General features: G+C 67.1%; 63 protein-coding genes, 2 pseudogenes and 1 riboswitch (2 of these 66 cut by a window edge). Of the genes and pseudogenes, 40 read left to right on the plus strand and 25 right to left on the minus strand.

Translation table 11 applies throughout. From position 1 onward, the window contains the following. The 3 genes in view from GQE99_RS19670 to GQE99_RS19680 are tightly spaced (at most 2 nt apart) and all read right to left on the minus strand, a layout consistent with a single transcriptional unit that may run on beyond the window. Window positions 1–21 carry the start of a precorrin-8X methylmutase gene (locus tag GQE99_RS19670; RefSeq protein WP_161353660.1) on the minus strand. The gene continues 630 nt to the left of window position 1, outside the view, so only the first 21 of its 651 coding nucleotides appear in the window; the start codon lies at window positions 19–21; its stop codon lies off the left edge, out of view. Next, window positions 18–1,232 carry a sirohydrochlorin chelatase gene (locus GQE99_RS19675; protein WP_161353661.1) on the minus strand — a complete coding sequence of 405 codons (1,215 nt, stop codon included), beginning with the start codon at window positions 1,230–1,232 and terminating at the stop codon, window positions 18–20. The genes GQE99_RS19670 and GQE99_RS19675 overlap by 4 nt, the downstream gene beginning before the upstream one ends. A 2-nt stretch (window positions 1,233–1,234) precedes the next feature. Further along, the gene (locus tag GQE99_RS19680) at window positions 1,235–1,456 is read right to left on the minus strand and encodes a DUF6732 family protein (protein WP_328794229.1); all 222 of its coding nucleotides are present in this window, start codon (window positions 1,454–1,456) and stop codon (window positions 1,235–1,237) included. Window positions 1,457–1,720: 264 nt separating this feature from the next. On the opposite strand from GQE99_RS19680, the gene GQE99_RS19685 reads away from it, so the two are divergent. Both GQE99_RS19685 and GQE99_RS19690 read left to right on the plus strand, forming a co-directional pair. Beyond that, window positions 1,721–2,722 carry a glutathione S-transferase family protein gene (locus tag GQE99_RS19685; protein ID WP_161353663.1) on the plus strand — a complete coding sequence of 334 codons (1,002 nt, stop codon included), beginning with the start codon at window positions 1,721–1,723 and terminating at the stop codon, window positions 2,720–2,722. Between the two features lie 47 nt (window positions 2,723–2,769). Then, the gene (locus GQE99_RS19690) at window positions 2,770–3,006 is read left to right on the plus strand and encodes a GlsB/YeaQ/YmgE family stress response membrane protein (RefSeq protein ID WP_161353664.1); all 237 of its coding nucleotides are present in this window, start codon (window positions 2,770–2,772) and stop codon (window positions 3,004–3,006) included. Window positions 3,007–3,009: 3 nt separating this feature from the next. Here GQE99_RS19690 and rnhA read toward each other — a convergent pair whose 3' ends face one another. From rnhA to GQE99_RS19715, 5 genes are all read right to left on the minus strand, one after another. Next, window positions 3,010–3,459, minus strand: a complete 450-nt coding sequence (gene rnhA / locus GQE99_RS19695) for a ribonuclease HI (protein ID WP_161353665.1) — start codon at window positions 3,457–3,459, stop codon at window positions 3,010–3,012. Next, complete coding sequence (locus GQE99_RS19700; protein WP_161353666.1) at window positions 3,452–4,039, minus strand: class I SAM-dependent DNA methyltransferase; 588 nt, start codon at window positions 4,037–4,039, stop codon at window positions 3,452–3,454. The genes rnhA and GQE99_RS19700 overlap by 8 nt, the downstream gene beginning before the upstream one ends. After that, window positions 4,036–4,485 carry a DUF3429 domain-containing protein gene (locus GQE99_RS19705; RefSeq protein ID WP_161353667.1) on the minus strand — a complete coding sequence of 150 codons (450 nt, stop codon included), beginning with the start codon at window positions 4,483–4,485 and terminating at the stop codon, window positions 4,036–4,038. Before GQE99_RS19705 ends, GQE99_RS19700 begins: the two co-directional genes overlap by 4 nt. After that, window positions 4,482–5,432, minus strand: coding sequence for a 4-hydroxy-3-methylbut-2-enyl diphosphate reductase (gene ispH / locus GQE99_RS19710; RefSeq protein ID WP_161353668.1), 951 nt, complete (start codon window positions 5,430–5,432; stop codon window positions 4,482–4,484). The genes GQE99_RS19705 and ispH overlap by 4 nt, the downstream gene beginning before the upstream one ends. Window positions 5,433–5,574: 142 nt before the next feature. Further along, window positions 5,575–6,150: a LabA-like NYN domain-containing protein gene (locus GQE99_RS19715; RefSeq protein WP_161353669.1), complete on the minus strand. Its 576-nt coding sequence runs from the start codon at window positions 6,148–6,150 to the stop codon at window positions 5,575–5,577. Between the two features lie 101 nt (window positions 6,151–6,251). Here GQE99_RS19715 and folK point away from each other — a divergent pair, with 101 nt between their 5' ends. The 7 genes from folK (at window position 6,252) to GQE99_RS19750 (ending at window position 11,975) form a co-directional block, all read left to right on the plus strand. Then, complete coding sequence (gene folK / locus GQE99_RS19720; protein WP_161353670.1) at window positions 6,252–6,851, plus strand: 2-amino-4-hydroxy-6-hydroxymethyldihydropteridine diphosphokinase; 600 nt, start codon at window positions 6,252–6,254, stop codon at window positions 6,849–6,851. A gap of 129 nt (window positions 6,852–6,980) precedes the next feature. Then, window positions 6,981–7,337, plus strand: coding sequence for a DNA-directed RNA polymerase subunit omega (rpoZ, locus tag GQE99_RS19725; RefSeq protein WP_161353671.1), 357 nt, complete (start codon window positions 6,981–6,983; stop codon window positions 7,335–7,337). Window positions 7,338–7,352: 15 nt separating this feature from the next. Continuing rightward, window positions 7,353–9,491, plus strand: a complete 2,139-nt coding sequence (locus GQE99_RS19730) for a RelA/SpoT family protein (protein ID WP_161353672.1) — start codon at window positions 7,353–7,355, stop codon at window positions 9,489–9,491. Between the two features lie 21 nt (window positions 9,492–9,512). Then, window positions 9,513–10,157: a DUF2062 domain-containing protein gene (locus GQE99_RS19735; protein WP_161353673.1), complete on the plus strand. Its 645-nt coding sequence runs from the start codon at window positions 9,513–9,515 to the stop codon at window positions 10,155–10,157. Beyond that, entirely contained in the window at window positions 10,154–10,897 is a 744-nt protein-coding gene (locus GQE99_RS19740) for a pyridoxine 5'-phosphate synthase (RefSeq protein ID WP_161353674.1), read from the plus strand. The genes GQE99_RS19735 and GQE99_RS19740 overlap by 4 nt, the downstream gene beginning before the upstream one ends. Beyond that, window positions 10,894–11,520, plus strand: coding sequence for a LysE family translocator (locus tag GQE99_RS19745; protein ID WP_161353675.1), 627 nt, complete (start codon window positions 10,894–10,896; stop codon window positions 11,518–11,520). The genes GQE99_RS19740 and GQE99_RS19745 overlap by 4 nt, the downstream gene beginning before the upstream one ends. Then, the gene (locus GQE99_RS19750; RefSeq protein ID WP_161353676.1) at window positions 11,517–11,975 is read left to right on the plus strand and encodes a hypothetical protein; all 459 of its coding nucleotides are present in this window, start codon (window positions 11,517–11,519) and stop codon (window positions 11,973–11,975) included. Before GQE99_RS19745 ends, GQE99_RS19750 begins: the two co-directional genes overlap by 4 nt. 3 nt (window positions 11,976–11,978) lie before the next feature. Here GQE99_RS19750 and GQE99_RS19755 read toward each other — a convergent pair whose 3' ends face one another. Further along, window positions 11,979–12,875 carry a LysR substrate-binding domain-containing protein gene (locus tag GQE99_RS19755; protein ID WP_161353677.1) on the minus strand — a complete coding sequence of 299 codons (897 nt, stop codon included), beginning with the start codon at window positions 12,873–12,875 and terminating at the stop codon, window positions 11,979–11,981. Window positions 12,876–13,134: 259 nt separating this feature from the next. Here GQE99_RS19755 and acpS point away from each other — a divergent pair, with 259 nt between their 5' ends. From acpS to GQE99_RS19780, 5 genes are all read left to right on the plus strand, one after another. Further along, window positions 13,135–13,536, plus strand: coding sequence for a holo-ACP synthase (gene acpS / locus GQE99_RS19760; RefSeq protein ID WP_161353678.1), 402 nt, complete (start codon window positions 13,135–13,137; stop codon window positions 13,534–13,536). A 54-nt stretch (window positions 13,537–13,590) separates the two neighbouring features. Then, window positions 13,591–14,373, plus strand: coding sequence for a signal peptidase I (gene lepB / locus GQE99_RS19765; protein WP_161353679.1), 783 nt, complete (start codon window positions 13,591–13,593; stop codon window positions 14,371–14,373). Further along, window positions 14,370–15,050: a ribonuclease III gene (gene rnc / locus GQE99_RS19770; protein ID WP_161353680.1), complete on the plus strand. Its 681-nt coding sequence runs from the start codon at window positions 14,370–14,372 to the stop codon at window positions 15,048–15,050. The genes lepB and rnc overlap by 4 nt, the downstream gene beginning before the upstream one ends. A 209-nt stretch (window positions 15,051–15,259) precedes the next feature. Beyond that, a complete protein-coding gene (locus GQE99_RS19775; protein ID WP_161353681.1) occupies window positions 15,260–16,135 on the plus strand; it encodes a DMT family transporter in 876 nt (291 codons plus the stop codon). Then, entirely contained in the window at window positions 16,132–16,563 is a 432-nt protein-coding gene (locus tag GQE99_RS19780) for a group III truncated hemoglobin (protein WP_161353682.1), read from the plus strand. Before GQE99_RS19775 ends, GQE99_RS19780 begins: the two co-directional genes overlap by 4 nt. On the opposite strand, the gene GQE99_RS19785 is transcribed toward GQE99_RS19780, so the two are convergent. Continuing rightward, window positions 16,560–16,853 (minus strand): DUF6958 family protein, encoded by a 294-nt coding sequence (locus GQE99_RS19785; protein WP_161353683.1) that lies wholly within the window; start codon window positions 16,851–16,853, stop codon window positions 16,560–16,562. The genes GQE99_RS19780 and GQE99_RS19785 overlap by 4 nt on opposite strands. A gap of 119 nt (window positions 16,854–16,972) precedes the next feature. Between GQE99_RS19785 and era the strand changes: the two genes are divergently transcribed. Together era and GQE99_RS19795 are read left to right on the plus strand one after the other, a co-directional pair. Beyond that, window positions 16,973–17,881: a GTPase Era gene (gene era, locus GQE99_RS19790; protein ID WP_161353684.1), complete on the plus strand. Its 909-nt coding sequence runs from the start codon at window positions 16,973–16,975 to the stop codon at window positions 17,879–17,881. Next, window positions 17,878–18,207, plus strand: a complete 330-nt coding sequence (locus tag GQE99_RS19795; protein ID WP_161353685.1) for a DUF1491 family protein — start codon at window positions 17,878–17,880, stop codon at window positions 18,205–18,207. The genes era and GQE99_RS19795 overlap by 4 nt, the downstream gene beginning before the upstream one ends. Window positions 18,208–18,328: 121 nt before the next feature. Here the strand turns inward: GQE99_RS19795 and GQE99_RS19800 are convergent, their stop codons facing one another. Continuing rightward, window positions 18,329–19,777, minus strand: coding sequence for an aldehyde dehydrogenase family protein (locus GQE99_RS19800; protein WP_161353686.1), 1,449 nt, complete (start codon window positions 19,775–19,777; stop codon window positions 18,329–18,331). Window positions 19,778–19,998: 221 nt separating this feature from the next. Between GQE99_RS19800 and GQE99_RS19805 the strand changes: the two genes are divergently transcribed. Then, entirely contained in the window at window positions 19,999–20,652 is a 654-nt protein-coding gene (locus tag GQE99_RS19805) for a peroxiredoxin (protein ID WP_161353687.1), read from the plus strand. A 73-nt stretch (window positions 20,653–20,725) separates the two neighbouring features. Here the strand turns inward: GQE99_RS19805 and GQE99_RS19810 are convergent, their stop codons facing one another. Then, entirely contained in the window at window positions 20,726–21,088 is a 363-nt protein-coding gene (locus GQE99_RS19810; protein ID WP_161353688.1) for a SpoIIAA family protein, read from the minus strand. A gap of 102 nt (window positions 21,089–21,190) precedes the next feature. Between GQE99_RS19810 and GQE99_RS19815 the strand changes: the two genes are divergently transcribed. Together GQE99_RS19815 and dapB are read left to right on the plus strand one after the other, a co-directional pair. Next, window positions 21,191–22,294: a THUMP domain-containing class I SAM-dependent RNA methyltransferase gene (locus GQE99_RS19815; protein WP_161353689.1), complete on the plus strand. Its 1,104-nt coding sequence runs from the start codon at window positions 21,191–21,193 to the stop codon at window positions 22,292–22,294. A 63-nt stretch (window positions 22,295–22,357) separates the two neighbouring features. Next, entirely contained in the window at window positions 22,358–23,131 is a 774-nt protein-coding gene (gene dapB, locus GQE99_RS19820; RefSeq protein WP_161353690.1) for a 4-hydroxy-tetrahydrodipicolinate reductase, read from the plus strand. Here the strand turns inward: dapB and GQE99_RS19825 are convergent. Further along, on the minus strand, window positions 23,128–23,493 hold the full coding sequence (locus GQE99_RS19825) for a hypothetical protein (RefSeq protein WP_161353691.1): 366 nt from the start codon (window positions 23,491–23,493) through the stop codon (window positions 23,128–23,130). The two genes, dapB and GQE99_RS19825, sit on opposite strands and share 4 nt — an antisense overlap. A 175-nt stretch (window positions 23,494–23,668) precedes the next feature. Here GQE99_RS19825 and GQE99_RS19830 point away from each other — a divergent pair, with 175 nt between their 5' ends. Then, the gene (locus tag GQE99_RS19830) at window positions 23,669–24,514 is read left to right on the plus strand and encodes a flagellar motor protein MotB (RefSeq protein ID WP_161353692.1); all 846 of its coding nucleotides are present in this window, start codon (window positions 23,669–23,671) and stop codon (window positions 24,512–24,514) included. 92 nt (window positions 24,515–24,606) lie between these two features. Then, window positions 24,607–25,914 (plus strand): annotated as a pseudogene (locus tag GQE99_RS19835) (flagellar hook protein FlgE); the annotation flags it as partial. Here the strand turns inward: GQE99_RS19835 and GQE99_RS21630 are convergent. The 3 genes and pseudogenes from GQE99_RS21630 to GQE99_RS19845 form a co-directional block, all read right to left on the minus strand. Continuing rightward, window positions 25,878–26,015: pseudogene (locus GQE99_RS21630) on the minus strand (flagellin N-terminal helical domain-containing protein); the annotation flags it as partial. The pseudogenes GQE99_RS19835 and GQE99_RS21630 overlap by 37 nt on opposite strands. A gap of 232 nt (window positions 26,016–26,247) precedes the next feature. Then, window positions 26,248–26,601, minus strand: a complete 354-nt coding sequence (locus tag GQE99_RS19840; protein ID WP_161353694.1) for a flagellar biosynthesis protein FlgN — start codon at window positions 26,599–26,601, stop codon at window positions 26,248–26,250. Next, complete coding sequence (locus tag GQE99_RS19845; RefSeq protein ID WP_161353762.1) at window positions 26,588–26,878, minus strand: rod-binding protein; 291 nt, start codon at window positions 26,876–26,878, stop codon at window positions 26,588–26,590. Before GQE99_RS19845 ends, GQE99_RS19840 begins: the two co-directional genes overlap by 14 nt. Before the next feature lie 1,343 nt (window positions 26,879–28,221). Here GQE99_RS19845 and GQE99_RS21910 point away from each other — a divergent pair. The 10 genes from GQE99_RS21910 to GQE99_RS19895 all read left to right on the plus strand — a co-directional run bounded on the left by GQE99_RS21910 (window position 28,222) and on the right by GQE99_RS19895 (window position 36,756). Continuing rightward, on the plus strand, window positions 28,222–28,743 hold the full coding sequence (locus GQE99_RS21910) for a flagellar hook-length control protein FliK (protein WP_161353695.1): 522 nt from the start codon (window positions 28,222–28,224) through the stop codon (window positions 28,741–28,743). Window positions 28,744–28,761: 18 nt separating this feature from the next. Further along, window positions 28,762–29,445 carry a flagellar hook capping FlgD N-terminal domain-containing protein gene (locus GQE99_RS19855; RefSeq protein ID WP_161353696.1) on the plus strand — a complete coding sequence of 228 codons (684 nt, stop codon included), beginning with the start codon at window positions 28,762–28,764 and terminating at the stop codon, window positions 29,443–29,445. 56 nt (window positions 29,446–29,501) lie between these two features. After that, window positions 29,502–30,380 (plus strand): phosphoserine phosphatase SerB, encoded by an 879-nt coding sequence (gene serB / locus GQE99_RS19860; RefSeq protein ID WP_161353697.1) that lies wholly within the window; start codon window positions 29,502–29,504, stop codon window positions 30,378–30,380. A gap of 224 nt (window positions 30,381–30,604) precedes the next feature. Beyond that, window positions 30,605–31,129: an invasion associated locus B family protein gene (locus GQE99_RS19865; RefSeq protein ID WP_161353698.1), complete on the plus strand. Its 525-nt coding sequence runs from the start codon at window positions 30,605–30,607 to the stop codon at window positions 31,127–31,129. 108 nt (window positions 31,130–31,237) lie between these two features. Beyond that, window positions 31,238–32,422, plus strand: coding sequence for a 23S rRNA (adenine(2503)-C(2))-methyltransferase RlmN (rlmN, locus tag GQE99_RS19870; protein ID WP_161353699.1), 1,185 nt, complete (start codon window positions 31,238–31,240; stop codon window positions 32,420–32,422). Window positions 32,423–32,471: 49 nt separating this feature from the next. Then, the gene (locus GQE99_RS19875) at window positions 32,472–33,407 is read left to right on the plus strand and encodes a histone deacetylase family protein (protein ID WP_161353700.1); all 936 of its coding nucleotides are present in this window, start codon (window positions 32,472–32,474) and stop codon (window positions 33,405–33,407) included. After that, a complete protein-coding gene (locus GQE99_RS19880) occupies window positions 33,404–33,646 on the plus strand; it encodes an exodeoxyribonuclease VII small subunit (RefSeq protein WP_161353701.1) in 243 nt (80 codons plus the stop codon). The genes GQE99_RS19875 and GQE99_RS19880 overlap by 4 nt, the downstream gene beginning before the upstream one ends. Next, complete coding sequence (locus tag GQE99_RS19885; protein WP_161353702.1) at window positions 33,646–34,506, plus strand: polyprenyl synthetase family protein; 861 nt, start codon at window positions 33,646–33,648, stop codon at window positions 34,504–34,506. Before GQE99_RS19880 ends, GQE99_RS19885 begins: the two co-directional genes overlap by 1 nt. A 14-nt stretch (window positions 34,507–34,520) precedes the next feature. Then, entirely contained in the window at window positions 34,521–36,449 is a 1,929-nt protein-coding gene (gene dxs, locus GQE99_RS19890) for a 1-deoxy-D-xylulose-5-phosphate synthase (protein WP_161353703.1), read from the plus strand. Window positions 36,450–36,570: 121 nt separating this feature from the next. Next, window positions 36,571–36,756: a hypothetical protein gene (locus GQE99_RS19895; protein ID WP_161353704.1), complete on the plus strand. Its 186-nt coding sequence runs from the start codon at window positions 36,571–36,573 to the stop codon at window positions 36,754–36,756. A gap of 21 nt (window positions 36,757–36,777) precedes the next feature. On the opposite strand, the gene GQE99_RS19900 is transcribed toward GQE99_RS19895, so the two are convergent. Next, entirely contained in the window at window positions 36,778–37,662 is an 885-nt protein-coding gene (locus GQE99_RS19900) for an SDR family oxidoreductase (RefSeq protein ID WP_161353705.1), read from the minus strand. A gap of 74 nt (window positions 37,663–37,736) precedes the next feature. Here GQE99_RS19900 and ade point away from each other — a divergent pair, with 74 nt between their 5' ends. The 6 genes from ade (at window position 37,737) to GQE99_RS19930 (ending at window position 43,641) form a co-directional block, all read left to right on the plus strand. Continuing rightward, window positions 37,737–39,542 carry an adenine deaminase gene (gene ade / locus GQE99_RS19905; RefSeq protein ID WP_161353706.1) on the plus strand — a complete coding sequence of 602 codons (1,806 nt, stop codon included), beginning with the start codon at window positions 37,737–37,739 and terminating at the stop codon, window positions 39,540–39,542. Next, window positions 39,542–41,029, plus strand: a complete 1,488-nt coding sequence (locus GQE99_RS19910) for an AMP nucleosidase (RefSeq protein ID WP_161353707.1) — start codon at window positions 39,542–39,544, stop codon at window positions 41,027–41,029. The genes ade and GQE99_RS19910 overlap by 1 nt, the downstream gene beginning before the upstream one ends. A 139-nt stretch (window positions 41,030–41,168) precedes the next feature. Beyond that, window positions 41,169–41,456, plus strand: a complete 288-nt coding sequence (locus GQE99_RS19915) for an HU family DNA-binding protein (RefSeq protein WP_161353708.1) — start codon at window positions 41,169–41,171, stop codon at window positions 41,454–41,456. A gap of 95 nt (window positions 41,457–41,551) precedes the next feature. Next, on the plus strand, window positions 41,552–42,448 hold the full coding sequence (locus GQE99_RS19920) for a DMT family transporter (RefSeq protein ID WP_161353709.1): 897 nt from the start codon (window positions 41,552–41,554) through the stop codon (window positions 42,446–42,448). A 73-nt stretch (window positions 42,449–42,521) separates the two neighbouring features. Beyond that, window positions 42,522–43,217: a cytochrome c biogenesis CcdA family protein gene (locus GQE99_RS19925; RefSeq protein WP_161353710.1), complete on the plus strand. Its 696-nt coding sequence runs from the start codon at window positions 42,522–42,524 to the stop codon at window positions 43,215–43,217. Between the two features lie 10 nt (window positions 43,218–43,227). Continuing rightward, window positions 43,228–43,641, plus strand: coding sequence for a thioredoxin family protein (locus tag GQE99_RS19930; protein ID WP_161353711.1), 414 nt, complete (start codon window positions 43,228–43,230; stop codon window positions 43,639–43,641). On the opposite strand, the gene GQE99_RS19935 is transcribed toward GQE99_RS19930, so the two are convergent. Together GQE99_RS19935 and aroC are read right to left on the minus strand one after the other, a co-directional pair. Beyond that, window positions 43,638–44,561, minus strand: a complete 924-nt coding sequence (locus tag GQE99_RS19935; RefSeq protein WP_161353712.1) for an AEC family transporter — start codon at window positions 44,559–44,561, stop codon at window positions 43,638–43,640. The two genes, GQE99_RS19930 and GQE99_RS19935, sit on opposite strands and share 4 nt — an antisense overlap. Further along, on the minus strand, window positions 44,558–45,664 hold the full coding sequence (gene aroC / locus GQE99_RS19940; RefSeq protein WP_161353713.1) for a chorismate synthase: 1,107 nt from the start codon (window positions 45,662–45,664) through the stop codon (window positions 44,558–44,560). The genes GQE99_RS19935 and aroC overlap by 4 nt, the downstream gene beginning before the upstream one ends. Before the next feature lie 203 nt (window positions 45,665–45,867). Further along, window positions 45,868–45,977, plus strand: a riboswitch (TPP riboswitch). Between the two features lie 40 nt (window positions 45,978–46,017). On the opposite strand from aroC, the gene thiB reads away from it, so the two are divergent. From thiB to GQE99_RS19955, 3 genes are read left to right on the plus strand one after another with little or no spacing between them, the layout of a single operon-like run. Beyond that, a complete protein-coding gene (gene thiB / locus GQE99_RS19945) occupies window positions 46,018–47,004 on the plus strand; it encodes a thiamine ABC transporter substrate binding subunit (RefSeq protein ID WP_161353714.1) in 987 nt (328 codons plus the stop codon). Beyond that, window positions 46,980–48,542, plus strand: a complete 1,563-nt coding sequence (locus tag GQE99_RS19950) for a thiamine/thiamine pyrophosphate ABC transporter permease ThiP (protein ID WP_161353715.1) — start codon at window positions 46,980–46,982, stop codon at window positions 48,540–48,542. Before thiB ends, GQE99_RS19950 begins: the two co-directional genes overlap by 25 nt. Then, entirely contained in the window at window positions 48,529–49,227 is a 699-nt protein-coding gene (locus tag GQE99_RS19955; RefSeq protein ID WP_161353716.1) for a thiamine ABC transporter ATP-binding protein, read from the plus strand. The genes GQE99_RS19950 and GQE99_RS19955 overlap by 14 nt, the downstream gene beginning before the upstream one ends. 55 nt (window positions 49,228–49,282) lie before the next feature. Here GQE99_RS19955 and GQE99_RS19960 read toward each other — a convergent pair whose 3' ends face one another. The 6 genes from GQE99_RS19960 to GQE99_RS19985 all read right to left on the minus strand — a co-directional run. Next, window positions 49,283–50,089, minus strand: a complete 807-nt coding sequence (locus GQE99_RS19960; RefSeq protein WP_161353717.1) for a cytochrome c1 — start codon at window positions 50,087–50,089, stop codon at window positions 49,283–49,285. Window positions 50,090–50,108: 19 nt separating this feature from the next. Beyond that, window positions 50,109–51,431 carry a cytochrome b gene (gene petB / locus GQE99_RS19965; protein WP_161353718.1) on the minus strand — a complete coding sequence of 441 codons (1,323 nt, stop codon included), beginning with the start codon at window positions 51,429–51,431 and terminating at the stop codon, window positions 50,109–50,111. Window positions 51,432–51,442: 11 nt separating this feature from the next. Continuing rightward, a complete protein-coding gene (petA, locus tag GQE99_RS19970; RefSeq protein WP_161353719.1) occupies window positions 51,443–52,006 on the minus strand; it encodes a ubiquinol-cytochrome c reductase iron-sulfur subunit in 564 nt (187 codons plus the stop codon). A gap of 233 nt (window positions 52,007–52,239) precedes the next feature. Then, entirely contained in the window at window positions 52,240–52,845 is a 606-nt protein-coding gene (locus tag GQE99_RS19975) for a glutathione S-transferase family protein (RefSeq protein WP_161353763.1), read from the minus strand. Window positions 52,846–52,852: 7 nt separating this feature from the next. Continuing rightward, a complete protein-coding gene (locus GQE99_RS19980) occupies window positions 52,853–53,131 on the minus strand; it encodes a hypothetical protein (RefSeq protein ID WP_161353720.1) in 279 nt (92 codons plus the stop codon). A gap of 57 nt (window positions 53,132–53,188) precedes the next feature. After that, window positions 53,189–53,204: the final stretch of an FMN-binding negative transcriptional regulator gene (locus tag GQE99_RS19985; RefSeq protein ID WP_161353721.1), read on the minus strand. The gene runs 605 nt beyond the window's last position; the window shows 16 of its 621 coding nt (coding positions 606–621); its start codon lies off the right edge, out of view; the stop codon is at window positions 53,189–53,191.

The raw sequence follows: 53,204 nt of genomic DNA on the forward strand, positions 1-53,204 counted from the left end.
GCGCAGCGGGGGGCGCGTCATTTCGTGCGCGCCGACTCGGGGCCGTGCGGGTGCTTGGCGTGGGGATACTGGGCGTGATGGTGATGGTGGTGGCCATGATCGTGGTCGTGATCGTGATCGTGATCGTGATCATGGTCATGGTGGTGGTGATGGTCGTCCAGGTGCAGACGGCATTCGCCGGTGCAGAACGTGTCGCAATAGGTGCAGTCTTCAACGCGCGACCCGGGGGCCTGTGCGCCCTGCCCCTCGACATGGTGGTGATGGCTTTCCTGCACCGCACCCACCTCGGCCTCGAAGCCGATGACCTCGACCCGGTACTTGCACATCACGCAGGTCGGCGGCGGGGTGTCGGAGAAGGCCGGGTGGCCTGCCCGGTCCTCGGGCTTGATATGCGCATGCGCGCCGTCTGAGAGCGACAGGACCTGTTCACGATACGGGCAGGTGCCGCAGTTCGGGGGCGGCACGGTGCCGGTCTGCTCGGTCACGCGCTCCGCGAAGGTCTCGAGCACCTTGGGGTGATCGTTGAGGTAGCCCGCCTTCACGAACTGGATCTCCGGGTGATCCGCCGCGACGCGGTCGGTGAAGCCGTAGATCCGGTCGATCAGGATGCCGGTGAACAGGAAGTACGGGAACACCACGATCCGCTTGTAGCCCAGCTTCGTCGCGTGACGCAGGCAGGGCTCAACCAGCGGGAAGGTGACGCCGGAATAGCCCACCTCGAGCCAGCCGAAACCCAGCCCTTCTTGCAGCAGCCGGGCAATCTTGGCGACGTTCGCATTGGCATCCGGGTCCGAGGCACCGCGCCCGATCACGACGAGGCAGGTGTCCTCGAGCGCCACCGGGCCGTGCGCGGCGTCCGCCGCCGCGACCGCGTCGCGCACGCGCTCACCGGCGGCCGCGACCATCTTGGGGTCGACGCCCAGTTCGCGTCCGTAGGACACCTCGATCCCGTGCTCGGCGCCGTAGGCATTGAGCACCGTGGGGATGTCGTTCTTCGAATGCATCGCGGCGAAGAGCATGCCGGGGACCGCGAGGATGCGGTCGCACCCAGCCTCGCGCAGGTTGTCGAGGCCCGCGCGGATCACCGGGTTGGCGAATTCGAGGTAGCCGTAATCGACCATCCAGTCTTCGGGGAAATAGGCAGGGAGCTTCTCGGCCAGGACCTTGAACTCGTCCACCGCGGCCTGGCTGCGCGAGCCGTGGCCGCAGATCATCACACCGGTCTTCGACATGATCAGGACTCCTGGGGCTCGGCGTCGGCTTCGTCCGCCGCTTCGGCGTCCTTGCCCTTCGATCCGCGCAGCGCGCCCCATACGGCGAGTCCGATGGCCACGCCGATGGCGACGCCGGCAGCGACATGGTCATGCCCGGCCGCGTCGACCAGGTGGCCCGGGTGGGCCATCGCGACGGCAGGCATGAACGCGAGAATGGCGGTGAGGCAGGCTTTCATCGGCATGGTCCTTCAATTCGTCGGGCGCGAAGAGGCCATGCGTCTTGCCTTGACGACACCGCGCCCGGACCCCCTGATTGGGTCGGTCCCGAAACGGTCAACCTCTCCGGCCCCTCTGATGGGGCATCGTCACGCTTCGCTCTACAGGAAAGACGACATTCGCTCAATGGCCCGCGACATTGTGCAGGGATGCACGAAAGCTGCGCTCTCTGAACCATTTCGCACAGAAGCGCGTTCTCCTATCTAGGATGGCAGGAAAAGGAGGCACCGATGGGTTATCTCGAAAACGGCGAATGGCAGACCGGTTGGTACGACACCAAGAAGCACGGCGGCAAGTTCGTGCGCAGCGAGACGAAGTTTCGCAACTGGGTCACGCCCGACGGATCGGCGGGCCCCTCGGGCGACGCCGGGTTCAAGGCGGAAAGCGGCCGCTATCACCTCTACGTCTCCTATGCGTGCCCCTGGGCGCACCGCACCCTGATCTTCCGGACCCTGAAGGGGCTTGTCGAGCACATCGACGTGTCCGTCGTGCATCCCGACATGCTCGATGACGGCTGGACCTTCGACCAGGATTTCGTCGGCGCCACCGGCGACCGGCTTTTCGGCAAGTCCTACCTGCGCGACATCTACACCGAGGCCGACCCGCACATCTCGGGCCGCGTGACGGTGCCGATCCTGTGGGACAAGAAGACCAACTCGATCGTGTCGAACGAATCCGCCGAGATCATCCGCATGTTCAACTCGGCCTTCGACGGCATCACCGGCGACCGGCAGGATTTCTACCCGGACGCCCTGCATGACGAGATCGAGGCGGTGAACGAGCGGGTGTATCACACGCTCAACAACGGCGTTTACAAGTCGGGCTTCGCGACCACCCAAGAAGCCTATGACGAGGCCGTGGGCGAGCTCTTCGACACGATGGACTGGCTCGAGGACCGGCTTTCACGCCAGCGCTACCTTGCCGGCGACCGGGTCACCGAGGCCGACTGGCGGCTTCTGCCCACGCTGCTACGGTTCGACCCGGTCTATCACGGGCACTTCAAGTGCAACCGCAACAGGCTGGTCGATTTCGACAACCTCTGGGCCTATGCCCGCGAGCTGTACCAATGGCCCGGCGTGGCGAACACGGTGCACCCGGATCACTACATCCGGCACTACCATTACAGCCATGAAACCGTGAACCCGTACCGGATTATCCCGATCGGCCCGACCATCGACTGGGACGCGCCGCATGGCCGGGACGAGGTGTTCCCGGTGGCCAAGTCGGCCTGACGCGAAAGGCGGTTGCCCCCGCCCGTGCATGACCCGATAGTCGGGTCATGCAGGTTCTTTTGCTCATCATCATCGGGGCGGCGGCCGGGTTCGTGGCGACACGGATCATGGGGCGCGAGACCGACATTCTCACCACCATCGCCATCGGCGTCATCGGCGCGCTGTTCGGCGGCCTGCTGCTGCGGGTGATCGTGGCGGTGGGGTCGTTCGCCTTCGGGTTCATCGGCGCCGTCGTGGGCGCCGTGTTCCTGATCTGGTTCTGGGACACCTACATCCGCAAATAGCGGCTACTTGAACGGGGCCATGCCGGCGCGCGCCAGTTCGTCGGCGCGCTCGTTCTCGTCGTGGCCAGCGTGGCCCTTGATCCACTTCCACTCGACGTTATGACGCTTCTGCGCCTCGTCCAGGCGCTGCCACAGCTCGACGTTCTTCACCGGCTTCTTCGCCGCGGTCTTCCAGCCGTTGCGCTTCCAGCCGTGGATCCAGCCGGTCACGCCGTTCTTCACGTAGGCCGAGTCGGTCACGATGGTGATGTGCGAGGGCCGCTCCAGTGTCTCGAGCGCCATGATCGCGGCCATCAGTTCCATCCGGTTGTTGGTGGTCGCCGCTTCACCGCCCTTGAGCTCCCGGGTCTTGAGCACCCGGTCGCCCTCCTTGGCTTCGAGCAGGACGCCCCACCCCCCGGGTCCGGGGTTCCCGGAGCAGGCGCCGTCGGTATGCGCAACCAGGTCAACCACGGCACAGCATCCAGATCCAGGGGGCGCGGGTGCCGTCCAGCCCCCGGCCCACGCCGTGCTTGCGGGTGATCGGGGTGAACCCCGCCTCTGCCAGTCTCTCTTCCAACTCGTCCTCGCCGTAATAGGTGTAGAACCGGCCCAGCGCGTCCCGCGCCTCCCCGGTGCCCAGCTTCACGCCGATATGGAAATACCCGCCGGGCTTCAAGGCCCCGTGGATCGCCGCCAGGTGGCGCGGCAGGTCCACGCGCGGCGCGTGGAGGAGCGAGAAATTGGCCCAGATGCCATCATACGTGGCCTCCGCATCCAGATCGTCGAAGGTCGCCACCCGCGCCGGAACGCCGCGCGCCTGCGCGAGCTCCACCATCGCCGCCGAGGCATCGGTCGCGTCCACGACGCGCCCGGCCGCCACCATCTTCTCGGCCATCGCGCCGGTGCCGCAGCCGAGGTCGAGAACGCGCGCGCCCTCCGGCACCGCCGCGAGGAAAGCGTCGAGCCCGGGGTGCGAGTCGCGCGACACCATGTCCGCGTAATCCTGCGCCTTCGCGTCGTAGACCGCGATCGTTTCCCGGTCCGCGCTCATGGCGCGAAATGGCCGATCACGAGGCAGGCCACCACCACCGATGTCAGAAGCATCCGCAACCGCATCCACCACGACGGAGCAAGCCCCAGCTGCATCGCAGCCCGGTCCACCGGCAGGAGAAACAGGAACCCGGCCGCGAGCGTCAGCAGCGCGAAGTCACCGAAGGCGAAGAAGAAGGCCCAGAGCGCGGGGATCACCGACAGGACGTAGAACGTGGCCGCCTGCCGCCCGTTGGCACGCGTGGCGAAGCCCCAGATCACGCCGGACATGAAAGCGAGGATGATCGTTCCGTAGTCGGCCAGTACCGCGTAGCCCGTGAAGAGGGCCGAAACCTGAGGCACGTCGACGAAACTGGTGACGAGGCCCCAGAGGAACGGGATCAACCCGGCGAGTCCCAGCGCGAGCGGCGCGCGGGGGATGGAGGTCGCCGGGGCCGGGTTGCTCATGCGGGTTCCCGAAGCACGCGGGGCACCTTGAACTCGACGTTCTCGGTCGCGGTCTCGACCGTCTCCACGGTCACGTCGAAGCGTTCGCGGAAGGCCTCGATCACCTCGTCGACCAGAACCTCGGGCGCGCTGGCGCCTGCGGTCAGGCCCACCGACCCCACACCTTCCAGCGCGCGCCAGTCGATTTCGTTCGCCCGGGCGACGAGCTGCGAATAGGCGCAGCCGCGGGCGCGGGCGACTTCGACCAGCCGACGCGAGTTCGAGGAATTGGGCGCACCGATCACCAGCAGGGCGTCCGCCTTGGGCGCGATCGCCTTCACGGCTTCCTGCCGGTTGGTGGTCGCGTAACAGATGTCTTCCTTGTGCGGCCCGATGATCTTCGGGAACCGGGCCTTGAGCGCCGCGACGATGCCCGCCGTGTCGTCCACCGACAGCGTCGTCTGCGTGATGAAGGCGAGCCGATCGGGATCGCGGGGGGCGATCTTTTCCACGTCCGCCTCGGTCTCGACCAGGAGCACCTCGCCATCGGGCAGTTGTCCCATCGTGCCGATCGTCTCGGGGTGGCCCACGTGGCCGATCATCACCATCTGAAGCCCGTTCTGGTGGTGGCGCTCGGCCTCGATATGCACCTTCGACACCAGCGGACAGGTCGCGTCGACATAGACCATCTCGCGCCGTTCGGCTTCGGCCGGGACGGCCTTGGCCACGCCGTGGGCCGAGAAGATGACCGGCCGGTCCGAGGGCGCTTCGTCCAGTTCCTCGACAAAGACCGCGCCCTTGTCGCGCAAGCCGTCGACCACGTACTTGTTGTGCACAATCTCGTGGCGGACATAGACGGGCGCGCCCCATTTCTCGATCGCCATTTCGACGATCTTGATGGCGCGGTCCACGCCCGCACAGAACCCGCGCGGGGCGGCGAGGATGAGTGTGAGAGGCGGCTTGGTCATGTCGGCTCCTTTTCCCACACCCACCTAATCACGCTGGGATTTGAGGTCCAGCCTTCGCGCAATCACATCATGGTCGGCCGGGGCCATGAAAAAACCCGGCTCCCTCGCGGGGGCCGGGTCCGGTGTTTCGGTGCGGGCCGTCTCAGGCGTCCGCGTCTTCCTGCTGGACGTTGCGGTCCGGGCGGTCTTCGCGCGGCGGACGGCCGATCACGTCCTTGAGGTCTTCCAGCTCGATGAAGTTGTCGGCCTGGCGGCGCAGCTCATCGGCGATCATCGGCGGCTGGCTGCGGATGGTGGAGACCACCGAGACCCGCACGCCCTTGCGCTGAAGCCCCTCGACGAGCGGGCGGAAGTCGCCGTCGCCGGAGAACAGGACGATGTGATCGACATGCGGGGCGATTTCCATGGCATCGACCGTGAGCTCGATGTCCATGTTCCCCTTCACCTTCCGGCGACCCATCGAATCCGTGAATTCCTTGGCCGGTTTCGTGACCATAGTGAAGCCGTTGTAGTGAAGCCAATCGACCAGCGGGCGGATCGGCGAGTAGTCGTCGTTTTCGAGAAGCGCGGTGTAGTAGAACGCGCGGAGCAGCTTGCCGCGGCGCATGAATTCCTGCCGCAGAAGCTTGTAGTCGATGTCGAAACCCAGCGACTTGGCCGCCGCGTAGAGATTCGAACCATCGATGAACAGCGCAAGCCGTTCGTCTTTGTAGAACATAATCCATCCTTCCGAATTGTGTTCGCCGTCCGTGCCGTGAGTGGTATGTGCGAAAAAATTCAGCCGACGACGAATTCGCGACAAAATAGGGATAACGCCCGATGACGCAACCTCATGAGAAACCCCGACGTGAGGTGACAGCCCTCATCGCACTGGGCAGTAACGCAACGTCACCGGCCGGTGGCCCGGCCCAGACACTGCGCGCCGCGATCTCTTCGCTCGAGCGCGGGCCGTTCGAAATCCTCGCCCGCAGTCGATTCTACGTGTCTCCTTTCATCCCCCGCGGGGCGGAGCCAGATGTCGTGAATGCCGTGGTCGATGTCGCGACGGACCGCGACCCTGACAGCATTCTGTCGTGCCTTCATGAGATCGAGGCATCCTTCGACAGAAAGCGCCGTGAGCGGTGGACTAGCCGAACCCTCGATCTCGATCTTCTGAGTGTGGACCAAATCATACTCCCTGACCAGACCACGCTGCGCGGATGGGTCAACTTACCGCCTGACCAGCAGAAATCTGCCGCGCCGGGCGAGCTGATCCTGCCGCATCCACGCCTTCAGGACCGGGCTTTCGTGCTGGTCCCGGCCGCCGAGATCGCGCCGGACTGGCGCCATCCGCTCCTGGGCCGGACGATCCGCGAGATGCGCGACGCGCTGCCGCCGGCCGACCGCGACGTGATGCGGCCCCTGGACGATGCGTCTTGAGACCCGGCTTGGGAACCCCGGCCGGATCAGGCCCGCCGATGCGCGCGGCAATTCGCCGAATCCGCTTGTGTTCAAGCTTTTTTGCGCCTACATAGCCGTTTCACATCCGCGAAGTAATGGAGTCCCTCAATGGCCCGCGTGACGGTTGAAGATTGCGTTGACAAAGTGCCGAACCGGTTCGACCTGGTGATGCTCGCCGCCCACCGGGCGCGCGAAATCTCGTCCGGTGCGCCGCTGACGGTCGACCGCGACAACGACAAGAACCCGGTCGTGGCCCTGCGCGAGATCGCCGACGAAACCCAGACGGCGGATGAGCTCGAAGAGCGGATGATCGGTTCGCACCAGACCCAGATCGAGGTCGACGAGCCGGAAGACGACCAGATGGCGCTGCTCATGGGTCAGGAAACGCCGGACAAGCCGGACGATGACGACATGACCGATGAAAAACTGCTGCGCGCGCTGATGGAGGCACAGGGCGAACGCTGACCCTGTCGCGAACTCATGGATGGTGCTGAACTGAACGAGCTTTCGCCGGAAGAGCTTGTCGCGCAGGTCCGCGCCTACAACCCCAAGTCCAATTCGGATCTCATCCGCGCGGCCTTCGACTACGGCCGCGAGATGCACGAGGGGCAATTCCGCCATTCCGGCGAACCCTATTTCACGCACCCGATCGCCGTGGCCCACATCCTTGCGGGCCAGCAGCTCGACGATGCCACGATCATCACCGCGCTGCTGCACGACACGATCGAGGACACCGGGTCGACCTATTCCGCCATCGCCGACCAGTTCGGGACCGAGGTCGCCGAACTCGTCGATGGTGTGACCAAGCTCACCAACCTGCAGCTTTCGTCGGTCGAGACCAAGCAGGCCGAGAACTTCCGCAAGCTCTTCATGGCCATGTCCAAGGATCTGCGCGTGATCCTGGTGAAGCTTGCCGACCGGCTGCACAACATGCGCACCATCCGCGCGATGCGGCCCGAGAAGCAGGTCCAGAAATCGCGCGAGACGATGGACATCTTCGCGCCGCTCGCCGGCCGGATGGGCATGCAGTGGATGCGCGAGGAGCTCGAGGATCTCGCCTTCCACGTGCTCAACCCCGATGCCCGCGCCTCGATCATCCGGCGGTTCGTCCACCTGCAGAAGGAATCGGGCGACGTCATCAACAAGATCACCAAGGACATCCGCATCGAGCTCGACCGCGTCGGGATCGAGGCAGAGGTCTTCGGCCGCGCCAAGAAGCCGTATTCGATCTGGCGCAAGATGCAGGAGAAGGACCAGTCCTTCTCGCGCCTGTCGGACACCTACGGCTTCCGTGTGATCACCGCGACCGAGGCCGATTGCTACGCCGTGCTGGGCGCCGTCCATCAACGCTGGCGCGCGGTGCCGGGGCGCTTCAAGGACTACATCAGCCAGCCGAAATCGAACGGTTACCGCTCGATCCACACCACGGTGTCGGGGCGGGACGGCAAGCGGGTCGAAATCCAGATTCGCACCCGCCAGATGCACGATGTCGCCGAGGCGGGGGTCGCGGCGCACTGGTCCTACAAGGACGGGGAGCGGGTCGAGAACCCCTTCGCGGTCGACCCCGCCAAGTGGATCGCCTCGTTGACCGAGCGTTTCGAGAACGCCGAGGATCACGACGAGTTTCTCGAGAACGTGAAGCTCGAGATGTACCAGGACCAGGTGTTCTGCTTCACGCCCAAGGGCGAGGTGGTGAAACTGCCGCGCGGGGCGACGCCGCTCGACTTCGCCTACGCGATCCACACGCGGATCGGCGACAGCTGCGTGGGCGCGCGGGTGGACAACATCCGGGTGCCGCTCTGGACCCGGATCAAGAACGGCCAGTCCGTCGAGATCATCACCGCCGAGGGACAGAGCCCGCAGGCAAGCTGGCTCGACATCGTCGTGACCGGCCGCGCCAAGTCGGCCATCCGCCGCCGGCTGCGCGAAGAGGACCGTGAACGCTTCATCCGCCTGGGCCGGGAACTGGCCCGCGTGGCCTTCGACCACGTCGGGCGCAAGGCCACCGACAAGGCGCTCGCCACGGCGGCCAAGCAGATGGGCCTGGGCAGCGCCGAGGACCTGCTCGCGCGTCTCGGGTCGGCCGACATCGCCGCGCGCGACGTCGTCGCGACGCTCTACCCCAACGCTGCCGACACCGGCAGCGAAGTCGATGCCGACCGCGCCGTGATCGGCCTGGAACCCGGCCAGAGCTTCACCCGCGCCAAGTGCTGCCAGCCGGTGCCGGGCGAGCGGATCGTGGGCATCACCTACCGCGGCAAGGGGGTCGTGGTGCATTCCATCGACTGCCTCGCGCTCGAGGCGGTGGACGGCGACAGCTCGCGCTGGGTCGACGTGCATTGGCATTCCGGCCAGCACCCGTCGATCCACACGGTCACCCTGAACGTGGTCATCGCGAACGGTCCCGGCGTCCTGGGTCACATTTGCACGTTGATCGGCGAGCAGAAGGCCAATATCTCGAACATGGAATTCATTGACCGCAAACCGGACTATTTCCGGCTCCTCATCGATGTGGATTTGCGGGATGTCGAGCATCTGCACGCCGTCATGCTGGTGCTCGAAGCGGAAACGGACGTGGCCGAGATCCGAAGACACCGGGACCTCGACCGCGCGCCATAAGACAAGGAGGGCGGTGCAGCGATGTTCAAACGCAACCCGCGCTCCTATCTCAGGATCCTGGTGGAATTCTTCTATCCGCGCGGCGGATGGTACCGCGCGTCGCGCTACGTGATCCACCGCGTGCGGCGCCTGCCCGACCCGGCCGACCGGATCGCCCGGGGCATCGCCGCCGGCGTGTTCGTGAGCTTCACGCCACTCTTCGGCCTGCATTTCGTGACCGCCGCGCTCATCGCCTGGATCATCCGCGGCAACATGCTGGCCGCGGTGCTGGCCACCTTCGTGGGCAACCCGCTTACCTTCCCCTTCATCGCGGGCTTCAGCCTTCAGTTGGGCAACAAGATCCTGGGGAACGTGCATGGCCACCTGCGGCTCAGCGAGATCGTCGAGGCGTTTTCGCGGGCGAGCGAGGACATCTGGCACAATTTCCTGTCCATCTTTACGCACCGGCAGGCCGACTGGGCCGGTCTCGACCTGTTCCTGGACAGGATCTTCCTGCCCTACCTCGTGGGCGGCCTGCTTCCCGGTCTGGCGCTCGCGTTCATCGCCTTCGGGTTGTCGCGGCCCCTCATCACCGCCTATCAGAAACGGCGGGTGAAAATGCTGCGCAAGAGTTACGAGAAGCGCATGGCCGAACGCGCCAAGCGGCAGAAGGAGAACGAAACATGACACGCGACCTGCGTCTCGGCGTGAACATCGACCACGTGGCGACGGTGCGCAACGCGCGCGGCTCTGCCTATCCCGACCCGGTGCGCGCGGCGAAGCTGGCCGAAGAGGCCGGGGCCGACGGCATCACCGCCCACCTGCGCGAGGATCGCCGGCACATCGGGGACCAGGACATCGAACGCCTCGTCGCGGAGCTTTCCGTGCCGCTCAACTTCGAAATGGCCGCGACCGACGAGATGCAGGCCATCGCGCTGCGCCACAAGCCGCACGCCGTCTGCATCGTGCCGGAGAAGCGGCAGGAGGTGACGACCGAAGGCGGGCTGGAGGTGGCCAAGCAGGAAAACCGGCTGGCCCATTTCATCGCCCCGCTGGCCGACGCGGGATGCCGGGTGTCCATCTTCATCGCCGCCGACCGCGCCCAGATCGAGGCCGCCAACCGGATCGGCGCGGCCGTGGTCGAACTTCACACCGGCGCCTATTGCGACCTTCACGCCGAAGGCGAGTTCGAGGCCCGCGACGCGGAGCTCGAACGCCTGCGCGACATGGCGGCCTTCGCCCATTCCCTGGGGCTCGAGGTGCACGCGGGCCACGGCCTGACCTATGACACGGTCGGCCCGGTCGCGGCCTTCCCAGAGGTGCGCGAGCTCAACATCGGGCACTTCCTGATCGGCGAGGCGATCTTCCGCGGCCTGCCCGACTCGATCCGCGAAATGCGCCGGTTGATGGACGCGGCCCGGGCATGACGCTGGGCGAGCTGATCCCGATCCTCGCCGTCTGGGTGGTCGCGGTCGGCTCCCCGGGCCCTGCCAACCTCACGCTTCTGACCACTGCGCTCGGCTCCGGCCGGCGCGCGGCGCTTGGCGTGGCGAGCGGGATCATCACCGGTTCGATCACATGGGCCACCGCCGCCGGGCTCGGCCTCGGCGCACTCATGATGACCCACAGCTGGAGCATCGAGGTGCTGCGTTATCTCGGCGCGGCCTACCTCTTGTTCCTCGCCATCCGCTCGGCCCGGTCGGCTTTCCGCAAGTCCACGCGGGAGCTCGAGCCCGCGCGCGCCGGGATCGGCTTTCGCAAGGGCTGGCTCAAGGGCGCGGCGGTGCACCTGACCAACCCCAAGGCGATCTTCTTCTGGGGCTCGCTCTTCGCGGTGATCGTCAGCCCGGACGCCGCGCGCGCCGACATCGTGACCGTCGGCCTCGCCTGCATCGCCACGTCGACCACGGTCGTCTTCACCTACGCCTTCCTGTTCTCGACCGCACGCGCGGCGCGCGCCTACCTGAAGCTGCAGCAACTCTTCGACGGGCTCTTCGCCGCGCTCTTCGGGGCGGCGGCCCTGTCCATCCTGACCACGAGGTTCGCATGACACGCCTGCTGCCCGTTCTGCTCGCTCTCCTGGCCTCCCCCGCGCTGGCCCAGCCCAACGTCGCCCCCTGCGATTGGCGCGCCGCGGCGACCAACATCGCCGAACCGTGGGCGGAGAACACGCGCACATTCGCCAATGGCGAGGTGCGGCTGGCCAAGATGGACGTGGGCGAACCGGCGGCCGGCGGCTTTCACCTCTTCGTCCTGTCGCCCCCGCGCGAGGAAATGGGACACCGCCAGTGCCGCATCGTCTCCTACGACGACACCATCGGGTTCGCCGCCATCGACTTCTACGGGCTGGGCGCGACCTACGACCCGGCCAGGGGGCTGATGTTCACCCTGCCCGTGCAGATCGCAAACGACAGCGCCACCGGCTTCGTCGACGCGCTCCTGTCGGTGACCGTGAACCAGGCGACGGGCGAGATCGGGACGCGCGTCGACCTGGGGTTCGACTGAGCCTCACCCCACCGCGATCCCGTCCGCTCGCAGTTCGTCCTTCATCCACCGCATGAAATACCGCTGCGCATCGCCCGGACTGCGGTCGCGCGCGGAGACGAGCCAATAGCTCTGTCCCGTCGGCGCCCGCCGCGCGAAAGGCGCCACCACCCGGCCCGCCGCCATCGCCTGCAGATCCAGCGTCTCCCAGGCCAGGAACACGCCCGCGCCGCCCATCGCGGCATCGAAACACAGGCTCCCGTCCGAGAACTCGGGACCCGGCCCCAGGATCGAGGCGTCGAGCCCCTCGGGCGCGAGCCAGGTATTCCAGTCGATCGCGGAATTCAGGTCGCGGATGATCGGCACATGCGCAAGATCGGCGGGCGTCCGCAGCCGTTCCGCCATCTCCGGCGCGCAGACCGGCATCACCCGGTGGGCGAACAGCCGCTCGGCCCGCACGTCCGGGTAGGGCCCCTTGCCCACCCTGAGACACAGGTCGACGTCGCTCGTATTCGGGTCCACCAGCCCGACCGCGCTGTCGATCCTTACCCGGATCTCCGGATGTTTCCCGGAGAACCGCGGCAGGCGCTGCACCAGCCAGCGCGCGGCGAAGATCGGGGCGACCGAGACGACCAGCGAAGCGCGCCGGTCGCGCACCGCTTCGCCCACGGCCGCCGAAAGCTGCCCGAAGCCCGAGGTCAGAAGTCCCGCCATCGCCGCCCCTGCGGACGTCGGCGCCATGCCGCCCGGCCGTCGTTCGAACAGGACCACGCCCAGCGCGCCCTCCGCCTTCGCGATCCGCTGGCTCACCGCCCCGGGCGACACCTGCAGCTCATCCGCCGCGCGCGCCAGCGTACCCAGCCGCGCGACCGCTTCGATCGCTTTCAGGCCGGAAAGGTGGACGCGGTTCAGGTTATGCATGCAGCTTTTCTAAACTCTGCCCTAGCAAAACGCCATGTTTTCGTGACCAAGCGACAGGCATGATCCTTCAAAACGAAAGGACAGCCCATGCACCGCCTGCTCCCCAGGATCTTCCGCCCCGGCCCGGTCCGCCCCAGCGCCCCGGCCGACCCGCACGACCATCCAGCCCTGCGCGACCTCGAACCCGCCGCACTCGCCGACCTGCCGCACCCCATCAAAGCCCCTTGACGCCGCCGCGCCGAACGGTCAGCGAAAGCACATGATTTTGGGGATCGGCACCGACCTTGCGAACATCGACCGGATCGCCGGCGTACTGGAACGCCACGGCGATCGGTTCCGCAACCGTGTCTTCACCGAGGTCGAGCAGGCCAAGGCAAATCGTCGCAAGGACGAGGCCGGCACCTACGCCAAGCGATGGGCGGCGAAAGAGGCCTGCTCCAAGGCGCTGGGCACCGGCCTGCGCATGGGCATCTCGTGGAAGGACATGGCGGTCTCCAACCTGCGTACGGGGCAGCCCGTCATGCACCTGACCGGCTGGGCCGCCGATCGTCTGGCCGAAATGACCCCCGAGGGACACGAGTCCATCGTGCACGTGACCCTCACCGACGATCACCCCTGGGCGCAGGCTTTCGTCCTGATCGAAGCCCGCCCGGTTGCTTGACTCGCCTGCCGGACCCGCTCATGTAGCGCGGGACAGTTGTGGAGGCAGGATCGCATGGCAAAAGAGAAAAAAGACGGCGGTTTCGTCGAGACGATCAAGACGGTCTTCTGGGCGCTGCTGATCGCGGGCATCTTCCGGACCCTCTTCTTCCAGCCCTTCTGGATCCCCACCGGCTCGATGAAGGACACGCTGCTGATCGGTGATTTCCTGTTCGTCAACAAGATGGCCTACGGCTACTCGCAGTATTCCTGCCCCTTCGCCATGTGCCCGATCCCGGGCCGCATTCTGGGCTCGGAACCCGAGACCGGCGATGTCGTCGTGTTCCGCCACCCCACGCTGGGCAGCGACTACGTGAAGCGCCTGATCGGCAAGCCGGGCGACCAGATCCAGGTGCAGGACGGCGTGCTCTTCATCAACGGCGAAGAGGCCACGCAGGTCCCGGCCGGCACCTACGAGGAAATCTACCGCGCACAGGGCCGCTTCGGCACCTTCCCGCTCTGCTCGAACGCCCCGGTGGGCCAGGGCGGAACCTGCGTGAAGGAGCGTTTCATCGAGACCCTGCCCAACGGCGTGGAGCACTCGATCCTCAACGTGGCCGACGGGCGGCTGGACAACACCAACGTCTTCACCGTGCCCGAAGGGCATTACTTCTTCATGGGCGACAACCGTGACAACTCCACCGACAGCCGGGTGAGCCAACGCGCCAACGGCGTGGGCTTCGTTCCCGAGGAACTGCTGCTCGGCCGCGTCGACCGGGTGATCTTCTCGGCCGCGGGCAAGCGACTGCTGTTCTTCTGGACCTGGCGCGGCGACCGGTTCTTCGAAAAGATCGAATGAAGCTCTCTGCGGACCTGAAAGCGTTTTCCGACCGGATCGGGCATCGGTTCCAGACGCCCGACCTGTTGATCCGTGCCCTCACCCACGGCTCGATCTCGACCGACACCCGGCCGGACAACCAGCGGCTCGAATTCCTGGGCGACCGGGTACTGGGTCTCGTGATGGCCGAGGCGATCCTGGCCGCCGACAAGGCGGCGTCCGAAGGCCAGCTCGCCCCCCGTTTCAACGCGCTCGTGCGCAAGGAAACCTGCGCCGACGTGGCGCGCGAGGTCGACCTGGGCGCGGTGCTCAAACTCGGCCGGTCCGAGATGATGTCGGGCGGCCGGCGCAAGCAGGCGCTGCTGGGCGACGCGATGGAAGCGGTGATCGCCGCCGTCTACCTCGACGCCGGGTTCGAGGCGGCCCGCGCCATGATCACGCGCCTTTGGGGCGACCGGATCGCGACCGTCGAAGAGGACGCCCGCGACGCCAAGACCGCGCTCCAGGAATGGGCCCAGGCCCGCAAGATGCCGCCGCCGAGCTACACCGAGGTGGCGCGTGACGGCCCGGACCACGCCCCGGAATTCACCATCGAGGCCCGGCTCGCCAACGGCGAGGCGGCGACGGCCAAGGCCAGGTCCAAGCGCGCCGCCGAACAGGACGCGGCCCGCGCGCTCCTCGACCGGGTCGAGGGCTGATCCCCCTTCTTCGTTTCCGAAATACCTCGGGGATAGCCGGGCGCGTGCGCCCGGCGTAAGGGGCAGCGCCCCTTGCCCGGCCCGAAGCCCCGGGGGCTTCGGGCCTCCCCGAGCGCGCCTCGGCGCACCGCTGCACAGCGCCTGCGCTTTCCCCCCTCGCTGCTCTGCGGTAGGAAACCTCGTCCCGTCCCCGTGCGCGAAAGGCCCCCATGTCCCCCAACCTGCGTGGCTCCCTCTTCATGGTGCTGTCCATGTGCGCCTTCGCGGCCGAGGACGCCTTCCTGAAATACGCGTTCCAGGACATCCCCCGCGGCATGGCCTTCACCCTCTTCGGGCTGGTCGCCATGTCGATCTGCGCGCTCATGTCCCTGCGGGCCGGGGAGGCGGTCTTTCCCGCCTCCTTCCTGTCGCGCGGCCTGCTCGTGCGATCGGGGATCGAACTGATCGGGCGCCTCTTCTACACCCTGTCGCTGGCCTTCGTATCGCTGTCGCTCACCTCCGTGATCCTGCAGGCGACACCGCTGGTGGTTACGTTGGGGGCCGCGCTTCTCTTCGGCGAAAAGGTGGGACCGCGCCGTTGGATCGCCATGCTGATCGGGTTCGCTGGCGTGCTCCTGATCCTGCGCCCCGCGCCGGGGGTGTTCGAGCCGCTGGTGATCCTGCCGGTGATCGGGATGCTGGGCTTCGCCGGGCGCGATCTCGCCACGCGGGCCAGCCCGCCCTCGGTTTCGGGCCGGCAACTCGGCACGCTGGGTTTTCTCGTGGTAACCACCGCGGGCCTCGTCATCTGGGCCTTCGACCCCCGCCTGCCCACCGCCTGGCCGCCCCTGTCCTTCGGCGCGGTCGCCTGCGCGGCGATCGTCGGCACCATCGCCTACAATTCCCTGACGGTGGCCATGCGCTCCGGCGAGATCTCGGTCGTGGCGCCGTTTCGCTACTCCCGTCTTCTCGTCGCGCTGGTCATTGCTTACATGGTATTCGGCGAACGCCCCGACACGCTGACCTTGGTCGGCGGCGCCCTGATCGTGGCCACGGGGCTTTTCACACTACTGAGGTCGGGCAACCCGACCCGCGAGGCCGTATGACGCAGAACCCGATGCAGCGCTTCGACATGGAGCCCGAGGACGTGGACCGGCTGGTCGCGGCCTTCTATGCCCGCATCCGCAAGCACGAAGTGCTGGGCCCGATCTTCGCGCGCGCCATCGCCCCGGACTACGGGCCCGAATGGCAGGCCCACGAAGCCAAGATCGCCGCCTTCTGGCGCAACGCGATCGGGATGGACCGCGGGTATCGCGGCAGCCCGATGGCCACCCACGTCGCCAACGGAGAGGTCAGGCCCGACCATTTCCCGCTCTGGCTCGAGACGTTCCACGCCACCGCCCGCGACGTGCTGCCGCCCGAGAAGGCAGAGCGGATGTCGGCCCTGGCCGAGCGGATCGGCCGCGGCCTGCGCTGGGGCCTGGAAAGCGTGCAGGAGCGGCAGGACGCCACCGCCCCGCCCAAGCTGCGCTAGAGACGGTAGAGACGCACCGGCGGCGTCTCGGCACGCGCGATCACACCCTTGAATTCAAGGTCGAGCTGCACGCACTTCAGCCACCAGCCCGATTTCGCCCCGCCGGGGAACAGCTCCTGGTCGAGCAGCGGCTTCAACGCCTCCTGCGCCTCGGCAACCTTCAATCCCGGCGCCTCGGCGGGCAGCACCCGGAGCAGCGCCTGCTTCATGTCCTCGTATTTCACCCGGTCCACCCGCGTGATGTGATCGGGTGAATTGATGTTGCGCACCTCGACCTTGTCGTCGCTCATCGGATGATCTCCCCGTGCCGCGGCCTGTCGGGGCAAGGGTACGCGCAGATGCAGCGCGCGTCACGCACGCATCACGCGCCCCCTAGCGCGACGCGCGGAAAGGGGCTATGGCGAGCCGCATGACCACACGTTCCGGATTTGTCGCCCTGATCGGCGAGCCCAACGCGGGCAAATCGACCCTGACCAACACGCTGGTCGGGGCCAAGGTGTCCATCGTCACCCACAAGGTGCAGACGACCCGCGCCCGCATCCGCGGCGTGGCGCTGGACGGCGACGCCCAGATCGTGCTCGTCGACACCCCGGGCCTGTTCCAGCCGCGCCGCCGGCTCGACCGCGCCATGGTGGCGGCCGCCTGGGGCGGGGCCGCGGACGCGGACGTGATCGTGCTCCTGATCGAGGCGCACCGCGGCGTCACCCCGGGCGTCGAACGCATCCTGGCCGAACTCGAAAACGTGGGCCGCAACCGCCCCGTGGCGCTCGCGATCAACAAGATCGACCGGGTGAAATCCGACGTGCTCCTCGCGCTCACCAGCGACATGAACGAACGCTTCCCGTTCGAGAAGACCTTCATGATCTCGGCCGAGAAGGGTTACGGGGTCGAGGACCTGCGCCACTGGCTGGCCGAGAAGATGCCCGAGGGCCCCTGGCTCTACCCCGAGGACCAGATCGCCGACCTCCCCCTGCGCATGATCGCGGCCGAGATGACGCGCGAGAAGCTCACCCTGCGCCTGCACCAGGAATTGCCCTACCAGCTCACGGTCGAAACCGAGAACTGGGAGGAACGGCCGGACGGATCGGCCCGGGTCGACCAGGTGGTCTACGTCGCCCGTGACGGCCACAAGGGCATCGTGCTGGGCAAGAAGGGCGAAACGATCAAGGCGGTCAGCCAGGCGGCGCGCGCCGAGCTCGAGGAATTCCTCGGGCGCAAGATCCACCTGTTCCTGCAGGTGAAGGTCCGGCCCAACTGGCTGGAAGAGGCTGCGCGTTACTCGGAAATGGGTCTCGACTTCAAAGACGGCAATACATGAGCCGACTGGCCACCGGCCTCTGGGTCTCGGCCTACCTCGCCCGGCTCCAGGCCGAAGGCATCTCGACCTACGTCGTGGCCAAGGGCGACGCGACCGCGGGCGCGGTGCTCGTCAAGCTCGCCACGTTGGATGGACAGGCCAAGGCCTTCCAGCGCTCGGTCGACCTGATGACCGGCGCGCGCACCTGGATGGTGCTGTCCGAGGGCGACGAATCCTCCGTGGATGAAAGCATCGCGAAGCAGCGCAGCTTCGACCCGGACCTCTGGGTGATCGAGGTCGAGGATGCGCGCGGGCGTCACATGCTCGACGAACCGGGGCTCGACTGACCCCTCTTCTCCGGTCCGGAAATATCCCGGGGGAGCGCGAGGGGGCAGCGCCCCCTCGCCCCGCCCGAACCCGCGGGACGCGGGATCGGGCTTGACCTGCGCGCGTCAGCGCACCTCTTGCTTACTCGGCCGCCTCGACGGACCAGCCGCCGACCGCCTTGACCTCGAGGAAGTCCTCGATGCCCCAGACGCCGGCCTCGCGGCCGTTGCCCGACTGCTTCATGCCGCCGAAGGGGGCGCCGGCGCCGCGCGATTTGCCGTTCATCTCGACCATGCCCGAGCGCAGCTTGAGCGCGACCCGGTTGGCCTTCGCGCCGTCCTGCGTCTGGACGTAGTTGGTCAGGCCATAGACCGTGTCGTTGGCGATCTCGATCGCCTCTTCCTCGGTCTCGAACGGGATCATGGTGAGCACCGGGCCGAAGATCTCCTCGCGCGCGATGGTCATCTGGTTGTTGGCGTCGGCGAAGATGGTGGGCTTGACGTAATAGCCGCGGTTCAGCCCCTCGGGACGGCCCAGGCCGCCGGCGATCAGGCGCGCACCTTCGTCGATGCCCTGCTGGATGAGGCCCTGGATCTTGTTCCACTGGGCTTCGTTCACGACGGGACCGATGTGGCGGCCTTCCTCGCTGGGATCACCCACCTTGACCTGTTCGGCGGCGGCGGTCGCCGCGGCGACGGCGTCGTCGTAGATCTCGCGCTGGACCAGCATCCGGCTCGGCGCGTTGCAGCTCTGGCCGGTGTTGTTCATCATCTGGATCACGCCGCGCTTCACGGCCTTCTCGTCGGCATCGGCGAAGACGATGTTGGCGCCCTTGCCGCCAAGTTCCAGGTGGACCTTCTTGAGCGTCTCGGCCGCGTTCTTCGAGATCGCGATCCCGGCGCGGGTCGAGCCGGTGAAGCTCACCATGTCGACGTCCTTGTGCGCGGTCAGCGCGTTGCCCGTCACGGCGCCGTCGCCGTTCACCAGGTTGAAGACGCCCTTGGGGAAGCCCGCCTCGTGCACGCACTCGGCGAAGATCATCGCGTCGATCGGGCTTTCCTCGGACGGCTTGAGAACCATCGTGTTGCCCGCGATGGCCGCCGCGATCACCTTCAGGCTGATCTGGTTCATCGGCCAGTTCCACGGCGTGATGAGCGCACAGACGCCCACCGGTTCGTGCACGATCATCGTGTCCGGCGCGTGTTCGCCCAGCGGCTTGATCCACTCGAAGTTCTTCGCGGCCTGGAGGAACGCCTTGGTGTGGGCATAGCCCGCGCCCCATTGCGCCGACCGCGCGAGGTCGATGGGCGCGCCCATCTCCATCGAGATCGCCTGCGCCACGTCTTCCGAGCGCGACTTGTAGATCGCGAGAAACTTCTCGACGATCGCGATGCGCTCTTCCGGCGGGGTCGCCATCCAGCCCGGGAAGGCCGCCTTGGCCGCCGCGACCGCCTTGTCGACGTCCGCTTCGCCGGCGAGCGACACGACCGCGCAGGGTTCCTCGGTGGCCGGGTTGATGACGTCGTGGTCGCGGGCCTCGGCCGGTGCGACCCATTCCCCGTTGATGTAGAATTCGCGTTTCTCGAGCATGGATCTCTCCCATTTCAGCGTTGCGCGCACTCTGTCATTCCCCCGCGAAAGGGGCAAGCTGGCCGGCCTCTGCCGCTACGTCAATTCTCGGCGGAGCACCGAAACGCACGTTCCGGGATTCCGGTCGATTTCGGGCGGACAATCTGCCACAACCACTTCAAGAGAAACGCGCATCGATTACATCTATCTCAATACGTACTCACGCAGAGAGGAGACTTTTCATGGGCCTGCGCATCAATGACGAAATTCCCAACCTGACCGTCACCACCGACCAGGGTGAAATCACGCTGCACGACTGGATCGGCGACAGCTATGCCATCCTGTTCTCGCACCCGAAGGACTTCACCCCGGTCTGCACGACCGAGTTCGGCGCCGTCGCCCAGCTCTCGGACGAGTGGGAGAAGCGCGGCGTGAAGGTGCTCGGCATCTCCGTCGACGGGGTCGAGGACCACAAGAAATGGAAGGGCGACATCGAGAAGTTCGGCGGCGCCAAGGCTTCTTTCCCGATCGTGGCCGACGAAGGGCTCGAGATGTCGAAGGCCTTCGACATGCTGCCTGCCGACGCCTACCTCCCCGATGGCCGCACCCCGGCCGACAGCGCGACCGTGCGCTCGGTCTTCATCATCGGCCCGGACAAGAAGCTGCGCCTGACCATGACCTACCCGATGTCGGTGGGCCGCAACTTCGCCGAGGTGCTGCGCGCGCTCGACGCCGTGATGAAGACGGACGGTGCACCGCTCGCCACGCCGGCCAACTGGTCGCCGGGCGAAGACGTGATCGTGGCCCTGTCGGTGTCGGATGACGACGCCAAGGCCAAGTATGGCGACGTGGACATGAAGCTGCCCTACCTGCGCACGATCAAGGATCCCGCCTGATCCGCAGCTGCGCCTGAAATGCGAAAGCCCCGGCCAACGTGCCGGGGCTTTTCACTTGCGGGGACCCCGCGGATCACCCCCGGGCCCATTCCCGCGCCGCCGCGCCCTGGTCGCCCGGGAAGGCCCGCAGGCTCACGCTGGGAAGCCAGGGACCCACGCCGCGGGCCATTGCCGTGACCCATTGCTTGTCGGACAGGAACGCGATGCGGTCGATCCGACCGAGCTTGCCAAGGAGCTTCAGCTCCAACGCCATGTCCTCGCGGATCGCGTTGCCGGTCACGTCCTCCCACCGCGTGAGGTCGAGGACCATCGAAATCTCGGAATGCTCGGCGAACACCGCCTCGATGGTTTCGCGCAGCGCGGCGATATCGTCTTCGGTCACGGTCCCGACAAGGGTGAGCGTCAGGACGGAGTCGGAGAATTCCGTGTCGATCATGCAGCCTCCTTTCACCCGTCCAACGCGTGGCCCTCTGCCGAAGTTCACCGGCCCGGCCCCTTTGCGATTCCCTTCGCCCCCGCAATCGCCTAAGCCGGGACCATGTCCGAGCTCGATTTCTTCGCCGTGTGTCCCCCGGGTCTCGAACCCCAGCTTGCCGCCGAAACCGGCGCGCTCGGGTTCAAGCGGGGCAAGCCGGAATCGGGTGGGATCACGCTCAAGGGCGACTGGTCCGAGGTCTGGCGCGCCAACCTGGACCTGCGCGGCGCGACCCGCATCCTCGTGCGGCTGGGCAGCTTTCCTGCCGTGCACCTCGCCCAACTCGACAAGCGCGCCCGCAAGTTTCCCTGGCGCGACACGCTCGAACCCCACGTGCCGGTGCGGGTCGAGGTGTCGACGAACCGCAAATCCAAGATCTACCACGCCGGCGCCGCCGCGGAACGGATCGAACGCGCCATCTCCGAGGTGATGGACGCGCCGATCACGCCGGAAGCAGAGGTCGCCATCAAGGTGCGCATCGACCGTGACATCGTCACGATCAGCGTCGACAGCTCCGGCGAGAGCCTGCACAAGCGCGGCCACAAGGTCGCCACCGGCAAGGCGCCGATCCGCGAAACGCTGGCCGCGCTGATGCTGCGTGCCTGCGGCTTCGACGGACGCGAACCGGTCGTCGACCCGATGTGCGGCTCCGGCACCTTCCTGCTCGAAGCGGCCGAAATCGCCGCCGACCTGCAACCGGGCCGCGACCGGCGCTTCGCCTTCCAGAGCCTCGCCACCTTCGACCCGGATCAGTTCGCCACGCTGGTGCGCGCCGGTTCGGGTCCGATACCGGACGTGGCGTTTCACGGCTACGACCGGGACCGCGGCGCGATCGAGAACGCGCGCGCCAACGCCCGGGCCGCAAGCGTCGAGGACCTGTGCCACTTCGCCTGTCAGCCGGTATCCGAGCTCACCGCCCCGGAGGGCCCGACCGGGCTCGTCATCCTGAACCCGCCCTACGGCACGCGGATCGGCAACAAGGGGCAGCTCTACGCGCTTTACGGCACGCTGGGACGCGTGCTCGCCAGCGGGTTCCACGGCTGGCGGCTGGGGCTCGTCACCTCGGACGCGGCGCTGGCCCATGCGACGGGCTTCAACCTGACCTCGGGGCCGGTGATCGACAACGGCGGGATCAAGGTGAAGCTCTACCAGACCACCATCGGGTAGCCCCAAGGTCTTGCCGCGGGACGCCCCCTGTCGCAGGGTCCGCGCGACAAAGGAGGATTTCACATGGTTCGCATCTGCATGGCCGGCGCCACGGGTCTGGCCGGAGGCACCATCGCCGCGGCCTTCGCCGAGGACGAACGGTTCGAGCTTGTCGCCTGCGTGGCGCGCTCCCGCGCCGGGGAAACGGTGCATGGCGCCCCGTGCTTCGCCACCGTGGCCGAAGCGATTTCCGGGACCGATTTCGACGTGCTCGTCGACTACACCCACCCCGACATCGTCTTCGACCACACGATGCAGGCGATCGAGGCCGGCCGGCGGGTGGTCATCGGCACCTCCGGCCTGACCGCCGCGGACTACGCCCGCCTCGACAGCGCCGCGCGCGAGGCAGACACCGGCGTCGTCGCGTCCGGCAATTTCGCCCTGACCGCCGCGCTCATGACCCGTTTTTCGCTGATGGCGGCCGAATACCTCGACTGGTTCGAGATCATCGACTACTCGCGCCCGAAAAAGACCGACGCGCCCACCGGCACCGCCCGCGAGCTGGCCGAGCGGATGGGCGACGTGAAGCAGCCGAAATACGAGGTCGACCCGGCCACCGTGAAAGGCGAACCGGGTCTGCGTGGGGGCAGCGTGAACGGCGTGCAGGTCCATTCGATCCGAATGCCGTCCTATTCCGCGACGGTCACCTCGACCTTCGCGAACGGGAACTCACGCCTCACCATCACCCATGACGCCGACAGCCATTCGGCCGACATCCTGGCCCCCGGAACGATGCTTGCGGCCGCGCGGGTGACGGAGATCACCGGGCTGGTGCGCGGCCTGGATCGCCTGCTCTAGCCGCGGTTGGTTGCCACGGTGAAGAGGAAGATCAGCATCGAGGCCAGCGTCAGGAACGACCCGGCGATGACGACCATCTCGCCTTGCTGCCGGATCGCCATTGCGATGCCCGGCACCATCAGCACCACGCCGGCCAGCGCGACGGCGTAGTGGATCTTGGCCAGCGCCTTGGCGGCGGCCGACGGCACCGTATGGTAATACAGGCCGAAGAGGCCCAGTGACGCCCAGCCCACCAGGTTCAGGTGCGCATGCGCGCCCGCAAGGCTGTGATCGGCCGAGGCCGACATCTGGATGCCCCAGATCATCCCCAACGTGACACAGATCACCGCGGTGATGAAAAAGACGAATGCGATTCCCTTCATGGACGTGCCCCTCCCTTGATCACGGCCGGATCACGCAAGCGTGACCGGCCATAGCGCATCTTATGCCAGCTTTACCCAAAGGGAACTTTTATTTGCGGGGCGACGTGCGCCCCCGGTAACGCCACCTTAACCCGCTCGCGCTACCCGATATCCGGGGCTCAACCGGAGGAGCGGGATGTCTGGACAGGCGAATGGGCCGGTCATCATCAAGAAGGTGAAAAAGAGCGGTGGCGAGGGGCATCACGGCGGCGCGTGGAAGGTCGCGTACGCGGATTTCGTAACCGCCATGATGGCCTTCTTCATGCTCATGTGGCTCCTGAACGCGACGACCGAGAAACAGCGCAAGGGCATCGCGGACTACTTCAGCCCGACGATCCCGGTGAACCGCGTCTCCGGCGGGGGGCCGGATGCCTTCGGGGGCGATAGCGTCTTTTCCGAAGAAAACCTGGCCCAGACCGGCCAGGGCGGCCTGCCCAGCGACGCCAACAGCGCCTCGTCCGAAGCGCCGGACGGCGGACAGGGAGACGCACGGGAACTCGACCGCGCGGCCGAGGCGCGCGCACTCGAAGAGATCGAGGCGGTTCTGACCGGCAAGGCCGGCGAGAGCATGGTGTCCGACCTGCTCCAACGTCACATCGTCACGGAACTGACCGACGAAGGGCTGGTGATCGAGCTTTTCGACCTGGTCGACGAACCGCTGTTCGTCCCCGGCACGGCGGAACCCACCCCCCTCATGGCAGAGCTCATCGGCGTCATGGCCCGCACCTTCGCGCTCGTGCGCAACGGCGTCGCGATCGAGGGGCACACCCGGGCCGAACCGGTCGTCCTTGCCCACAACACGGTCTGGGAGATGTCGACCGCCCGCGCCGACGCGATTCGCCTTCTGCTGCGTGACGAAGGGCTGTCCCCGAAGCGCGTCCGCCGCCTGACGGGATTTGCCGACCGCGAACCGGCCGCGCGCAACCCGATGGCCCTGCGCAACAACAGGATCGAGCTCATCCTTCTGCGCACGCACCGCTGAGGAAAAAGCGGCGCATTTTACCTGTTAAGGCGCCCTTAAGCCCCGGGCCCTATGGGTGGATGCGACGAGGGGATGCAGCAGAAAGGCGCACCATGACAATCTCATCTTCGCTCAGCGCCGGCGTGGCCGGGCTGAATGCCAACGCGACGCGGCTTGCCACGATTTCCGACAACATCGCGAACTCGGGGACCTACGGGTACAAGCGGGCGACCGCGGATTTCGAAAGCCTGGTCATCGGCGGCGTGGCCGGGGCCGGTACCTATTCCGCGGGCGGCGTGCGCGCAACGACCCAGCGCCTGATCGACGAGAACGGGCCGCTGATCTCGACGTCGAACCCGCTCGACATCGCCATTTCCGGGCGCGGCATGCTGCCGGTGATGCAGGAGGCCTACATCAACTACACCGGGGAAGATCAGCCGATGCTGACCACAACGACGGGGTCTTTCCGCACCGACGAGGAAGGCGTCCTCAAGACCGAGACGGGGCTCGTCCTCCTGGGCTGGCCGGCGGATGCCGACGGCAACGTCGCGACCTACCCGCGCGATACTGTCACGGCGCTCGAACCGGTCGTGGTCCAGGTCAATCAGCAGGCGGGCGACCCGACGACGCGCATGAACCTTGGCGTGAACCTTCCCGCGACGAATTCCGAATACGGCGCCACCGGCGAAACGCTGCCGCTTTCGATCGAGTATTTCGGCAACCTCGGCACCTCGGAATCGCTCGACGTGGAGTTCACGCCGACGGTGCCCACGACACTCGGCGACCCGCCCTCGAACACGTGGACGATGACCATCAAGGACAGCGCATCGAACGGGGCCGTGATCGGCGAATACGAACTGGTGTTCGACGACAGCCGCGCCACCGGCGGCACGCTCTCCAGCGTGACCACCACCTCCGGCGGCGCCTACGACCCGACCACCGGCACCATCGACCTGACAGTCTCGGGCGGGCCGCTGCAACTGACGATCGGCTCGATCGGTGATCCCAATGGCCTCACACAGCTGTCCGACAGCTTCGCCCCGGTGTCGATCACCAAGGACGGCTCGCCCGTGGGCAACCTCACCTCGGTCGAAATAGACGCGAACGGGTACATCACTGCGACCTACGACACCGGTTTCACGCGCACGATCTACCAGGTGCCGCTCGTGGACGTGCCCAACCCGAACGGCCTGATCTCGCATTCCAACCAGACCTACCAGGTCTCGCCGCAGTCGGGTTCATTCTTCCTGTGGGACGCGGGCGACGGGCCCACCGGTGAGGTGATCGGCTTCACTCGCGAAGGCTCGACCACCGATGTCGCGGGCGCGCTCACCGACCTGATCCAGACCCAACGCGCTTATTCCTCGAACGCGAAGGTCATTCAGACCGTCGAGTTGTCCTTGGCCGTGGCCACCGTCTTGCCGGTGGAGATTTCGGACTGCGTCTGTTCGAGGTTGGAATTGATGGATTTCAGCGTCTGGAGCGCGACCATCGCGCTCGAATTCGTCAGAATGCTGGACATTTTTTCGTTCCTTGGATCATACGGCGCCGTTTTCCGCGCCGGGTTGGAAATCAGCCCCTTTGGGGCCGGGTCCGACGTCATTCTGACTGTTGCGGCCATCCGGTTCCTGGCGGTATCCGGTCCGCGCCACCCGTTCGGGATGCGAGCGGAAATCTGCGTCCGAGGTGCTTAACAGGTCGTTAAAAAGCCCGCGCCAAATGCCGTGCATTTTAAATGTCTGCCCTCCATATGCTCAGGCGCGCTTGTTGAAGTCAGCGGCCCGGGCGCACAGCCCAGCGCGATTGCCGTCGCTGGAATAGGTCGCCAAATCATCGGTACCGCGTGCGAGCCCCGCAATCCTGGCCTGCGCCGCCTTGAGGCCCTGCGCCGCGGCGGCCAGCAAGGCCCCGTTGCGCTCCGCCTTCTCCTTCAGCCGGTCGAGTTCGCCCTGCTCGACCCGTCCCTGTGCGAGGCGCGCGATCAGCCGCTCCTTTTCAGGGGCGAGCCGGACGACCGCGTCGATGTCCCCTTGAAGGATGTGCCTCCGTTCGCGCGCGAGGATTTCTTCAAGCGCCCGGGGGCCGCGAAATCGGTCAAGAACGCCCATCGGTCCGCTCCTTCATCGCATTGAAGAGGGATTCGGACAGTCCGATCCCGCCCGCGGACACCATCGCCCGCGCCTGCTCCAGCCGCAGGAACGACGCGAACTGCGCCTCTCCCGCGCCGCCGCCGAACCCCTCCGGCTGCGCGCCGAGCCCGGCGGATTTCAGCATTTCCGCCAGGAACGTCGCCTCAAGCTCCCGCGCCGCCGCACGAAGTTGGTCGTCTGCGCCCGACGTGGCTGGAGGGGGCACCGTCGGCGATGCGGGTGGAAGTGTCAGCATGTCGAGATTCGTCCAATCGTTCGGAATTTTCTCGACCCTGCCGGCAAGCGGTAAAGATTCGGTAATTTCTATCGAGGATGGTGCTGTCATTCGGTGACATGACAACCGGGGACAATATGGACGTCGCATTGCTGGCCTTCGCGGCTGGAAAAAAGGATGAAACGGCACCGCCCACGCGTGGCGAGCCGGCCGATAGCGAAGCCTTCGCTGCCGCGTTCGAAGGGTCGGCGGGCGCGGAAGCCGTGGTGGGCGAGGTGCCTGCGAAGGCGCCCGCCGTGGCCGCGCAACAAGTTGCATCCGATGCCAGGTCGGAGGTGCGGCCAGGTGCGCCGCGAATCGACGTTTCCGTCTTGGCAGCGCACACATCGGTAGGGGAAACAGTCCGCTCAGCCACGCCTGATGCGCAGCAGACCCCGGACGCAGGGGTGCCGGCGCCGCCACGAAGCGCGACCGGGGCCAAGACGCGATGGGTTGAAGACATCGCGGCCGGGACAATCGCGACTGCGCCGCGCGGGGCGACCTCGAACGCCAGCGCGCGCCCGGTCGAGGTGGTGAAGGTGCAGTCCGGCAAGGCCCGCACACCGCTTGCCGCGGCCCGGCCACACCCCATTCCCGTGAACGCCGATCGCGCGAGCCCCCGGGAAGACGCCCCGATAAGGACCGAAGGGCCCTTGGCGCAGACAGCAGGCAGGAAGATCGTGCAGCCACGTCCGATGATGTCGAGCCCAGCCAATGCAGACAGGGCCGACCTTCCGGACTCGGCGACTGCTTCGGTGAAAGCCGATGCGCCGGCGCTCGAACGCGAGGCACGAAGCCCGACGCCACCTGTGGTCGTGCGGCCCGCCAATGCCGCACCGATACGGGTATCGGGACAACCGGAGGCAGCGGCCCAGCGCTCCATCGAAAGCCCGCGACCGATGTTGCTCGAAGGGGCGCACCGTGAGGCGGCGCCCGCCGCCAAGCCCGCGCACGAGCGGGCGAACGCGCGGGATGCCGCGCTTCTGCGCGTGACGCCCGCGGTCGATCCGGCGGGCCAAGGCCCGCGGCAAATGGAAAGCGCGGGCGCGCGGCCGGCCGTACCTGCGGAGACACGCGCCGCGGCATTTGCCGCTCCGTCGCCGGACGGGACGGGTTCGGGTGTGGCGAAGGGGGCTCAGGTCCGAGTCGATCCTTCCGGGCCGTTGCCTGATGCCAGATCCCAGCCGTCCGGACAGAATGCGGACAGGCCCACGAGCGAGTCCTCTGGAACAGTCGTGACCTCCGCACCAGGGCACCCTCCCAAGAACGGAGAGCCCAAGTTTATCCATGCCACGGCGACCGCAACATCGGTCGTAGCGATACCGGTGGACGGCCCGATACCCGATAGCCCGTTCGACCCGCTCATCGCGGACCCGGGATCGACCGACCCGGCGCGCACTTTGCGCCACGCCGGCCCCGCCCCCGATCCCGCAGCGCTCACCCGGGCCGATACGGGCCGCCACGTCGCCGTGCAGGTGGCCGAGAGCATCCGCGCGGGTGGCGACGGGCGGGTCGAGGTGACGCTGCGACCGGAAGAGCTTGGGCGTGTCAGCCTGTCGTTTCACGGCGACGGCGGGGCGATGACCGTGTCGCTTTCGGCCGACAGGGCCGACACGCTCGACCTCCTTCGCCGCAACATCGCGGTGCTCGAGCAGGAGTTGCGCGACCTGGGCTACGACTCGCTAGATTTCGCCTTCGGCGACGGCGGCGCGCGGGACGATCAGCCGGATACCCGCAAAGCACCCATCGGGCCTGACGAGATCGCCACCATCGACGACGCGACCCCCGACTCGCCGCAGACCCCGCGCGCCACCCGCCCCGGCGGCGGGATGGATCTGCGGCTTTGACATCGGAAAGGACCTGACATGGACGTGACGCAAACCGGCTCCACCACCGCTTTCGGTGCTTCCGCGGCGCCCACCGACGCGGTCAAACGCGTCGGCGACGCGACCGAGATCTCCTCGGATTTCGAGACCTTTCTGAAAATGTTGACCGCGCAGATGGAAAACCAGGATCCGCTCAATCCGATGGAAAGCACGGATTACGCCACCCAACTCGCCACCTTCTCGGGCGTCGAACAGCAGGTGCTGACGAACGACCTGATCAAGTCCCTGCAGACCCAGCTTGGCGTCATGTCGATGACCGACCTCGCCGGATGGGTGGGGATGGAGGCGCGCGCGGCGGTGCCGGTGCAGTTCGGGCTCGAACCGATCACGGTCACGCCGGACCCCGCCGATGGCGCGACGTCGACCTACATGGTGGTGCGCAACGCCAACGACGTGGAGGTCGACCGGGTCAAGATCCCGCCGACCGAGGCACCGGTGCGCTGGGCCGGGATGGACCCTTACGGCAACCTGTTCCCGCCCGGGGAATACGCGTTCCACCTTCAGAGCTTCGCCAACGGGGAGCTTCTGTCGGAGACTCCGATGGCGGTCTACTCCGAGGTGGTCGAGGCCAAGGTGGTGGATGGCGAGACGATGCTGGTCTTCGCCTCGGGGGACGAGATCGCGGCTTCCGACGTCTCGTCCCTGCGCGCGCCCCGGGAATAGGGCTTTCACATCCGCCGCGCGCGGGCTAATCCGGCCCCGACCAGACGGAGGGGCCGATGTTCACCACCACGCTGATTTCCGCACCGGGCAAGGCCGTGCTCGACCCGGCGCTCGTCACCGCGCTGATGACCGCCTGGGGCGGGGCCGAGGCGCGCTGGCTCGCCCCCGACGAGGCCGCGGAATTCGACATGCCTGAGGTGCCCGACAGCCGGTGGACGAGCTGGGAAGAGCTCCAGGGCCTCGGCGTCGACCTGGTCGTTCAGCCCAGCGCGGGCCGCCGCAAGAAGATGCTGCTCGCCGACATGGACAGCACGATGATCTGCCAGGAATGCATCGACGAGCTTGCCGACGAGGCGGGCATCGGACCCCGCGTGGCCGAGATCACGGCGCGCGCAATGAACGGCGAGCTCGATTTCGAGGGCGCCCTGCGCGAACGCGTCGGGCTGCTCGAAGGGCTCGAGGCCGCCGTGATCGAGAAGGTGCTGGCCGAGCGCATCACCTACATGTCCGGCGGGCGCGAACTGGTGGCCACGATGCGCGCCGCCGGGGCCTATGCCGCGCTCGTCTCGGGCGGGTTCACCGCCTTCACCGCCAAGGTCGCCGCCGAGCTCGGTTTCGACGAAAACCGGGCCAACACGCTCGACATCGTCGCGGGCCGCCTGACCGGCCAGGTCGTCGAACCGATCCTGGGCCGGGCCGCGAAGGTGGCCGCGCTGGAAGAGATCACCGCCCGCCTGGGCATCGCGCACGAAGATGTCATCGCGGTCGGCGACGGGGCCAACGACCTGGGCATGCTCGCACTCGCCGGGGCGGGGGTTGCGCTTCACGCCAAGCCCTCGGTCGCCGCGCAATGCGACATCCGCATCAATCACGGCGACCTCACCGCGCTCCTCTATGTGCAGGGCTACGCCCGCGACGAGTTCGCCCGAGTGTGATCCGCCGCTGCCCTGATTCGCCGGACGCCGCCCGGCCGTCCCGGTCACAAGCGCGCCATCCGACGGTCACCGCGCGGTTTTCCGCCAACGGGTCTTTCAAAAACCGGCAAAAAACCGTTATGGTGGCGCCACGAGGTTGAACTGGGACCCCGCGCCGTGGAACACCGCCGAGACGGATGGAGCAAGGGGCCCGAGAGGCAGAGCAGCTGGAGGCTGTGTTAGACATGACATCACGCATCGCACGGGGTCTGTGCATCGCCGCGCTGTCGCTGGCAGCGACCGGCGCATTTGCGCAGGAAAGCACGAACAGGGTCGCGGCCAACACCGATTGGAGCGTCTTCGTCGAGGGCGATCCGCAAGAATGCTGGAGCGTCTCGAAACCCAAGGAAACGGTGAACACGAAGGACGGACGCGTCGTGTCGGTCCGCCGTGGCGACATCCTGCTCTTCGTCTCCTACCGCTCGGACGCCGACACCGGCGAGGTGAGCTTCACCGGCGGCTATCCGTTCGCGGACGATTCCACCGTGACGCTCACGATCGGCGGCGACGAGTACGAGCTGTTCACGGACGGCGAATGGGCCTGGTCGGCCAGCCCGGAAGACGACGCGCGCATCATCGCGTCGATGAAGCGCGGGGCCGAGGCGGTCGCCGTGGCCATGTCGTCGCGCGGCACCCGGACCGAGGACACGTTCTCGCTCATGGGGTTCACCGCCGCGGTGGAGGATGCCGGGACCCGCTGCACGGAGTGAGCCGGCCCACATCGCAAGCACACGCGCCCCGGCACTGCTCCGGGGCGTTTTCTTTTGAAATCGGCGCATGATCCCCTATATGGGGCCCATTCCACAGGAGCGCGACTCATGACGGCCTCGTCCCCGATCACCCAGGATGTTCTGACCATCCCCCGCAAGGAGGATGCGAGCCTCGGCAAGCTGAACCTTGTCGGGATGACGCGCGATCAACTGCGCGATGCGCTGATCGCCGCCGGCACGCCGGAGAAACAGGCGAAGATGCGCGTGGGCCAGGTCTGGCAGTGGATCTACCAGAAGGGCGTGCGCGATTTCGCCGACATGACCAACCTGTCGAAGGACTACCGCGCGCTGCTCGACCAGCATTTCGAGATCCGCGTGCCCGAGGTGGTGTCGCGCCAGATCTCCGAGGACGGGACGCGCAAGTACCTGGTCCGCATCGCGGGCGGGCACGAGGTTGAAATCGTTTACATCCCCGAAGAGGACCGCGGCACCCTTTGCGTGTCGAGCCAGGTGGGCTGCACGCTGACCTGTTCGTTCTGCCACACCGGCACGCAGAAGCTGGTGCGCAACCTCACGGCCGGTGAGATCGTGGGACAGATCATGGTGGCGCGCGACGACCTGGGCGAATGGCCCGAACCGGGCCGGCACCCGAAGAACGAAACCCGCCTGTTGTCCAACATCGTGCTCATGGGCATGGGCGAGCCGCTCTACAACTTCGACGCCGTGCGCGACGCGATGAAGATCGCGATGGACGGCGAGGGGATCAGCCTCAGCCGCCGGCGCATCACGCTGTCGACCTCCGGCGTCGTGCCGGAAATCGCCCGCGCCGGGGCCGAGATCGGCTGCATGCTCGCCATCAGCTTCCACGCGACGACCGACGAGGTGCGCGACAAGCTGGTGCCGATCAATCGCAAGTGGAACATCGAAGAGCTCTTGGCGGCGCTCAAGGAATACCCGAAACTGTCGAACTCCGAGCGGATCACCTTCGAATACGTCATGCTCGACGGCGTGAACGACTCGGACGAGGACGCCTACCGGCTGATCAAGCTGATCGAGGGCATCCCGGCCAAGATCAACCTGATCCCGTTCAACGAATGGCCCGGCGCGCCCTACAAGCGGTCGTCGAACAACCGCATCCGGCGGTTCGCGGACATCATCTACAAGGCCGGCTATGCCTCGCCGATCCGGACCCCGCGGGGCGAGGACATCATGGCCGCCTGCGGCCAGCTCAAGTCCGAGACCGAGCGTGCGCGGAAGTCCAAGGCCGAGATCGCGCGCGAAGCGGGGCTTTGACCCCGCGCGCTGGCTTGCGGGGGCCGTGGGATTGCCATAGCGTCCGGCCATGACGACGCTCCTTTACACGCATGAACAATGCCTTGACCACGTGACGCCCCCGGGCCACCCGGAACAGGTGGCGCGGCTCGAGGTCATTTCCCGCGCCCTTGCCGACCCCGCCTTCGACGCACTCGTGCGCCGCGAAGCGCCGCTGGGCGCCGAGGCCGACATCCGGCGCGCCCATCCGCTGGCCCATCTCGACCACATCCGGTCCTCCGAACCGGTCGAGGGCTTCACCAAGCTCGACGAAGACACGTCGATGGCGCCCGGCAGCTACCACGCCGCCCTGCGTGCGGTCGGCGCCAACGTGGCCGCCGTCGACGCGGTGCTGGACGGCGAGGCGCGCAACGCCTTCATCGCCACGCGTCCGCCCGGTCACCACGCCGAGAAGGCCCGCCCGATGGGGTTCTGCCTGTTCGCCAACGTCGCCATCGCCGCGCTGCACGCGATCGAGAACCGTGGGCTCGACCGGGTCGCGGTGCTGGATTTCGACGTGCACCACGGCAACGGGACGCAGGACGTTCTGTGGAACGAAAGCGGCGTCCGCTTCGCATCGTCCCACCAGATGCCGCTCTACCCCGGCACGGGCGCGCCCGGCGAACGCGGGGCCTACGACCAGATCCAGAACACGGCGCTTGAGCCGGGCTCCGGCTCGAAGACGATGCGCGAGGCCTGGGGGGAGCACATCCTGCCCTGGCTCGCCGAATACGAACCGCAGCTCATCCTCGTCTCCGCCGGGTTCGACGCCCACGGGTCCGATCCGCTGGCCGGATTGAACTGGACCAACGACGATTACGTATGGCTTACAAACAGGATCGTGGATCTGGCCGAAACCTGCTGCGATGGTCGGGTGGTCTCCACCCTTGAGGGTGGCTATGATCTTGACGCGTTGGGCCCGAGCGTCGCGGCCCATGTTCGGACCCTTGAGGAGCGTGGACGATGAGTGAAAAACCGGTTGGCGAGATGAGCTTCGAGGAAGCCATGGGCGAACTTGAGCAGGTCGTGAGCCAGCTGGAGCGCGGCGACGTGGCGCTCGAGGAATCGATCAAGCTCTACGAACGCGGCGCGGCGCTGAAGGCGCAGTGCGAAACCAAGCTCAAGGCCGCCGAGGAAAAGGTCGCGCAGATCACGCTCGACCGCGACGGTCAGCCCACGGGAACAGCGCCGGTCGAGACCGACTGATGTTCCGCGACGTTCTCGCCGCGCATAACCGGGTCGCGCGGGCCTGCCTGGCGCAGGCTCTCCCCGCGACCGGCCCGCTGGCCGAGCCGATGGCCTACGCGGTCCAGGGCGGCAAGGGTCTGCGGGGGTTCCTGGTGATCGAAAGCGCCGGGCTCTTCGACGTGCAGACCGGGCAGTCGCAGTATCCCGCCGCGGCGATCGAGGCGATGCATGCCTGTTCGCTGGTGCACGACGACCTGCCCTGCATGGACGACGACGACCTGCGCCGGGGCCAGCCGACCGTGCACAAGAAATGGGACGAGGCGACGGGCGTGCTGGTCGGCGACGCGCTGCAATCGCTGGCGTTCGAGCTGGTGACCGACCCCGCCGTGGGCCCGGGAGAGGTGCGCGCCGAGCTTGCCCGCACGCTTGGGCGCGGTGCCGGGGGCCTGGGCATGGTCATGGGCCAGGCGCTCGACCTCGCAGCCGAGGTGGCCACGGAGCCGCTGACGCTCGAAGAGATCATCGCGCTCCAGAGCGGCAAGACCGGGGCGCTGTTCGAATGGTCCTGCTTCGCCGGCGCGATCCTGGGCCAGTCCGACCCCGAGCCGCTGCGCCAGTACGGCGCCGCTTTGGGGCAGGCGTTCCAGATCGCCGACGACATCCTCGATGTCGAGGGCGACCCGGAACTGGTGGGCAAGGCGGTCGGCAAGGACGAGGCCGCCGGCAAGGCCACCTTCGTGTCGCTCCTGGGGATGGACCGGGCGCGCCGCCGGGCCCATGAACTGTGCGACGCGGCCTGTGACGCGCTTTCGCAATACGGCGAGAAAGCGGAACTCTTGCGGGATGCCGCGCGCTTCACTATTTCCCGCAGCAATTGATGACGAGGCTCCGGATGCCCGACAAACCCCTGACACCGCTGCTTGACCGCATCGCATCCCCGGCCGACCTGAAGGGTCTGCCGGTTTCGAAGCTGCGACAGGTCGCCGACGAGCTCAGGGCCGAGACCATCTACGCGGTCAGCCAGACCGGCGGGCACCTTGGCGCCGGGCTCGGCGTGGTCGAGCTGACGGTGGCGATCCACGCGATCTTCGACACGCCCCACGACAAGCTGATCTGGGACGTGAGCCACCAGTGCTACCCGCACAAGATCCTCACGGGCCGGCGCGACCGGATGAACACGATCCGCCAGAAGGACGGGCTGTCGGGGTTCACCAAGCGTTCGGAAAGCCCCTACGACCCGTTCGGCGCCGCGCACAGCTCCACCTCCATCTCGGCCGCGCTGGGCTTCGCCGTGGCGCGCGACCTGGGCGGTGCGCCCGATCACGGGATCGGCGACTGCATCGCGGTGATCGGGGACGGCGCGATGAGCGCGGGCATGGCCTTCGAGGCGATGAACAACGCGGGCCACCTGGGCAAGCGGCTGATCGTCATCCTGAACGACAACGAGATGTCCATCGCCCCGCCCGTGGGCGCGCTGTCGTCCTACCTGTCGCGCCTCTACGCCGGCGAGCCCTACCAGGAATTCAAGGCGGCCGCGAAAGGCGCGGTGAGCCTCTTGCCGCCGCCGTTCCAGGAAGGCGCGCGCCGGGCCAAGGAAATGCTCAAGGGCATGACCGTCGGCGGCACCATGTTCGAAGAGTTGGGCTTTTCCTACGTCGGCCCGATCGACGGACACGACATGGACCAGATCACGCAGGTGCTGCGCACGGTCCACGACCGCGCGTCGGGCCCGGTGCTGATCCACGCGATCACCAAGAAGGGCAAGGGCTACGGCCCCGCCGAGGAACGCGACGACCGGGGCCACGCAACCGCCAAGTTCGACGTGCCCACCGGCAAGCAGCACAAGGCGCCCTCGAACGCACCGTCCTACACGAGCGTGTTCGGCAAGACGCTGACCAAGCTTGGCGAAACGGACGACAAGATCGTCGCGGTGACCGCCGCCATGCCGGACGGCACCGGCGTGGACATCTTCGGCGCGCGCTTCCCGGGCCGGACCTTCGACGTGGGCATCGCCGAACAGCATGGCGTGACATTCTCGGCCGGGCTCGCGGCCGGGGGGATGCGCCCGTTCTGCGCGATCTACTCCACCTTCCTGCAACGCGGCTACGACCAGGTCGTCCACGACGTGGCGATCCAGCGCCTTCCCGTGCGCTTCATGATCGACCGTGCCGGGCTGGTGGGCGCCGACGGGGCGACCCACGCGGGCAGCTTCGACATCGCCTATCTCGCCAACCTGCCGGGCTTCACGGTCATGGCGCCGGCGGACGAGGCCGAGCTCGTGAACATGGTCGCCACCGCGCAGATGATCGACGACGGTCCCTCCGCCGTGCGCTACCCGCGCGGCTCCGGCGTGGGCATCGAGCTCCCGGAAGAGCCCACCCCGCTCGAGATCGGCAAGGGCCGCATCGTCATCGAGGGCAAGCGTGTCGCGCTTCTGTCGCTGGGCCCGCGCCTGGCCCACGCCGAGAAGGCTGCCGAGATGCTCGGCGCCAAGGGGATCGCCCCCACCGTCGCCGACGCGCGCTTCGTCAAGCCGCTGGACGAGGAGCTGATCCTCGGCCTCGCGCGCGACCACGAGGTGCTCATCACCATCGAGGAAGGCGCGATTGGCGGGTTCGGCAGCCACGTGGCACAGCTGCTCGCCGAGAACGGGTGCTTCGACGACGGGCTGAAATACCGCTCGATGGTGCTCCCGGACATCTTCATCGACCAGGCCACGCCGGACGACATGTACCGGATCGCGGGGCTCACGGCCGAGGATATCGTCGAAAAAGTCCAAGCGGCTTTGGGTCTTCGCACCCTCGATTCCAAGCGCGCCTGACGAGTCGCATCCTTCGCGCAACACTTCCCCGGATTCAGCGCCGCGCCAGATGGACAGGTCGCGCATTCACGCCATGATTGCGCTGTTTCAAACGCGGTTTCGCAGACATGAGGGGAATGAAATGAAGAACATCGTCGTCGGACTGATCCTTGCCACCGTCGCCACCTCCGCAATGGCCGGCGCCATGCTTGAGCCGGTGATGGAACCCGGCCCGATCGTGGAACAGGCGAGCGCCCACAGCTTCGATCACGACATTCTCGTGCCGCTCGTCTTCCTCGCGTTCATGGGCATCGTCCTGTTCTTCTGATCCGGACGGGGCGGCCGTGTCTCAGCGCGCGGCCGCTGCCTTTTCTTCCTCGGCCAACAAGGCGCGGAGCCCTTCGCGGTAGGTCGGGTAGAGAAGATCGACGCCAAGCTCCTTGCGGATCCGGTCGTTCCGGACCCGCTTGGATTCGGCGTAGAAGCTGCGCGCCATCGGCGTCATGTCGGCCGCGTCGATGTTTTCCTCGGGTGGCACCGGCCGGCCCAGGAGTTCCGCGGCATATTCGATCACGTCCTGTGGCGGCGCGGCCTCGTCGTCGCAGACGTTGTAGATGCGCCCCGGGCGCGGCGCTTTGATCGAGGCCGCCAGCACCTGCGCGATATCGTCGACATGGATGCGCGAGAACACCTGTCCCGGCTTCACGATCCGTCGCGCCGTGCCATTGCGCACCTTCGCGAAGGGCCCGCGTCCGGGGCCGTAGATGCCCGCCAGCCGGAAGATGTGGAGCGGCAGCATCTTGGTTTCCTTGGCCAGCATCCACCACTGCCCCTCGGCAATCACGCGCTGCTTGCCGCGCTTGGTGGACGGGGTGAGCCCGGTCTCCTCGTCGACCCAGCCGCCGCCGTGGTCACCATAGACCCCGGTGGTGGAAAGATACCCCACCCAGTCGAGCCGATCGGCCATACCCGCGATCTCGTCGCGCCACTCTGCGAGGAAAGGGTCGCCATCTTCGCCGGGCGCGGCAGAGGCGAGGATATGTGTGGCGGACCGGATCGCGGGGCCCAGGTCTTCGCCCGGCCAGATGACCGGCTCGACACCCTCGGCGCGCAGCGCGTCGGCCTTCTCCTCGGAGCGTGTCGTGCCGATGATCCGCCAGCCCTGCGGCAGCAAAACCCGGGTGAGTGCGCGGGCGGAGTAACCGTGTCCGAGGGAAAGAAGCGTGCGTGTCATAAACGCGCATTCTTCACCGGCTAGCTGCGGATGCAACCCCTTGCGCCCGCGCGAAATTACAGGACAATTGCTCCATGACAGACAATCCTTTGAAGAGTTGGCCGGAAACCGCCCCGCGGCTCGTCGCGGTTGCCGCCGGGCGGGAGCCCGCGGATCTCGTGATCCGGGGCGGCAAGGTCGTGAATGTTCACACGCGCGAGGTGCTGGAGGGGTGGCAGGTGGCCATCGCCGAGGGGCGCTTCGCTTACGTCGGACCCGATGCCTCCCATTGCATCGGCGACACCACCGAAGTGATCGAGGCGGAGGGGAAATTCCTCATCCCCGGCCTGTGCGACGCCCACATGCATATCGAAAGCGGCATGCTCACGCCGGCCGAGTTCGCGGCCGCCGTGATTCCGCATGGCACGACGAGCATGTTCACCGACCCGCACGAGATCGCCAACGTTCTGGGCCTCGAAGGCGTGCGCCTGATGCATGACGAGGCCGCGTTGCAGCCCGTCAACATCTTCACCCAGATGCCGTCCTGTGCACCGTCCGCGCCGGGGCTGGAGACCACCGGGCGCGAAATCACGCCCGAGGACGTGGCCGAGGCGATGACATGGCCCGGGATCATCGGGCTGGGCGAGATGATGAACTTCCCCGGCGTGATCCACGGTGATGCCAAGATGCTGGCCGAGATCGCGGCGACACAGAACGCGAACAAGACGGTCGGTGGACACTACGCCTCGCCCGACCTCGGCCCGGCCTTCCACGCCTACGCCGCCGGCGGCCCGGCGGACGACCACGAAGGAGTGTGCGAAGACGATGCCATCGCCCGCGTTCGCCAGGGGATGCGATCCATGATGCGCCTGGGCTCGGCCTGGTACGACGTGGAAACGCAGATCACCGCCGTGACCGAAAAGGGGCTCGACCCGCGCAACTTCATCCTGTGCACCGATGACAGCCATTCCGGCACGCTGGTCAACGACGGCCACATGAACCGCGTGGTGCGCCACGCCATTTCCTGCGGGGCCGACCCGCTTGTCGCGCTCCAGATGGCCACGCTGAACACGGCGACGCATTTCGGGCTCGAACGCGAGCTGGGCTCGATCACCCCCGGCCGCCGCGCCGACGTGATCCTAACCTCGGACCTTACCGCCCTGCCCATCGAGCGCGTGATCGCACGCGGGCGCACGGTCGCCGAGAACGGAAAGATCACCGTGACCTGCCCGCATCTCGACTGGCCGCTCCATGCCCGCGACACCGTTCACCTGGGCAAGCTGCTCGCGGCCGACGATTTCGGCGTCGCCGCGCCCGAGGGCGCCAATTCCGTCACCGCCAAGGTGATCGGCGTGGTCGAGAACCAGGCCCCGACCAAGGCGCTCACGGCCGATCTCCAGGTCTCCGACGGAATCGTTGAGCCGGACGAGGCCAACGACATCGCGCAGATCGCGCTGGTCGAGCGCCACCGTGGCACCGGTGACGTGACCAACGGCTTCGTCTCCGGCTTCGGCTACAAGGGCGACATGGCGATCGCCTCGACCGTCGCGCATGACAGCCACCACATGATCGTGGTGGGCACCTCGCGCCGAGACATGGCGCTGGCCGCCAACCGGCTGGGCGAGGTGGGCGGCGGCATCACCGTGTTCAAGGACGGCAAGGAGATCGCGCTGGTCGAGCTCCCGGTCGCGGGCCTCATGTCCGACGAGCCGGCCGAAACCGTCGCGGCCAAGGCGCAGGGCATGGTCGAGGCGATGGCGGCCTGCGGTTGCACGCTCAACAACGCCTACATGCAGCACTCCCTCCTTGCGCTGGTGGTCATCCCTGAATTACGCATCTCCGATCTCGGTTTGGTCGACGTGACCAAGTTCGAGCTGACCGACCTGTTCGAGGAGCCGTGATGTCGCCTGCTGACCTGACCATGCCGATCAAGACCCCGCCGAAGGTCGAGGCCGAGTATTTCGAGGATCCGGCCAAGGCCGTCACGCGGCTGTGCGAGCTCTACGATGCCGCCTGCGATTTCCTGACGGAGAAATTCTCGGACGCCGCGTCGATGACGGAACTGCCGGGCACGCGGTTTCGCGCGTTCTACCCGGAAATCCGCATCCGCACGACCAGCCACGCGGCCACCGATAGCCGCCTGTCCTTCGGCCACGTGCCGGGACCGGGCACCTATTCGACCACGATCACGCGGCCCGACCTGTTTCGCAATTACCTCGAACAGCAGATCGGGCTCCTGCTCCACAACCACGGCGTTCCGATCGCCATCGGCCAGTCGATCACCCCGATCCCGGTGCATTTCGCGGTGGCCGGACGCTCGGACATCACCATTCCGCAGGAAGGGGCCATGCCCTTCCCCCTGCGCGACGTGTTCGACGTGCCGGACCTGTCCAACACCCATGACGACATCGTCAACGGGCTGGATTACGTGCACGAGGACGGCTCGCACCCGCTGGCGCCCTTCACCGCCCAGCGCATCGACTATTCGCTGGCCCGGCTGAGCCACTACACTGCGACCTATGCGGAGCATTTCCAGAACCACGTGCTCTTCACCAACTACCAGTTCTACGTCGAGGAGTTCGAGCTCTTCGCGCGCGCCATGCTGGCGGACAAGGAGAGCGGCTACACCAGCTTCGTGGGACCGGGGAACGTCGAGATCACGGCCCATGACGCCGATATCCCGCCGCTGAACAAGCTGCCGCAGATGCCGGCCTATCACCTCAAGCGCGCGGACGGTTCGGGGGTCACGCTGGTCAACATCGGCGTCGGCCCGTCGAACGCGAAGACCGCCACCGATCACATCGCGGTCCTGCGCCCCCACGCCTGGCTGATGGTCGGCCATTGCGCGGGGCTCAGGAACTCGCAGCGGCTGGGCGACTTCGTGCTGGCGCATGCCTACCTGCGCGAGGACAAGGTGCTCGACGCCGACCTCCCGATCTGGGTCCCGATCCCGCCGCTGGCGGAAATCCAGGTCGCGCTGGAAGAGGCCGTGGCGGATGTCACCGAGCTCGAGGGTTTCGAGCTCAAGCGCATCATGCGCACCGGCACCGTCGCCTCGCTCGACAACCGGAACTGGGAGCTGCGCGACCAGTCCGGCCCGGTGCAACGGCTGAGCCAGTCGCGCGCCGTCGCGCTCGACATGGAAAGCGCCACCATCGCGGCCAACGGGTTCCGCTTCCGCGTGCCCTACGGCACGCTCCTGTGCGTGTCGGACAAGCCGCTGCATGGCGAGCTCAAGCTGCCGGGCATGGCGAGCGACTTCTACACCACGCAGGTCGGCCGACATCTGCTGATCGGGATACGGGCGATGGAGCGCCTGCGCGAGATGCCGTTGGAGCGCATCCACAGCCGGAAGCTGCGCGCATTCGACGAAACGGCATTCCTTTGAGTGGGGTTTTCCCCCGTCACGTGGCGGAAACCCGTTATTTTCTTGCGCTTCGAGCGTAGAAACAGTTGTGCGCGACCCCGGAGTTCCCTTAAATGCGCCCAATGAAACCCCGAAGATGGGACAGTGAGGAGATATTTTCATGGCGAAACCGCTGACCAAGACGCAGCTCGTGGCCGCTCTGGCCGAGGAAATGGACACCGACAAGAAATCGGCCTCCGCCGCGCTCGACGCCATCACGTCGGTCATCACCAAGGAAGTTTCGAACGGCGGTGCCGTGACGCTTCCCGGCGTTGGCAAGATCTACTGCCGTGAACGCCCCGAGCGCATGGTCCGCAACCCCGCCACCGGCGAGCAGATCAAGAAAGACGCCGACAAGGTCGTCAAGATGACCATCGCCAAGGCGCTGAAAGACTCCGTCAACTCGTAAGAGTGTCGGCCCGGCCTTGTGCCGGGATTTCGATCGGATAGGGTCGCCGCACGGCGGCCCTTTTCGTTTTCCGGCTGACCGGAATGGAGGGGACGATGGACATTCGCGCGATCCTGATGGGGCTGGCTTTCGCGGTCATGTGGTCCTCGGCCTTCACCTCGGCCCGCATCATCGTGGCCGACGCCCCGCCGATCACCGCGCTGTCGATCCGTTTCGTGATCTCGGGCCTTCTGGCGATGGGGCTTGCCGCACTGATGGGCCAGAAGATCAAGCTCACCCGGAACCAGTGGATATCGGTGATCGTGTTCGGCATCTGCCAGAACGCGCTCTACCTGGGCCTCAACTTCATCGCGATGCAGACGATCGAGGCGGGTTTCGCGTCGATCATCGCCTCGACCATGCCGCTGATTGTGGGGCTTCTGGGCTGGATCGTCTTCCGCGACCGGCTTCCGACGCTGGCGGTCGCGGGTCTCGTCGTCGGTTTCGCCGGCGTCGCGCTCATCATGGGCAGCCGCATCTCCGGCGGCGTGGACATGTACGGGCTCCTCCTGTGCGTGATCGCCGCCGTCGCGCTCGCCGTCGCGACGCTGTCGGTGCGGTCGGCCTCGGGCGGGGGCAACCTGCTGATGGTCGTGGGTCTCCAGATGCTGGTGGGGGCCATCGCGCTCGCCCCCTTCGCCGTGGCGCTCGAACCATGGGAGGTGAACTGGAATACGCCGCTGGTGCTGGCCTTCGCCTATACCACGCTGGTCCCGGGCCTTGCCGCGACCTGGGTCTGGTTCGCGCTGGTCGGCCGCATCGGGGCCGTGCGCGCGGCCACGTTCCACTTCCTCAACCCGTTCTTCGGCGTCGCCATCGCGGCGGTGATGCTGGGCGAACGGCTCGGCCTGGTCGACATCATCGGGGTCGCGGTCGTGACCGTCGGCATCCTCGCGGTGCAGCTGTCGAAGCAGAAACCCGCCCCCGTGACCGCGGAGCGCGCGGCGACCTGACGCGCGGCGCCTGAAACACATCCTCACGCCCTTGTCGGGTGACAGTGAGCGCGCCAAGGCGGCAAGGATAGGCATGGAACTGATCCTCGCATACGGTGCGGGCCTGCTTACGCTGATCAACCCCTGCGTCCTGCCGGTCCTGCCCATCGTGCTGGCCACCGCGCTCCAGGCGCACCGGGCCGGCCCCGCCGTGCTCGCGCTCGGGATGTCCGTGTCGTTCGTCACCTTCGGGATGCTGGTCTCCACCGTCGGCTACGCCATTGGCGTGACCGAGGGCACGGTCGCCACCGCGGGCGCGGTCCTGATGATCGCCTTCGGGCTGATCCTGCTGGTACCGCAGGCCAACGCCGTGTTCGCCACGGCCACCGCGGGTCTGTCAGCCCGCGCTGACGGCGGCATCGACAGCTTCGACCGCACGTCGCTCTGGGGGCAGTTCGGCGGCGGTCTTCTGCTGGGCGCGGTCTGGTCGCCCTGCATCGGCCCCACGCTGGGCGGCGCCATCGCGCTGGCCAGCCAGGGCGAGAACCTCGGCCGCGCCTTCGCGATCATGGTGATGTTCGCCGCCGGCGTCTCGACCCTGATCCTCGCCATCGGCTACGGCCTGCGCGCCACGGCGCTCAGACGCTTCGCCAACGTGTCGCGCCCAGTGCTGGGCGTGGCCTTTCTTTTGGTCGGTGCCGCCATCCTCTTTCGTATCAACCACGTGATCGACGCCTGGCTGCTTCAGGCCATGCCCGCCTGGCTCGTCGATCTGTCCGTGTCCATCTAGGGAGATCCCCATGAACCGCCGCGCATTCCTCGCCACCGTCTCCGCCGCCGCGCTGATCCCCGCGCTGGGGCAGGCCGCCACCATCGCCTACACCCCCGGCGCGCTGGAGCGTGCCCTCAAACGCGGCACGCCCGTCGTGCTCGACTACTTCGCGCCGTGGTGCAGCACCTGCCAGGCCCAGCGCCGCGTGATCGCGCGCCTGTTCGACGAGAACCCGGCCTACACGGACAAGATCACCTACATCGAGGTCGACTGGGACACCTACAAGCGTGACGAGATCACCACCGCGCGCCAGATCCCGCGCCGCTCGACGCTCGTCGCGATCGCCCCGGACGGGACAGAGCTCGACCGGATCGTAGCGGGCACCGGCTACGAAGCGATCAAGGCGCTCTTCGACAGCGCGCTGGCCAGCGCCACGGCCTAGATCAGCAGGAAGATCGCGACGTTCAGCGTCACGAAGGAGGCGACCGTCGCCACGAGCAGCGCGAGGGAGGCAAGGCCCTCGTGTCCCGATTCCTGTGCAAGCACCGTGTAGATCGTGAACATCGGCACCGCGGTGGACAGGATCAGCGCGACCCTGAGGTCCCCGCCAAGCCCGAGACCCACGAGACCCAGGAGCGTGATCGCCGCCAGCGTGACCAGCGGATGCACGACCAGCTTTGCCACCGCGATCTGCGCGGCGAGCGCCCGGTTGCCCTTCACGGCGAGCCCCGCCAGCGACCCCCCGATCACGATCAGGGCGATCGGCGCGGCGGAGCCCGCGATCATGTCGATGAGGCGTGTGAGCGGGGCCGGCAGCGTGACCCCCAGGACCGACACCACCAGCCCGACGATGAGCCCGATCACCATCGGCCGCCTGAGCACGCCCAAGAGCACCTTGCCCAGGTGGAAACCGCCCCCCTTCGCCGCCTCGATGAGCGCGAGCGCCAGGGGGATGAGGATGACGTTCTCGACCAGCATGTTCATGGCCAGGATCAGGCCCGCGATGTCGGGAAACAGGATCAGCATCATCGGCGCGCCGATGAACCCCGAGTTGGGTACCGTCGCCCCCATCGCCCCGACGGCCCGGCGCTGCGGCCCGGTGATCGCCGAGAACCAGCCGAACGCGATCCCCATCGTCACCAGTCCGCCCAGCAGGAAGGCGGTCATGTAGGGCAGGTTGAACACCTCGCCGATGTCGCGGCTCGCCACCGCGTTGAAGATCAGCGCCGGCAGCGCGATCTGCATGACGTAGCCGCCCAGCACCCGCATGTCCGCCGACCGGAACACCTGCCAGCGCACGAGGCCATAACCCAGCGCGATCGCGGCGAAGATCGGGAAGGTGATCCCCAGGATGGCCGTCATCGGCCGATCGTGCCGCGCGGCCCTTCGCCCACCTGCGCCCGGTGCAGCATCAGGTGATCGAGGATCACGCAGGCCGCCATCGCCTCGCCCACCGGCACCGCGCGGATGCCGACGCAGGGGTCGTGCCGGCCCTTGGTGACGATCTCGGCGGGCTCACCGGCCTTGGTGATCGTGCGGCGCGGCGTGAGGATCGAACTCGTCGGCTTCACCGCGAACCGGCAGACGATGTCCTGCCCGGAGGAGATCCCGCCCAGGATGCCGCCCGCGTGGTTCGACGAGAACACCGGGGTGCCGTCGTCGCCCATGTCGATCTCGTCCGCGTTCTCTTCCCCGGTCAGGCGCGCGGCGTTCATGCCTTCGCCGATTTCCACCCCCTTCACCGCGTTGATCGACATCATCGCGGCGGCCAGGTCGGTATCGAGCTTGGCATAGATCGGCGCGCCCAGCCCCGCGGGCGCCCCGCGCACGACCACCTCGATCTCCGCCCCGACGGAGGAGCCGGACTTGCGCAGCCCGTCGAGGTAGTCGGCCCAGGTCCCGGCCGCGGTGGCGTCGGGCACCCAGAACGGGTTGCGCTCGATCTCGTCCCAGTCGAACCGCGCCCTGTCGATCGCCTCGGTGCCCATGCGCGTCATGTAACCCCGGATCTCGATCCCCGGCGCCAGCTCGCCCAGCGCGGCGCGCGCGATCCCTCCGGCGGCGACCCGGGCGGCCGTCTCGCGGGCCGAGGACCGTCCCCCGCCACGCGGATCGCGAATCCCGTATTTCTGCCAGTAGGTGATGTCGGCATGCCCCGGGCGGAACTTCTCGGCGATCTCGGAATAATCCTTCGAGCGCTGGTCGGTGTTCTCGATCATCAGCTGCACGGGCGTGCCGGTGGTGCGGCCCTCGTAGACCCCCGACAGGATGCGCACCGCGTCCGGCTCGCGCCGCTGCGTGGTGTACTTGTTCTGCCCGGGCTTGCGCCGGTCCAGCCAGTGCTGGATCGCGGCCTCGTCCAGCGGCACGCCCGGCGGCACGCCATCCACGGTCGCCCCCAGCGCGGGCCCATGGCTTTCGCCCCAGGTCGTCACCCGAAAGATATGCCCGAAAGAGTTCATCATGGCCCGGCTCCTTTGCCCGCTTCGGTAGCCGACCCCCCGGAAAACCTCAACTCTTCATCGTTCCCCAAGTACTTCGGGGGTGTTTGAGGGGGCAGAGCCCCCTCATTCCGCCGGGACCCGCCAGCGGCGGGGCGCGGCTGATCCGGCGCGTGCGCAGCACGCACCGCGGCCCCTTGCGGGCGGACGCGCCCGTGCATAGTCTCTGGAGCACCTCGGGGTGCCCGCGCCGTCCGGCGCGTGGCTGAGATGCACTTGCGAACCCGTTGAACCTGAACCGGCTAGAACCGGCGGAGGGAAGGTCAGGACCGTTTGGTCATCCTGCCGGACTTTCGCCCGTGGCAATGGAGGATGACATGAGAACACCCATCATCGCAGCGGGACTTGTGTGCATGGCGGGCGCCGCCAGCGCGCAGGACACGCTGACCGTCTACACCTATGACAGTTTCGTCACCGAATGGGGTCCCGGCCCCGTGATCGAGCAGCGCTTCCAGGAACGCTGCGACTGCGATCTCGAATTCGTCTCGGTGGGCGACGGGGCCGAGATCCTGTCGCGCCTTCGGCTCGAAGGCGAACGGACCGAGGCGGACGTCGTGCTCGGTCTCGACGAGAACCTGGCCGAAGCCGCGCGCGACACGGCGCTTTTCGCGAAACACGGCGTGGAAAGCCCGCAGCTCGACCTGCCGATCGAGTGGCAGGACGACATGTTCCTTCCCTTCGACTGGGGCTACTTCGCCTTCGTTTACGACAAGACGCGGGTCGAAACCCCGCCCGCCTCGTTCGAGGAGCTGGCCGAAAGCGACCTGTCCGTCGTGATCCAGGACCCCCGTTCCTCCACCCCCGGCCTCGGGCTCGTGCTCTGGGTCAAGGCGGTCTACGGCGACGACGCCGCGGATTACTGGGAACGGCTGAACGACCAGGTCGTGACGGTCACCAAGGGCTGGTCCGAAGCCTACGGCATGTTCCTCGAGGGTGAGGCGGACATGGTGCTGTCCTACACCACCTCGCCGGCCTACCACCTGATCGCGGAAGACGACGACACGAAAGCCGCCGCGCCGTTCGAGAACGGCCATTACATGCAGATCGAGATCGCCGGGAAGGTCGCGTCGACCGACAATCCGGACCTGGCCGACATGTTCCTCGACTTCATGCTGACGGACGGCTTCCAGGGCGCGATCCCGACGACCAACTGGATGTATCCGGCCAAGATGCCGGCCGAGGGTCTGCCCGAAGGGTTCGACACGTTGCACGAGCCCGAGAAGGCGCTCGTCTACCTCGGGTCCGAGGCCGAGGCGATCCGCGACGACGCCATAGAGGAATGGCGCGCGGTCTCTTCTCAGTGACACGCACCACAGGGGCGGGCGCCACGGCGCTCGCCCTCGTCCTGTTCCTGGCGCTCGGCACGCTCGTGGCCGTCGCCCTGCGCGCGGAGGGCGCGGGGGCGTTCACGGTCGCCGACTTGGCAGCCCTGCGCTTCACGCTGGTCCAGGCCACGCTGTCCGCCGCCCTCTCCATCGCGCTCGCCATCCCGGTGGGCCGCGCGCTTGCCCGGCGCAGTTTTCCGGGCCGCGGCGTGTTGGTCATGCTGCTCGGCGCGCCTTTCATCCTTCCGGTGATCGTGGCCGTTTTCGGCCTGATCAGTGTCTTCGGCCGCTCCGGGCTGGTGAGCCAGGCATTGCTCGCGCTCGGACTGGAACCGATCTCGATCTACGGCTTTCACGGCGTTGTGCTGGCGCACGTGTTCTTCAACCTGCCGCTGGCCACCCGGCTCGTCCTGCAAGGCTGGCTCGCCATTCCCGCCGAACGCTTCCGGCTCGCCGCGTCGCTCGGCTTCACCGCCCGCGACATCGCCCGGCAGCTCGAACGCCCGATGCTGCGCGAGGTGCTGCCAGGCGCCTTTCTCGTGATCTTCCTGTTGTGCCTGACGAGCTTCGCCGTGGCGCTCGCGCTCGGCGGCGGGCCGCGGGCCACGACGATCGAGCTCGCGATCTACCAGGCGTTCCGGTTGGACTTCGACCTCGGCAAGGCCGCGCTCCTGGCACTGGTCCAATTCGCGCTCGGTGCCGCGGTCGCGCTGATCGCGCTGCGTGTCGCCCTACCGCCGGGTTTCGGCGCGGGTCTGGACCGCGCTGTCAGCCGATGGGATGCGAACACGCCAATGCTGCGCGCACTCGATGCGGCGCTGATCACGCTGGCGACGCTGTTCCTCGTCCTGCCCATGACGATGATCGCCGTCGACGGGCTTCCGGCGCTGGCCACCCTGCCCGCCTCGGTCTTCACCGCCACGGCCCGTTCGCTGGGCGTGGCGCTGGCATCCGTGATCCTCACGCTCGCCCTCGCGCTGCCCATCGCGGCCTGGTCGGTGAAAAGCGGCTCGCGGCTGGTCGAGGGCGTCGGCACCCTCACCATCGCCGCCTCCCCGCTGGTGATCGGCACCGGTCTGTTCATCATCCTGTTCCCGATCACCGACCCTTTCGCGCTGGCCCTGCCGGTCACCGCGCTGGTCAACGCGGTCATGTCGCTGCCCTTCGCCCTGCGCGCGCTGGTACCCGCGCTGGGACAGGTGGAGGCCGATTTCGGGCGCCTCGCGGACGGGCTTGGCATGACCGGCACCGCGCGGCTGCGCCACCTCTGGCTGCCGCGGCTGGCACGACCGCTCGGGTTCACCGCCGGCCTGTCGGCCGCGTTGTCGATGGGCGATCTCGGGGTGATTGCGCTTTTCGCGAGCCCCGACGCCCCCACGTTGCCGCTTCAGATCTATCGTCTGCTGTCGGCCTACCGGATGGACGACGCGGCCGGGGCGGCGCTGATCCTGCTGGTGACGAGCCTTGCGCTCTTCTGGGTTTTCGACAAGGGAGGGCGGGTGAATGCTGACGCTTGAGACCCTTCATATCGACCTGGACGGGTTCACGCTCGACGCCGATTTCAGCGTCGAGACGGGGCGCCGTGTCGCCGTGCTCGGGCCGTCGGGTGCCGGGAAGTCGACGCTGCTCGCCGCGATCGCGGGCTTTCAGCCCGTGTCCGGCCGGGTGCTCTGGGACGAAACCGACCTGACGCCGCTCCCCCCCGCGCAGCGGCCGGTCACGATGATCTTCCAGGACAACAACCTCTTCCCCCACCTCACGGCCGCGCAGAACGTCGGGCTGGGCCTGCGCCCGGACCTGCGGCTCTCGCGTGATGACAAGGCGCGCGTGGACGAGGCGTTGACCCGTGTCGGGCTTGGCGGTCTGGGCACGCGCAAGCCCGCCGCGCTGTCGGGCGGCCAGGCCGCACGCGTGGCGCTGGCGCGCGCCGTGCTGCGCCACAAGCCGGTGATGCTGCTAGACGAACCCTTCGGTGCGCTCGGCCCGGCCCTGCGCGACGAGATGCTGGGGCTGGTGCGCACCCTCGCGGACGAAGTGGGGGCGACGCTCCTCATGGTCAGCCACGAGCCGGAGGACGCGAAGGCGATCGCGCACGAGGTCGTGCTGGTCGCCGACGGGCGCGCCCACGCGCCCGTGCCCACGGCAGAGATCTTCGCCAACCCGCCCGCGGCGCTGCGCGACTATCTCGGGCGCGAAGGCTGACACGAAAAAGGGCGCCCACCGGGGCGCCCTTTTCGATTCTCGCGGGAGAAATGGATCAGAGATCCATTTCCTTGCCGTACTTGTGCGGCGCCCAGAGCTTCTTGTTCGTGAGGTAGAGCAGCGAGGCCAGGATCACGAGCATGATCACGCCCACGAAGCCTGCCTGCTTGCGCGCCATCATCTTGGGCTCGGCGGTCCACATCAGGAACGCGGCCACGTCCTCGGCCATCTGCTCCGGCGTTGCCTCGGTGCCGTCGTCGTACTCGACGAGGCCGTCGAACAGCTGCGGCGCCATCGAGACCCAGCCACCTTCGAAGGCGGTGTTCTCGTAGAGGTACTGGCCGGCGACCTCGTTCTCTTCACCGGTAAAGCCGGTGAGGAAGTTGGCGATGTACTCGGCGCCGCCCATGCCCTTGACGAGCTGGTTGATGCCGGTGCCCGCCGGGCCGTGGAAGCCCGCGCGCGCCTTCGCCATGAGGCTCAGGTCGGGCCCCATGCCCTCGCCGGTGACAGCAGGGAAGTTGTCGCGCGGCAGAGCCGGGCGCCAGTCGTCGATGGTGTCGTCGTAGACCTCGTAGTTCTCGGCGGCCCAGGCGCGCACTTCGTCCTCGGAGTAGCCGAGTCCGCCGGGCTCGTAGAGCGACCGGATCGGGACGTACTGCAGGCCGTGACAGGCGCGGCAGACCTGGTCGTAGACCTTGAGGCCCCGCTGGAGCTGTGCCTCGTCGTAGGTGCCGAAGGGCCCTTCGAAGGAGAACGCGATATCCTCGATATGCCCGCCTTCGCCGGCGGCCACGGCGGCGGTGCCGCCGAAAGCCAGGGTGGCAGCGGTGACCGCGGTAAGGGTGAGTTTCCTGATCATTGTCTTATGAACCTCTTTCTCACTCGGCCGCCGTAGGGGCGTCGGGGTAGTGTTCCTTGAAGTCTTCCTCGATCGTCTCCGGCGGAGTCTCCGGCTTCTCGAACACGCCGAGGAGCGGGAGGATCACCAGGAAGTAGGCGAACCAGTAGGTGGCCCCGATGAGCGAGATCCAGTCATGCGGGAAGTTCGTGTCACGGGCGCCGACCCACATCAGGACGATGAAGTCGATCACCAGCAGGCGGAACCACCACTTGAAGGCCGGGCGGTACTTGCCCGAGCGGACCGACGAGGTGTCGAGCCACGGGGCCAGCGCCATCACGAAGATGGCCCCGAACATCGCCAGCACGCCGAAGAATTTGGCGTCGATGATGCCGCCGGTGATCCAGCTCACCAGCTGCACGGCCCAGACGTCGGCAGTGAAGGCACGCAGGATCGCGTAGAACGGCAGGTAGTACCATTCGGGCACGATGTGTGCGGGTGTCGCCAGCGGGTTGGCCTCGATGTAGTTGTCGGGGTGGCCGAGGTAGTTCGGCATGAAGCCGACGATGGCCCAGAAGATCAGGAGGACGATCGCCAGGGCGAACAGGTCCTTGATCACGAAGTAGGGCCAGAACGGCAGCGTGTCCTTCTTGGCTTCGTCTTTCGAGCCGCGACGCACCTCGACACCGGTCGGGTTGTTGTTGCCCGTGGTGTGGAACGCCCAGATGTGGACCGCGACCAGCGCGGCGATCACGAAGGGCAGCAGGTAGTGCAGCGAGAAGAAGCGGTTCAGCGTGGCGTTGCCCACGGCCGGCCCGCCCAGGAGCCAGGTCTGGATTTCGTCGCCCACGAAGGGGATTGCGCCGAAGAGGCCCGTGATGACGGTGGCGCCCCAGAAGGACATCTGGCCCCACGGCAGCACGTAGCCGAGGAAACCGGTCGCCATCATGACGAGGTAGATCAGCATGCCGATGATCCAGGTCACTTCGCGCGGCGCCTTGTAGGAACCGTAGAAGAGGCCGCGGAACATGTGGATGTAGACGGCGACGAAGAACAGCGACGCACCGTTCATGTGCAGGTAACGCAGGAAGAAGCCCCCGTTCACGTTGCGCATGATGTGCTCGATCGACGCGAACGCCATGTCGACATGCGGCGTGTAGTGCATCACCAGGATGATGCCGGTGACGATCTGCAGAACCAGGCAGAACGCCAGAACGATGCCCCAGATCCACCACCAGTTGAGGTTCTTCGGGGTCGGGATCATCAGCGTGTCGTATGCAAGCGACACGATGGGAAGCCGCTTGTGCAGCCATTTACCAAAGCCGGACTGCGGCTCGTAATGGTCGTGGGGAATGCCAGCCATCGTTACCTCCCTTAGCCCAGCTGAATCGTGGTTTCGTCAACGAACTGCGCGACCGGAACCGGAAGGTTGGTCGGCGCAGGTCCGCGACGGATGCGGCCGGCCGCGTCGTAGTGCGAACCGTGGCAGGGGCAGTACCACCCGCCGTAGTCACCGGCACCGTCACCGAGCGGCACGCAGCCCAGGTGCGTGCACACGCCCATCATGACCAGCCATTTCTCGTCTTCGTCCAGCGTCCGGTTCGGGTCCGTCGCCGGCGCCTCACCGTCGATGTTCGCGTTGCGCGCGACCGGATCAGGCAGGTCCTCGACCGGCGTCTCGTTCGCCTGGTCGATCTCGTCCTGCGTGCGATGGCGGATGAAGACCGGCTTGCCCAGCCACTGAACCGTGAGCTGGCTGCCCTCGGCCACACCCGAGATATCGACGCGGATGGAGGCCAGCGCCCGCACGTCCGCCGAGGGGTTCATCTGGTTGATCAGCGGCCAGACGGCGGCGCCTGTCGCCACGACGCCGGCACCGGCAGTCGCATAATAGAGGAAATCCCGGCGGGTCCCTTCGTGATCGTCAGCGTGTGACACGAGAGTTTCTCCCTTTCTAAGCCGCGCAACACGGCCCAATGTCCCATGAGGCCGCGGTTTTCCCGCAGCCCATCGCGGCGGTGTTTAGCGCCTGAAAAGGCACCCGTCCAGCCGACATTCACGCGCGCGTGCGAGATTTGTTCCCGGAAACCGTGGTTTATGGTGTGGCGTGCTGACGCAGCCACAGGAGAGCGTTTCCTGATATTTTCAGTCGGATTTTCCGAGTCGCGCGGTCAGCCCGCAGGCGCCGTCGCCGCCATGCTGGGACGCTGGGAAAACGCTTCGTACCACGATGCGAGCTCGGCCCGCCCGGTGCGCCAGTCACGGTCGCCGTGGCGAAAATCGAGGTATCCGAGCGCGCAGCCGATGGCGATCTGACCCGCGTCGATCGGCCCGGCCAGGTGGCTCATCCAGCGCGCCACGAGCGCGTCGAGCGCGCCCTCGATCTTGCTCCACTGCGCGTCGACCCACACGTCGTAGCGCTTTTCCTCGGGCCGCACCCGGCCCTCGTAGACCATGAGAACCGCGGCATCCATGATCCCGTCCGCCGTCGCCTCGAGCGTCAGGACCTCCCAGATTCGACGCTCCTTGTAGAGGCCGGCATCCGCGCGGGCGTCGAGGAAGCGGGTGATGACCCGGCTGTCGTAGAGCGTGCAGCCATCGGGGCGGATGAGCGCCGGCACCTTCTTCATCGGGTTCGCCGCCGAGGCTTCGGCCGAGGGGGTCACGGGGGTCGTGACCGTCTCGATCATCTCGACCTCGTCGTCCTGCTCCGTTTCCAGAAGCATGACCCGCACCTTCCGCACGAAAGGCGAGGCGGCATTGCCCACAAGCTGCATCATGTCGTCAGACTTTCCTGAATTTGACCCGTCCAAGCGCGGTGGCATCCACCTCGAGCGCCGGACCAGTGGTGCCAAACCGGAAGACCCGGCGCAAGCGCCCCGTCGCCGAAACCTGCTCCGGCTCGCGCCGGACCGTCATGCCCTCGGCCACGTCGTCCAGCGCGTCCTCGGCCCGCTGGTCGCGCCGCCCGGGTTCGACCCGGCGCGCAAGGCGATAGCTGGCCAGGGCGACCCCGCCACAGGTCACGGCGTAAAGGGCGATGGGGGCAAGCGGTAGCGGCATGTTACACTCCTTCACATCGAGATTAGGAGCTACCCGGGCCGCTGTCCAACGCTATCGTCAGTCGATGTCGGGG

Source organism: Maritimibacter harenae (assembly GCF_009882975.1).
GTDB lineage: Bacteria > Pseudomonadota > Alphaproteobacteria > Rhodobacterales > Rhodobacteraceae > Maritimibacter > Maritimibacter harenae.

Coding starts and splice junctions, on each gene's coding strand:
- rlmN (WP_161353699.1), top strand. CDS start 31,238: ATGACGGCCTCGTCCCCGATCACCCAGGATGTTCTGACCATCCCCCGC.
- era (WP_161353684.1), top strand. CDS start 16,973: ATGACCACACGTTCCGGATTTGTCGCCCTGATCGGCGAGCCCAACGCG.
- GQE99_RS19810 (WP_161353688.1), bottom strand. CDS start 21,088: ATGATCGACACGGAATTCTCCGACTCCGTCCTGACGCTCACCCTTGTC.
- GQE99_RS19750 (WP_161353676.1), top strand. CDS start 11,517: ATGACACGCCTGCTGCCCGTTCTGCTCGCTCTCCTGGCCTCCCCCGCG.
- GQE99_RS19800 (WP_161353686.1), bottom strand. CDS start 19,777: ATGCTCGAGAAACGCGAATTCTACATCAACGGGGAATGGGTCGCACCG.
- GQE99_RS19730 (WP_161353672.1), top strand. CDS start 7,353: ATGGATGGTGCTGAACTGAACGAGCTTTCGCCGGAAGAGCTTGTCGCG.
- GQE99_RS19920 (WP_161353709.1), top strand. CDS start 41,552: ATGGACATTCGCGCGATCCTGATGGGGCTGGCTTTCGCGGTCATGTGG.
- GQE99_RS19900 (WP_161353705.1), bottom strand. CDS start 37,662: ATGACACGCACGCTTCTTTCCCTCGGACACGGTTACTCCGCCCGCGCA.
- GQE99_RS19840 (WP_161353694.1), bottom strand. CDS start 26,601: ATGGGCGTTCTTGACCGATTTCGCGGCCCCCGGGCGCTTGAAGAAATC.
- GQE99_RS19930 (WP_161353711.1), top strand. CDS start 43,228: ATGAACCGCCGCGCATTCCTCGCCACCGTCTCCGCCGCCGCGCTGATC.
- GQE99_RS19855 (WP_161353696.1), top strand. CDS start 28,762: ATGGACGTGACGCAAACCGGCTCCACCACCGCTTTCGGTGCTTCCGCG.
- GQE99_RS19865 (WP_161353698.1), top strand. CDS start 30,605: ATGACATCACGCATCGCACGGGGTCTGTGCATCGCCGCGCTGTCGCTG.
- GQE99_RS19775 (WP_161353681.1), top strand. CDS start 15,260: ATGTCCCCCAACCTGCGTGGCTCCCTCTTCATGGTGCTGTCCATGTGC.
- GQE99_RS19805 (WP_161353687.1), top strand. CDS start 19,999: ATGGGCCTGCGCATCAATGACGAAATTCCCAACCTGACCGTCACCACC.
- rpoZ (WP_161353671.1), top strand. CDS start 6,981: ATGGCCCGCGTGACGGTTGAAGATTGCGTTGACAAAGTGCCGAACCGG.
- GQE99_RS19955 (WP_161353716.1), top strand. CDS start 48,529: ATGCTGACGCTTGAGACCCTTCATATCGACCTGGACGGGTTCACGCTC.
- GQE99_RS19830 (WP_161353692.1), top strand. CDS start 23,669: ATGTCTGGACAGGCGAATGGGCCGGTCATCATCAAGAAGGTGAAAAAG.
- GQE99_RS19910 (WP_161353707.1), top strand. CDS start 39,542: ATGTCGCCTGCTGACCTGACCATGCCGATCAAGACCCCGCCGAAGGTC.
- GQE99_RS19875 (WP_161353700.1), top strand. CDS start 32,472: ATGACGACGCTCCTTTACACGCATGAACAATGCCTTGACCACGTGACG.
- GQE99_RS19735 (WP_161353673.1), top strand. CDS start 9,513: ATGTTCAAACGCAACCCGCGCTCCTATCTCAGGATCCTGGTGGAATTC.
- GQE99_RS19780 (WP_161353682.1), top strand. CDS start 16,132: ATGACGCAGAACCCGATGCAGCGCTTCGACATGGAGCCCGAGGACGTG.
- folK (WP_161353670.1), top strand. CDS start 6,252: ATGACGCAACCTCATGAGAAACCCCGACGTGAGGTGACAGCCCTCATC.
- ade (WP_161353706.1), top strand. CDS start 37,737: ATGACAGACAATCCTTTGAAGAGTTGGCCGGAAACCGCCCCGCGGCTC.
- GQE99_RS19795 (WP_161353685.1), top strand. CDS start 17,878: ATGAGCCGACTGGCCACCGGCCTCTGGGTCTCGGCCTACCTCGCCCGG.
- GQE99_RS19825 (WP_161353691.1), bottom strand. CDS start 23,493: ATGAAGGGAATCGCATTCGTCTTTTTCATCACCGCGGTGATCTGTGTC.
- GQE99_RS19925 (WP_161353710.1), top strand. CDS start 42,522: ATGGAACTGATCCTCGCATACGGTGCGGGCCTGCTTACGCTGATCAAC.
- GQE99_RS19715 (WP_161353669.1), bottom strand. CDS start 6,150: ATGTTCTACAAAGACGAACGGCTTGCGCTGTTCATCGATGGTTCGAAT.
- GQE99_RS19845 (WP_161353762.1), bottom strand. CDS start 26,878: ATGCTGACACTTCCACCCGCATCGCCGACGGTGCCCCCTCCAGCCACG.
- GQE99_RS19895 (WP_161353704.1), top strand. CDS start 36,571: ATGAAGAACATCGTCGTCGGACTGATCCTTGCCACCGTCGCCACCTCC.
- GQE99_RS19980 (WP_161353720.1), bottom strand. CDS start 53,131: ATGCCGCTACCGCTTGCCCCCATCGCCCTTTACGCCGTGACCTGTGGC.
- thiB (WP_161353714.1), top strand. CDS start 46,018: ATGAGAACACCCATCATCGCAGCGGGACTTGTGTGCATGGCGGGCGCC.
- rnc (WP_161353680.1), top strand. CDS start 14,370: ATGAAGCTCTCTGCGGACCTGAAAGCGTTTTCCGACCGGATCGGGCAT.
- GQE99_RS19975 (WP_161353763.1), bottom strand. CDS start 52,845: ATGCAGCTTGTGGGCAATGCCGCCTCGCCTTTCGTGCGGAAGGTGCGG.
- GQE99_RS19885 (WP_161353702.1), top strand. CDS start 33,646: ATGTTCCGCGACGTTCTCGCCGCGCATAACCGGGTCGCGCGGGCCTGC.
- GQE99_RS19935 (WP_161353712.1), bottom strand. CDS start 44,561: ATGACGGCCATCCTGGGGATCACCTTCCCGATCTTCGCCGCGATCGCG.
- GQE99_RS19880 (WP_161353701.1), top strand. CDS start 33,404: ATGAGTGAAAAACCGGTTGGCGAGATGAGCTTCGAGGAAGCCATGGGC.
- ispH (WP_161353668.1), bottom strand. CDS start 5,432: ATGACCAAGCCGCCTCTCACACTCATCCTCGCCGCCCCGCGCGGGTTC.
- GQE99_RS19755 (WP_161353677.1), bottom strand. CDS start 12,875: ATGCATAACCTGAACCGCGTCCACCTTTCCGGCCTGAAAGCGATCGAA.
- GQE99_RS19690 (WP_161353664.1), top strand. CDS start 2,770: ATGCAGGTTCTTTTGCTCATCATCATCGGGGCGGCGGCCGGGTTCGTG.
- GQE99_RS19700 (WP_161353666.1), bottom strand. CDS start 4,039: ATGAGCGCGGACCGGGAAACGATCGCGGTCTACGACGCGAAGGCGCAG.
- GQE99_RS19685 (WP_161353663.1), top strand. CDS start 1,721: ATGGGTTATCTCGAAAACGGCGAATGGCAGACCGGTTGGTACGACACC.
- acpS (WP_161353678.1), top strand. CDS start 13,135: ATGATTTTGGGGATCGGCACCGACCTTGCGAACATCGACCGGATCGCC.
- GQE99_RS19960 (WP_161353717.1), bottom strand. CDS start 50,089: ATGATCAGGAAACTCACCCTTACCGCGGTCACCGCTGCCACCCTGGCT.
- GQE99_RS19915 (WP_161353708.1), top strand. CDS start 41,169: ATGGCGAAACCGCTGACCAAGACGCAGCTCGTGGCCGCTCTGGCCGAG.
- GQE99_RS19815 (WP_161353689.1), top strand. CDS start 21,191: ATGTCCGAGCTCGATTTCTTCGCCGTGTGTCCCCCGGGTCTCGAACCC.
- GQE99_RS19740 (WP_161353674.1), top strand. CDS start 10,154: ATGACACGCGACCTGCGTCTCGGCGTGAACATCGACCACGTGGCGACG.
- lepB (WP_161353679.1), top strand. CDS start 13,591: ATGGCAAAAGAGAAAAAAGACGGCGGTTTCGTCGAGACGATCAAGACG.
- GQE99_RS19745 (WP_161353675.1), top strand. CDS start 10,894: ATGACGCTGGGCGAGCTGATCCCGATCCTCGCCGTCTGGGTGGTCGCG.
- GQE99_RS19785 (WP_161353683.1), bottom strand. CDS start 16,853: ATGAGCGACGACAAGGTCGAGGTGCGCAACATCAATTCACCCGATCAC.
- dxs (WP_161353703.1), top strand. CDS start 34,521: ATGCCCGACAAACCCCTGACACCGCTGCTTGACCGCATCGCATCCCCG.
- aroC (WP_161353713.1), bottom strand. CDS start 45,664: ATGATGAACTCTTTCGGGCATATCTTTCGGGTGACGACCTGGGGCGAA.
- serB (WP_161353697.1), top strand. CDS start 29,502: ATGTTCACCACCACGCTGATTTCCGCACCGGGCAAGGCCGTGCTCGAC.
- GQE99_RS19705 (WP_161353667.1), bottom strand. CDS start 4,485: ATGAGCAACCCGGCCCCGGCGACCTCCATCCCCCGCGCGCCGCTCGCG.
- GQE99_RS19950 (WP_161353715.1), top strand. CDS start 46,980: ATGGCGCGCGGTCTCTTCTCAGTGACACGCACCACAGGGGCGGGCGCC.
- dapB (WP_161353690.1), top strand. CDS start 22,358: ATGGTTCGCATCTGCATGGCCGGCGCCACGGGTCTGGCCGGAGGCACC.
- GQE99_RS19675 (WP_161353661.1), bottom strand. CDS start 1,232: ATGTCGAAGACCGGTGTGATGATCTGCGGCCACGGCTCGCGCAGCCAG.
- petB (WP_161353718.1), bottom strand. CDS start 51,431: ATGGCTGGCATTCCCCACGACCATTACGAGCCGCAGTCCGGCTTTGGT.
- GQE99_RS19680 (WP_328794229.1), bottom strand. CDS start 1,456: ATGCCGATGAAAGCCTGCCTCACCGCCATTCTCGCGTTCATGCCTGCC.